The sequence below is a fragment of the Flavobacterium sp. genome, from assembly GCF_036405015.1.
GTDB lineage: Bacteria > Bacteroidota > Bacteroidia > Flavobacteriales > Flavobacteriaceae > Flavobacterium.
The window spans coordinates 1-57,671 of sequence record NZ_DASWYK010000179.1 but is presented as its reverse complement, the minus strand read 5'-3'; the positions used below and the strand labels follow the sequence as shown (position 1 = coordinate 57,671).

The following is a 57,671-nucleotide window of genomic DNA, read 5'->3' as shown; positions in this document are numbered from 1 at the left end:
TTTAGCTGTTTTATTAATTACTTCCACTTTATTAAGTGGTATATTTTGCGAAAGAACTTTTCCGTTTAACACTTTTTCGGTTTGAGAAACGCTTAATTGGTAAGTGAAAATAGAAATTGTGGTAAGTAATTTTACTCTCATATAGGATTAATTAGTTGAGAGTAAAATTATTAGAATAGTCTTAACGAAAACTTACAGAATCTGTAAATTCTTGTTAATTAAAATGAATCGAGTTTTTGAATTTCTCTAATTCTCCATTATTAAATAAAACAGGTCCATGACCAAAACAGAGTGTTTTAGGTTGTAATGAAGTCAATTTTAGAATCGATTTCCTATTCGTTTCTTGATCTGAAGTGAATAAATGAGGCGGTTCATGCAAACCTACTTTTGTAGTTAAAAGATTCATGTTTGTAATAACATCGCCAACAATTAAAACGCCGTCTTTTTCTCTAAAAAAAGACAAATGACCTCTAGAATGTCCTGGAGTTTCAATAACGGTAAATCCGCCAATTTGATCGCCTTCTTTTAAAGTCTCTGAAACGGAATGTCCTTTTCCAGCCCAGAAATTCTTCTGAAATTTTGAAATAATATGATTCGGATTTGGGTATTCTGTAATTACATTTCCGTTTTCGGCAAATTCTTTTTCAGGTTCACTGCATAAAAGCGGAATGTTCAAAGTTTCACAGATCACTTTACTGCTTCCTTGATGATCAGCGTGGGCGTGTGTCAGCACATGTTGAGTAACGGATTTGTCCTCTATTGCTTTTAATATTTTACTGGCAGAAGTTCTAATTCCCGCATCAATTAAAACATCTTCAATCAAATAACAGTTGATAGCGTTTCGAGGAAATAATGGGATTTGATAAACGTTTTGAGCGATTTCCTTCATCTTTTAAAATTTTGTTTTGACAAAGATTCGAATTCGGTTTTTCAATCCACTTGATAAATGTTAAGAAATATCTTGACGGATTCTGCTTAGCGATTCTGGCGTAATTCCGAGAAAAGAAGCGATATAAATTAGAGGCGTTCTCTGAATGATTTTGGCTGGAGCCGAAGCTAAAAAAGTCTGGTATTTTTCTTTGGCAGGGATCATTTGTAGTTTTAAAACTCTGTCTGCCATACATAGGTAATTTTGCTCGGCTAAAATTCTCCCAACACGTTCCCAATTCGGGATTTGATTATAGAGAAACTGCATTTTTTCGAAAGTAATCGAAAGTACTTCACAATCTTCGATACACTGAATATTTTCAAATGATGGCGTCTGATTGATAAAGCTGGAATATGAAGCAATAAAACCTTCGTCACAACTTAAATACGTTGTGATTTCTTTTCCATCTTTTAAGTAATAAACTCTCGCCAATCCTTTTAGAATAAAGAAAATCTTGTTGCTGATTTTTCCCATTTCCGAAAGATATTCTTTGGCATTAAAGGTTTCATATTCAAAACAAGAAGCAATTGTCTCGATTTCATTTTCAGAAAAAGAGGCAATCGCTGTGATTTGTTTTTGTAATGAAAGATGCATTTTTATAGAATCTCAATCAATTCTGAAGCTGTATTGACAACCAGTTTTGCACCGCTGTTTTTCAATTCTTCTTCGGTTCTGTAACCCCAAGTCACGCCAACCGGAAACATATTTGCATTGACAGCCGTTTGCATATCGATATCAGAATCTCCTACAAAGAGAATTTCTTCGGGTTTTAGATTCCATTTTTTACCAATTTCTAAAGCTTCAAACGGATTTGGTTTTTTAAGTGCTTCAGTACTCAAACCAACCGCTGTATCAAAATGATTTGGAAATATTTCTGATGCTATTTTTTTTGTCAATTCGTCTGCTTTATTAGAGAAAACAGCCATTTTGATGTTTTGCGAAGTCAGATTTTCTAACAACTCGACAATGCCATCATAAGGTTTTGTTTTCAGCGTACAGATTTCACGATATTCGTTAATCATACATTCAAAACAAATTTCGATTTGCTCGTCTGAATTGTTGTTTGCTGGTAACGCTTTGCTCACTAGATTTCGCAATCCGCTTCCAATAAAATATTGATAGGTATCGTAATTATGCGTTGGGAAATTTAGACCTTGAAGCACTTTATTCATCGCATCTGAAATGTCTTCTAGTGAATTGACTAATGTGCCGTCTAAATCGAAAATAATTCCTTTAAATTTCATTTTGTATTAAATATTTTGAGCCAGAATAAACCCGCTTGTCCAGGCATTCTGAAAATTAAATCCTCCTGTTATAGCATCGATATTGACAATTTCGCCAGCAAAATAAAGGTTTTCGTGAATTTTGCTTTCCATTGTTTTAAAGTTGATTTCCTTTAAATCGATTCCGCCAGCGGTTACAAATTCTTCTTTGAAAGTACTTTTTCCGTTGACTTTAAATTCGGCTTTTGTTAGTTGTGAAGCTAGATTTTGCAATTGATTTTTAGATAAATCTGCCCATTTGGTTTCAGAATCAATTCCCGAAGCCAAAACTAAACTTTCCCACAAACGATTCGGAAAATCAAAAGGTGATTTTTTAGAAACTGCTTTTTTAGCGTGTTCTTGTTTTAATTCTTTTAAGATTTTTTCGGCATCTTCAAAATCGACATCATTTAACCAATTCACAAAAATGGTAAACTGATAATTTTTATCGTGCAGAATACGTGCGCCCCAAGCCGAAAGTTTCAAAATCGCTGGTCCGCTCATTCCCCAATGTGTGATTAACAAAGGTCCTGTTGATTCTAATTTAGTGTCTTTTACATTTACAGTAACTTGTGCCACAACGCCAGGTAATTCTTTAATTCGCGAATCTTTAATGTTGAAAGTAAATAGGGAAGGCACAGGGCTTACAATGGCGTGACCGTGTTCTTGAAGCATTTCCCAGATTTTTGGATTGCTTCCAGTCGCCATAATCAATTTTTCTGTAGCAAAGTTTTCGTTCTGAGTATCAATTTTCCAATGATTTTCTTTTTTGAAAATGGATTGAACGCTTTGACCTGTCAATACTTTAATGCCTAATTTTTCTGTTGCTTTTAGAAAACAATCGATTATAGTTTGTGATGAATTCGAAACCGGAAACATTCTGCCATCTTCTTCGATTTTTAATTCGACACCGTGTTTTTCAAACCATTCGATCGTATCTCCAGAACAGAATTGATGAAAGGGCCCGCGAAGTTCTTTTTCACCACGAGGATAAAATTTCACTAATTCGTTGGGTTCAAAACAAGCGTGTGTTACGTTGCATCGTCCGCCACCAGAAACGCGGACTTTAGAAAGTACTTCTTTTCCTCTTTCCAAAATGGCGATTTTCAGTTTCGGATTTTTCTCAGCAATATTAATTGCGGTAAAAAAACCTGCAGCGCCTCCGCCAACGATGATGATATCGAAATTTTTAATCATATTTTGGTTTTCGCCACAAATTCACGAATTATTTTTTTACAATCTATGAGAAAAAAATTCGTGAATTCGTGGCTATTTAAACTTTATATTTTATCTGGATTATCAGAGATAATTCCGTTTACTTTATAACTTTTTACTTTTTGAATGTCTTCATCCGAGTTTACAGTCCAAGGGAAAACTAAGAATCCTTTTTCTTGAATTTGCTGAACATTTTCTTTATTCAATAAATGAAAATCAGGATGAATTGCTTTTGCTTTTATTTTTTCGGCGAAAGCCAAAGCATCATCAACATTTTCTTCTGTTAAAACACCAATCGGAATGTTTGGATTTAGTTTTTGAACTGCTGTTAAAGCATTCCAATCGAAACTCGAAATGATAAAATGTTCGTAATTCCAACCTTTTTCATTGATGTATTCTTCGATTAACGAAACCACATTTTTTGAAGTATCAGCGTTTTTTAACTCAACGTTAATGAAGCATTTTTTATCTACTAAATCAAAAACTTCATTCAGCGTTGGAATTTGGAGTTTCTCAGCGATTCGAAATGACTTTAATTCGGCTAAAGTGTATTTGTTTATATCGCCTTTCCCGTTGGTCATTTTATCGATGGTTTCGTCGTGCATTACGATAATATGTTCGTCAGCGCTTAGGTGAACGTCCAATTCGATTCCGTCTGAATGTAAGTCTAAGGCTTTTTGAAACGCTTGAAGTGTGTTTTCAGGTTCGTATGCTTTTGCACCTCTGTGAGCTATTTTTAGCATTTTCTGAGTTTTTTTCTAACCGCAAAGGTCGCAAAGATTTATGAAAATAAATAGCCACGAATTCACGAATTTTTATTCTCATAGATTGTAAAAAAATAAATTCGTGAATTCGTGGCTAAAAAACCTTCGCGTGCTTTGCGTAAAACTTTGCGTCTTTGCGGTTAAATCTTTTCGAGTAAAACAATTCCAAATTCGCTGTCAATAATCACTTTTCCATCAACAACTTCTGCTACTTGATTGGAAAAACCATCATGCAATTTAGTTCCGTTTTCGAAAAGGGAATATACTGAGAGTTCTTTACGACCTTCTGGTAAATCTAAACCAATTAATACTTTATCTGAAAAAGATCCTTTAGAATAAGTTCTTGAAAATAAATACGGTTGACTGCTTAATTGCGTATGAACTCCAGCGCCAACAGCAGGATGATTTCTTCTAAACTGACCTAATTTTTGCCAGTGTGAAAGCATGAATTTTGTGTCAGGATTGTTTTGTATATCGTCCCAATTCATGTTCGAACGTAAAGTGGCATCACCATTTGTTCCTTCAATAACCAAAGAACGATTCGATTCGTCTCCGTAATAAACTTGCGACATTCCTGGTGAAAGTAAGAGTTTTGTTCCTGCTTCAAAACCTTTTACGCGATTGGCATCAAAAGGCTGTCCGTCGTCGTGAGAAGAAACGTAATTTAGAACAGAATATCCTTTTAATTCGTTATTTAGATGATTGGAATATTTCGAAAATAAAGTTTCATAATCGCTTTGACCAGCATTCCATTTAAATTCAAAATTGATCATGCTGTTAAAACCATTTTGAAAATAATTTACTTTTCGATCTCCAAAATCATAATCTTGTCCGCCGCTGATTCCGTAACCGTAAACTTCAGCAATCGTATAAAATGGATTCTGATCTAAAACCTGCATCGGGTGGTGTTTTTTCCAGGTTTCAAAAGCATAATCACATTCTTTTTTGAAATCGGCCCAAACCCCTTCTTCGGTGTGTTTTACGGTGTCGGCACGGTAACCATCAATTCCAAATTCCAGAATATAATCGGTCAGCCATTTTATAATGTAATATTTGGGACTTCTTGGATATCCTGTTCTTTTGAAGAATTCGTCTAAAGAAGCAATTTCTTTTTCATAACGGCCTTCTTTTTTCCATTTTTCAATTAAAAAAGGAGGGAGTTCTACGTTTTGAGTACTTTCCGTTTTTACATCAGGAAGATTATCAACCAAAGTACACATTGTAGTATTTTCGAAAGATTTATAATCACAGACAACGCCCGTTCTAACCCAATCAGAAGGCCAAACGGGATCTTCAGGAGTTACTGGACCCGTATGATTGATTACGCCGTCTAAAACTATTCTGATACCTTTTTCGTGTGCTTTTTTTACCAAATTGGCTAAATCTTCTTTTGTTCCGAAGTTCGGATCTAAAGCTGTCCAATCTTTTGCCCAATAACCATGAAAACCATAACTCAATCCGGTTCCTTCATCAACACCATCGTGAATCTGCTCTACAATCGGCGTCAGCCAAATGGCATTGATTCCTAATTTTTCAAAATAACCTGATTCGATTTTTTTAGTGATTCCGATAATATCTCCGCCTTCAAATCCACGTAGTTTTCCGGGAGTTTTGGTTCGGTTGAAATTTGAATCGTTTGATTTATCGCCGTTGTAAAAACGGTCTGTAAGTAAAAAATAAACATTTGCTCCTTCCCAAACAAAAGGTATTTTCGAAGTATTGTTATTATTCATTGTAACTGATTTCGAGCCAGAACAACCCGTAATTATGAATACTAAAGATAAAAAAAGGAAAGTGTATTTTTTCATTATTTAGGAATTTTTTAGGTGAAAAAAATAGCCACAGATTAAAAGGATTTAAAAGGATTTTTTTCTTTTGCCACGAATTTCACGAATTTTCACAAATTTAAATAGGAGTAAATAATTCGTGGAGATTCGTGAAATTCGTGGCGAACAAAAATCAGTGTTAATCAAATTAATCTGTGGCAAAAAAATATTGCGCCCTTTGCGGTTAAGCTTTATTCCAATTCTAAAACCAAAGCTGATTTTGGTTCTAATGTAATTTCAGAAGCTAAATCGAAAGTTTTTCCTGTGATAACATCTTTTCCTGATTTAAAGTTTTTGATGCTTTCTTTGAAACGATTTGTTTTTACAACTTGCTCTTTTGCATTGTTATTGAAAACTACCATTACTGTTTTTGCATCTGTATATCTGAAATAAACATATGTATTGTTTTCAGGAATGTAATGTGTCATTTTTCCGAAATGGACGGCTTCGTTTGTTTTTCTCCAAGTGAATAATTTTGAACTGAAATCAAAGAAAGCAGCTTGTTCTGGAGTTCTTCCTTCTTTTGTAAAAGCATTATTTTTATCTCCAGCCCATCCGCCTGGGAAATCCTGACGAATATCGGCATCTCCGCCTTTACCTTTATCACCGCCCATTCCAATTTCTGAACCGTAATAAATCTGCGGGATTCCGCGAACTGTAGCCAACAGAGTCATAGCCAGTTTGTATTTTGGTAAATCGTATTTGAACTTATCATTCATACGATCGGTATCGTGATTTTCGGCAAAAACCAAAATGTTATTGGTGTCTGGATATAGAAAATCCATTGCAAAATTGTTATAGAATTTAATCAATCCGTTGTCCCAGCTTGGCTCATTTTCGTTGAAAGCAGAAGTAATTTGACTTTGAAGCGTAAAATCCATTACAGAAGGAAGATTTGAATTGTAGTTTTCAATCGCTCCAATTTTACTGTCTTTCTGCCAAAAAGCTAAATTCGCTTGATTGTGCATCCAGATTTCACCCACAATATTAAAATTAGGATATTCAGTTGTAATCGCTTTTGCCCAATTTGCCATCGCCGTTTTATCTGAATAATTATAAGTGTCCACACGGAAACCATCCAAATTAGCATATTCAATCCACCAAATGGCATTTTGAGTTAAGTATTTAGCAACAAGCGGATTTCTTAAATTCAAATCCGGCATTGAAGGCACAAACCAACCATCAACACAAACTTCCTGATCGATTTTTGAAGCGTGAATATCTGTAATTACTTCACGTCTGTGGTGTGTTTGCGTAAAGTTTTCGAATTGATTGAACCAAGTTTTTGTTGGAATATCTTTCATCATCCAGTGCGTAATTCCCCAGTGATTCGTTACATAATCCATAACCAGTTTCATGTCTTTTTTGTGCATTTCATTAGATAAACGAACATAATCTTCATTCGTTCCGTAACGAGAATCGATTCTATAAACATCAGATTGTCCGTAAGTGTGGTACGAATGCTGTTTGTCGTTGTCTTCGCATAAAGGCGTGCTCCAGATTGTAGTGGCACCAAGAGCCGAAATATAATCTAAGTTTTTGATGATTCCTTCGATATCTCCGCCATGACGTCCACTTGGATCTTGACGGTTTGCTTTTTCAGTTAAAGAAGCGTCGCTGTCGTTTTTCGGATTTCCGTTTGCAAAACGATCTGGCATGATTAAGTAAATTAAATCAGAGGCATCGTAACTTTTTCTGTCGGCAGAATTCGCTCTTCTTTCTTTTAGCGTATATTTTTGTTTAAAAGCAACTTTATTATTGTTTTTGAAAGAGAAAACTAATTCAGAAGCCTTTACATCTTTCGTATCAATCGTTACGAAAAGATAGTTTGGATTTTCTGTTTTTTCGACATTTTTAATCGCAACATTGTTGGAAACCGAAGTTTCGTAGTGCGAAATATTTTTTCCGTAGAACATAATCTGCAGTTCCGAATTTTTCATTCCTGCATACCAGAAAGGCGGTTCTACTTTTTGGATTTGTGCTTTCGCGGAAGCGGAAAACAACAAAACCAAAAGGACTAATTTATAGATAAGTGATGTTTTTTGGTTTTTCATAGTTTGTATTTTTATGAATGTGTAATAAAATCAAGTTTTGATTTTATTCGATTTCTTCTGTTTGAGCATCCATTTATAGATTTCAGGTTTTGTTTCATATAAATACTGAATTTCATGTCCTTGATTTTCTAAACGAGTAAACTTGAAATTTTTATTGGTTTCACATGATTCCAAACCTTTTTCAATTCTTTCGGTTTCACTAAATGGAATTTTATCATCGGCTGTTCCGTGAAAAGTCCAAACAGGAATTTTGCTCAAATTACAGATTCGGGCTAAATCACTGTCGTTTACTCCGCCACAAAACGGCATAATAGCAGCAAATTTATCTGGAAAATCTAAAGCTGTAATGAATGTCCCATAACCTCCCATGCTTATTCCAGTGAGGTAAATTCGGTCTGTATCGATTCTATATTTCGAATTTAATTCGGCATAAAGCGATTCAAACCAATTCTCAGTTGACCAGTATTTATTATCCGGACATTGCGGAGAAGCTATTATAAAATCGAAATCCTGACCTTTTTCTACTAAATAGGGAAGGCCGTAGATTTTCAGTTTATTCAAATCGTTTCCTTTTTGCGAACCGCCATGCAAATAAATCACAAGCGGATATTTTTTGGTTCCTTTTGCATAATCTTTCGGCAAATACAAAAGATAATCATAAGATGCTTTTGCTTTGTTTTGAGAATAAGTATTAAATCCGAAAAGGACAAAAAGAAAAATCAGGAAGTTAAGTTTGAGGCTCATGTTAATTTATCTAAAGATGAAGAAAAAAAGTACTTCAAATTTAACTTCTTAATTTGATTTGATAGTAAAAAGACAAGTAATTATGGGGGAAATTACTTGTCTTTTAGAAAATTATTTCGTTTCAATAATGCTGATCGCATATCCTCCTCCCGGAGCAGAAAACTGAGATAATTTAGATTTATTAGTTACAGCAATTTTCTTGATAGTGTAAGCCTGCGGATTTGTTTTGTAATGCGCATCTTTTGCATCAGCATAAATTGTTGCGGTATATTTTTTACCTTTTTCAAGGAAACTGAAATCGATGTTTGATGTACGTGGAGTTTCTCCGTTTACGTTTCCAACGAACCAGTTGTTTGTTCCTTTTGCTTTACGAGCTACAGTAATAAAATCTCCAGGTTCAGCCTCGATATATTTACTTTCAGACCAATCTACAGCAACATCTTTAATGAATTGAAATGCATCTGGAAAACGGTTGTAGTTTTCTGGAGTATCAGCAGCCATTTGCAATGGGCTGTACATTGTAACATATAAAGCCAATTGATTACAGATTGTACTGTTTACATGCGATTTATTATCAGGATTCATTTTGCTGATATCCATTTCGAAGATTCCAGGCGTGTAATCCATTGGACCACCAATTAATCTTGTAAAAGGTAAAACCGTTACGTGATTTGGTTTAGAACCACCAAAAGCTTGGTATTCTGTTCCTCTTGCTGCTTCGTTTCCAATTAAGTTAGGATACGTTCTTGCAATTCCAGTTGGACGAACTGCTTCGTGAGCATTTACCATAATTTTATAATCAGCTGCTTTTTCGATTGCGTATTGATAATGGTTTACAATCCATTGGCTGTAGTGATTTTCACCTCTTGGCAAAATATCACCTACGTAACCGCTTTTTACAGCATCGTATCCGTTATCGTTCATGAATTTGTAAGCAGCATCCATGTGGCGCTCGTAGTTACGAACAGAACCTGAAGTTTCGTGGTGCATGATGATTTTCACCCCTTTAGATTTTGCATATTCGTGAAGACCTTTTACATCAAAATCTGGGTAAGGCGTCAAGAAATCGAACACATAATCTTTTGAATGTCCAAACCAGTCTTCCCAGCCTTCGTTCCATCCTTCAACCAAAACAGCATCAAAACCATTTGCAGCAGCGAAATCAATGTATTTTTTTACGTTAGCATTGTTTGCTCCGTGCGTTCCGTTTGGTTTTGCTTTCGCGAAATCGGTAACACCTAATTGAACTGTTGGATAATCGTTTGTGTATGACCAAGAGCTTTTTCCTGTAATCATTTCCCACCAAACACCAATGTATTTTACTGGTTTAATCCAAGAAGTATTGTCAATTTTTGATGGATCATTTAAGTTGTAAGTCATTTTTGATGAAAGAATTTCTCTTGCATCATCGCTCACGATAATCGTTCTCCAAGGCGAATGATTTGGCGCTTGAATGTGTCCTTTGTCTCCTTTTGCATCTGGTGTTAACCAAGATTCGAAAACTAAGTTTTTATCATCTAAATTCAAGTGCATACAAGAATAATCAATCAAAGCCGCTTCGTGCAAGTTGATGTAGATTCCATCAGCTGTTTTTAACATCAAAGAAGTTTGAACTCCTGTTGGTGAAAAAGATTTTTGAGAAACGTTTGCTGTGTAAGCTTTTTGAGATAAACCTCTAATTTCTGATAATTTAGATTTTGTATAATCGTATTCCTGAGTATCGTAATCTCCAGGAATCCAGAAAGCTGTGTGATCTCCAGTCATGGCAAATTGAGATCTTTCTTCTTTAATTACAAAGTAAGTAAGATTCTTTTGCGCTGGGAATTCGTAACGGAAACCTAAACCGTCATCAAACAAACGAAAACGAATTACAATTTGTCTGTCTGTGCTTTTTTGGTTTAAAGTTACTGCCAACTCATTATAATGATTTCTGATGTGATCCACTTCTCCCCAAACTGGTTTCCAAGTTTCGTCAAAAGTTGAGGTTTTAGTATCAGCAATTGTAAAATCATTCAATAAAGATTTTTTGTCATCTTTAAGTTCAAGACCTAATTTACTGGTTTTTACAACTTCTTTGTTTTTATATTTTAAGTTGTAAGTTGGAGTTCCGTCGCTTTGAAGCGAAAATTCCATTACGAACTTTCCTTCGGGAGATTTTAATTGCTGCGCTTTAGCAATCGTGCTAACCGCAAACAAAACTAAACTGGCGAAAAATAAGTTTTTCATGTTTTTAGATTTTTAGAGAATTGTAATTTAATTAATTTGTACGAGTTTATCAGCCGTTATAGCTTTGCCATTTACTATAATTTCTAAATCCTGATCACCGTCAACTGTAAAGGTGGTTTCATTATGATTTACAGAAACTTTTAAAATCTGGTTTCTGAAATTGATTTTAAACGAATAACCTTTCCATTCTTTTGGAATTTTTGGTGAGAAATGAAGTTGGTTATTTTTAACACGCATTCCTCCAAAGCCTTCCACGATACTCATCCATGTACCGGCCATTGACGTGATATGACAACCTTCTTCCACCTCTTTATTATAATCATCCAAATCCAAACGAGAGGTTCTTAAATAAAATGTATATGCCATGTCCATTTTATCTAAAGCTGCAGCCTGAATCGAGTGTACGCAAGGCGAAAGCGAACTTTCGTGTACTGTAAATGATTCGTAAAATTCGAAATTGCGTTTTAATTCTTCTTTCGAAAAATGATCTTCGAAGAAATAAAAACCTTGTAAAACGTCGGCTTGTTTGATGTATGGTGAACGCAACACACGATCCCAAGACCATTTTTGGTTAATAGGACGCTGTGATTTATCTAAATCTTTTACTGGAACTAAATCTTTGTCTAAGAAACCATCTTGTTGTAAGTAGATTCCAAGTTCTTCAGAAATAGGGAAGTACATGTCATCTGCCACTTTTTTCCATTCTTGAATTTCTGCTGATGAAAGATTTACTTTATCTAAAACTCTTTTGTGATCTGCAGGATATTCTGAAGCGACTTTTTCGATTTGTTCCGAAGCAAAATCAATACACCATTTTGCAATATAATTCGTGTAGAAGTTATTGTTGATGTTGTTTTCGTATTCGTTTGGACCTGTAACGCCAAGAATTACATATTGGTTTTTGTCTTTAGAGAAAGAAGCTCTCTGATGCCAAAAACGCGCAATTCCGATCAACACTTCTAAACCTTTTTCTGGAATATAAGAGTAATCTCCGGTGTAACGGTAATAGTTGTAAATCGCAAAAGCAATCGCTCCATTTCTGTGAATTTCTTCATGTGTGATTTCCCATTCGTTGTGACATTCTTCACCATTCATGGTTACCATTGGGTACAAAGCTGCGCCATTTTTGAAACCTAAATTATCTTTAGCGTTTTCAATCGCTTTGTCCAATTGATTGTAACGATACGTCAATAAGTTTCTCGCAACCTGCTGATCTTTTGTAGCCATATAAAACGGAATACAATACGCCTCAGTGTCCCAATATGTAGATCCGCCGTATTTTTCTCCAGTAAATCCTTTTGGACCAATGTTTAATCGGCTGTCTTTTCCTGAATACGTTTGGTTCAATTGGAAAATGTTGAAACGAATTCCTTGCTGTGCTTTGACATCACCTTCAATAGTAATATCTGACATTTCCCAAACTTTTGCCCAAGCATCAATTTGGTTTTGAAGCAAAGTTTCGTAACCTAGCGTCACAGCAGATTTAATTACTTTTTCTGCTCCAGCTAAAGTGTTTTCGTGGTTTAAAGAAACCGTATAACCTCCAATTTTTTGAATTGTTGAGGTTTGTCCTTTTGCGATAATAGTTCCGTAAGTGTACTGAACTTTATCTGTTGTTGAGTCGATTGTGGAAGGCGAAATATGAGCATCTTCACCATTAGCCAAAATCGTATTGTGCATGAAAGTCGTAACTTTAAAATGCGTTTTGAAAGTTTGAGCCGTTACAAAAGCTTCGTTTGTTCCTTTTTTAACTTCAAGAGGTTCCCAGAATTTTTCTTCCCAGTTGGCATCTTCATTCGTTACACCAGCATCGATATACGGTTTGTAAACGATTTTTGCATCTTTGTTTAAAGGTGTAATATCGTATTTGATCACTCCGGCTTCGTCTAAATCTAGAGAAAGAAAACGACGGATATTTACTGAAATTTCAGTTCCGTTTTTAAGGACTGCTTCAAAAGAACGATTGTACCATCCTTCTTTCATGTTCAATTCTCTTCGGAAATTTCTAACTTCGGTACAATTGTGTAAATCAAGGTTTTCTTCGTTGATTTCGATATCAATTCCAATCCAGTTTGGAGCATTTAAAACTTTGGCGAAATATTTCGGATAACCGTTTTTCCACCAGCCCACTTTTGTTTTGTCTGGATAATAAATACCTGCAATGTAACTTCCTTGGAAAGTTTCGCCAGAATATGTTTCTTCAAAATTCGCGCGCTGTCCCATAGCACCGTTCCCGATACTAAAAAGACTTTCAGACGATTTTACTCTTTCGACATCAAATCCTTCTTCTATTATGGACCAATTGTCTGGTTTTATATAATCTTGATTCATTTGTTTTTACAGTGTTTTTTGTGATTGATTGCTTTATGATTGATTTTTATTTTGTGATTAATGATTCGATAAAGTTTTCATCCATTACAGTGAAATCTTTAAAAATGAAATCAGCCTCATGCAAAATTGTTTCCTCACCAATTCCAACACTTACCATGTCTGCGATATTTGCTGCCTGAATTCCGGCAACAGAATCTTCAAATACAATTGCATTTTTTGGATCAATATTTAATAATTGAGCCGCTTTTAAGAAAACTTCGGGATCTGGTTTTGCATTGGTAACGTCGTTTCCGTCAACAATAACATCGAAGTAAGAGATGATTCCCGTTTTTTCTAAAATTGGTCTTGCATTTTTACTAGCAGAACCTAGTGCAATTCCTTGATTTTGATCTTTTAATAGTTGAAGAATTTTAAAAACTCCTGGAAGAATCTCACTTTCATCCATGTCAACTAAATAAGATAAATAATCTTCGTTTTTTTGAATCAGCCATTTGTCTTTGTCTTCCTGAGAAGCTTCAACATTGCCTAATCCAAGTATAATGTCTAACGAACGAACTCGGCTTACACCTTTTAAAAGTTCGTTGTCTTCGTGTGTAAAATTTATATTTAATGACTGAGCGATTTTTTGCCAGGCCAAAAAGTGGTATTTGGCGGTGTCTACAATTACGCCGTCAAGGTCGAATATAAATGCCTTTTTGTTCATTTTGAGGGAAAAATTATTCTTAATTATGATTTTTGAGAAAAGTCGTCTACGTCTTTTACTTTAGAAACTAAAGCTGCAGCAATTAAAAAGCTGACACCGCTTGTCACCAAAGCATAAATGGCATCTCCGTTGTAAAGATATTTTACAATTGGGCCTCCGATTAACGCATTTACAATTTGTGGTATAACTACAAAGAAGTTGAAGATTCCCATGTAAACACCCATTTTTTTAGGTGTTATAGATCCAGCAAGAATTGCATATGGCATGGCCAAAATACTAGCCCAAGCAATTCCGATTAAAATCATCGGTAGCACAACCCAATTTTCATTTGGCATGAAATAAATGGAGATTAAACCAATTCCACCAATAACCAATGAAAGTGAATGTGTTGCTTTTCGACCGATTTTTTTTGCGATGTAGGGTAAGAAAAACAAAGCGACAATAGCAGAAACTAAGTTGTAAACACCAAATAGAATTCCGACCCAGTCTCCAGCGTCTTGATATTGCTGGCTAGAAGTGTCCTCTAATGGTAATCCGTAAATATGATGCGCGATGGCTGGCGTTGTAAAAACCCACATTCCGAATAATCCAAACCAAGAAAAAAATTGCACCCAGCTAAGCTGACGCATTGTGGTTGGCATTTTTGCAAAATCTGTAAAGATGTCTGTGATTTTTGATTTTTCTTCAGAATCAGAAACCACCTCATTTTGTGGATCTTCAAATTTTGCCAATTCGTCAGGTGAATATTCTTTGGTTGTGAATAAGGTTACTAAGATGGAACCAATTAAAACTGCCGCACCAATAATAAACGATAAAGTCAAATTTAACGGAACACTTCCTGGAACCGTGCTGTTTGGCACGCCAAAATATTTCGTTAAAATGTACGGAAGCGCTGAACCAATTACGGCTCCAAAACCAATTAATGAAGTTTGGATACTAAATCCTGCAGTACGCTGATCGGTTCTTAAATTATCTCCAACAAGCGCACGGAAAGGTTCCATAGCAATGTTGAAAGAAGCGTCCATGATCATTAACATTCCGGCTCCAACCCATAAAGCTGGTAAAACAGAAATGAAAATGTTAGCTTGCGGCATTAAAATTAATCCCACAGAAGCTAAAACGGCTCCCACTAAAAAGAAAGGTTTTCGTCTGCCGAATCTTCCCCAGGTTTTATCGCTGTAATGACCAATAATAGGCTGCACTATTAATCCCATTAAGGGAGCAATAATCCAGAACCACGAAAGTTCATGTACATCTGCACCAAAAATTTGAAGAATTCTGCTGGCATTTGCATTTTGAAGTGCGAATCCCATTTGTATTCCTAAGAAACCGAAACTCATGTTCCAAATTTCCCAGAAACTTAATTTACGCTTTTCCATTATCGTAATTTGAAAATTATACGATAAGCGCCTTGCTTATCAAAACTTTGTTCTTTTCGAAGTAAAACTAAAAGCCTTGACGGCCGTAAAAGTATAAATTATTTTTTTATATATGCTAATAAAAAAGCCATAAAAATAAATTATGGCTTTAGAATGTATTGATTTTAAGAAAATTAGTCAGTAGATTCTCTTTTTATTAAATGAGTCTCAATAACTTCTGTGATGTAGTTTTCGGTATGTTCTTCATCCTCTTCTTCTTCGGCTTCTATGCGTTCAATAAGCATTTTAGCCGCTTTATTTCCCATTTTTTCGCCACTCTGACTTACAGTTGTAATGGTTGGAGTTGAGTATTTTGAGATAATTCCGTCTGTAAAAGCAATTACAGCTAAATCTTCAGGAACTTTTAGTCCCATTTTTGCTGCGGTTTTGATAATAGTTACGGCAAAAAGCTCATTTACGGCAAAAACAGCATCAAAAGCTCTATCGTGCAAAAGTTGACTGATGGTAATTTCGCAAGTATCGACATCTTCAATTTTGATAATTAAATCTTCATTAAAAGGTAATCCGTTGTCTAATAATGCTTTTTCGTAACCGTCAGTTCTCAGTTTTCCAACACTTACATAATCGACTGTAGTGACCAAAGCGATTTTTTTTCGTCCATTATCAATCAAACTCTGAACGGCTTCATAAGCAGCGGCTTTGTCATCAATAATGACTTTATCGCATAAAATGTCGTTTGTAACGCGGTCAAACATGACAACAGGCATTCCTTGATTGATTACTTCGGTGATATGATGAAAGTCTCCTTTAAACTGTGTTTCTTTAGAAAGAGACATGATAAATCCGTCGATGCTTCCGTTGGCCAACATCTCCATATTTAAGACTTCTTTATCAAAAGAATCATCAGAAACACAGATAACGACACTATAGCCGTATTCGTTTGCAACTTGCTCAATTCCGTTGATTACAGTAGAGAAAAAGTAGTGTACAATTTCGGGAATAATGATGCCAATACTCTTGGTTTTTCGGTTTTTTAAACTAAGAGCAATGTTGTTGGGTTTGTAGTTATAAAACTTCGCAAAAGCCTGAACTTTTTCTCTGGTTTCTTCTCCAATTTCAAGACTGTTTCGAAGTGATTTTGAGACAGTTGAAATAGAGACGTCAAGTTCCTTTGCAATCTGTTTTAGGGTTATTTTACGTTTCATGATAGTAAATGAAAAAAATCTAATTAATAATAAAGGTGTATAATAATTTTTGTATTTGCAATTTTAACGCTAAAAGATTACAAAAAATAGAAAGTTTTCAACACTACCACGTTTTCGTAAAGCAATAAAAATTGTCTCTGGTTGAGCATGTTAATAAATTCATAATTTTGAAATTCGAAGTAAAATTAAAGACTTAACTAACATTCACAAACTCAAACTAATTTAAACAAAAAGTATGAAAACAATTTACAAAAAGTTGTTATTTTTATTCCTACTTCTTCCGTTTACTGTGTTCGCTCAAAGCACTTTAAATGGAACAGTAACTGATCTTGCCACGGGTCAGCCAATACCAGGAGTAAATGTAAACGTACAAGGTGCTGTTGGAGGTACCTCTACTGATTTTGATGGTAAATTTCAATTGCCTAATCTAAAAAATGGAGACAAAATTCTGGTTTCATTTATTGGATACAAAACATCGACTATAGTGTTTAATGGTCAAAAAAACTTAGCTGTATCGTTAGAAGAAGATACGAATCAACTGCAAGAAGTTGTAGTGCAAGTAGGATACGGTACTGTTAAGAAAAAAGACGCAACAGGATCTGTTTCTCAAATCTCAGCAAAAGAATTTAACAAAGGTATCAACGTAACTCCGGAAAGTTTAATCGGCGGACGTATTGCTGGTGTTAACGTTGTTGGAGGAGGAGCTCCAGGTGCAAAAGCAGATATTAGAATTCGTGGAGGATCTTCATTAAGTGCATCAAACGATCCATTGATTATCTTAGACGGACTTCCGTTAAGCAACGCTGTTCCAAGTGGTGCTACAAGTATCTTGTCTACAATTGATCCTAACGATATTGAGTCTTTTACAGTTCTTAAAGATGCTTCTGCAGCAGCTATTTATGGTTCTCGTGCAGCAAATGGTGTAATTGTAATTACCACTAAAAAAGGAACTAAAGGTGGTGTAAAAGTTAATTTCAGCTCTCAAGTAGGTGTTAATACAGTTGCTAATACAGTTGACGTTTTGAGCGCAGATCAATTCCGTAATTTTGTAAACACAAAAGGAAGCGATGCTCAAAAAGCATTAATGGGAACTGCAAGCACGAATTGGCAGGATGAAATCTTTCATACCGCTCTTACAACCAATAACAATATCTCTGTAAGCGGTGCTTTATTTAATAAATTACCTGTACGTTTATCTGTTGGAAATGTTGATAATCCTGGAATCTTAAGAAATACTTCTTTTGAAAGAACTACGACATCGATATCGTTAAACCCAGTATTATTTGACAATCACTTAAAAATTGATATTAGCGGAAATTTATCTTTCAGTAAAAATCAATTTCAGGATGAAGATGCAGTTATTGGTTCTGCTATTAGTTTTGATCCTACGCAGTCTCCTTATCAGGCAGGTTCTCGTTACGGAGGATATTTTGAATGGTTGGAGCCAAATGGAAACTTAGCATTATTACCTGCTAAGAACCCAGTTGCAAGAATAAATCAAGAAGATAAAAGATCTAAATCTACAAGAAAATGGGGTAATATTAGTATTGATTATAAATTCCACTTTTTCGAAGATTTAAGAGTTGTTGCTGAAGCTGGTATTGATAGATTCGACAGCAGCGGGTACAATAGACAAAGTACACAAAGTGCTTTAGGATATCAGCCAAATCCTTTTAGTACTGGAAATTGGGTGAATTTAGGAAATAATAATACCTACACAGACGATCTTCAAAATAAAAACTTGAATACATACTTTGTTTACACTAAAAGTTTAGGAAAACTTAAATTGGATGCTACTGCTGGTTATAATTATCAGTTGTTCCAAAAAGAAAAATATCAGTCCGGAGAGCTTACACAACCTGCTGCTACAAGAAACGAAGATGTTATCACTGATCCAGATATCAATTTACAATCGTTCTTTGGTCGTTTGAATTTAGGGTATGATAGTAAATATCTTTTGACATTAAATTATAGAAGAGACGGAACTTCACGTTTTTCTGAGGAAAACAGATGGGGTAACTTTATGGGAGGTGCTTTTGCATGGAATATAGCAGAAGAGTCTTTCTTAAAAGATAATGAAACGCTTTCTAGTTTAAAATTAAGAGCTGGTTATGGTACTACAGGGCAGCAAGATATTCCACCACAGTACGATTATTTAAGAAGAGTAACTCTTGGTACTGTTAATACTCAATATATATTTAATGGTGTGGTTTACAGAACTGCTAGACCAGAAGGATACAACCCGAATATTAAATGGGAAGAATTGTCGGAGATGAATATTGGGGTTGATTTTGGATTCTTAAACGAAAGAATTACTGGATCTATTAACTATTTTGATAAAAAATCATCTGATTTATTAGCTGATGTACTGGTTCCAGATGGTGCTAATTTAAGAAATCAAGGATATAATAATATTGGTAATTTAAGAACAAAAGGTCTAGAATTAAGTTTACAATCGGATGTTGTTAAAAATGATAATTTAACTTGGAATGTAGCTGTTAATGCTACTTACATAGATCAGAAAATTGAAAATTTAGGTCAAACTGTTAAAGGTTTTCAAGGTTATGAAGTAGGAGATAACATTAAAGGTGGAAATGGAAATAAAGTTTTGATTAATACAGTTGGATCTGCTCCAAATTCATTTTTTGTATACGAGCAGTTGTATGACTCTAACCATAAACCAATTGCTGGAGCTTATGTAGACAGAAACGGAGATGGTAAAATTGATGCTAATGACCGTTACAAATATAAAAAACCAGCGGCAGATTATACATTTGGATTGTTCTCATCTTTAAACTACAAAAAGTTTGATTTCACAATGAACTGGAGAGCGAGTTTAGGAAATTACATTTTTGACAACGTAAATTCTAACATGGGATACTCAGATGCAGGTTTGAGAAGACAAACTGACTTATCGAATGTAAGTTCAGATTACTTAAACACTGGATTTGTTTTTGAAGATAATGGAACACAACGTTATTTATCTAATTATTATGTAAAAGATGCTTCTTTTATCAAATTGGATAACGTAACTCTTGGATATACTTTAGATAAATCATTATTGAAAGATGTTTCTTTAAGATTCTCTGCTGGTGTTCAAAACGTTTTTGTACTTACAAAATATGATGGGTTAGATCCGGAGAAATTCAACGGAATTGATGGTAACGTATATCCGAGAGCAAGAACATTCTTGTTTGGAGTAAACGCAAGTTTCTAATAGTACATTGAAAAACAAATTTTAAAACACACAAAATGAAAATATCATTTAAATATATATCTTATTTTTTCCTATTTATTTTAGGAATAAGTATGACGCTTACTTCGTGTACTGACGATTTAAACGTGACCCCAAAAGATGATGATGAATTTTTATCAGATACTTTTTTTGAAGATCCAGCATCATATAAACAAGTTTTAGCCAAATTATATGCTGGACTATATGTAGGAGGAAATGATGGAGATGGACAAGCAGATATTTCAGGTCTTAGCGGAGATTTTAGTAGCTACTTGCGTTTACTTTTCGTAACACAAGAATTACCTACAGATGAAGCAGTTATTGCTTGGTCTGATGGAACTTTACCAACCTTAAATATGCAAACTTGGTCGCCTGTAAATGAGTTTTTATACGGAACTTATTCAAGAGCTTCTTATCATATTAGTTTGGCAAATGAGTTTTTGAGACAAACAACAGACGAAAAATTGGCAGAAAGAGGTGTTGATGCTGCTTTAAAAGCTGAGATTGCTACATTTAGAGCAGAGGCACGTTTCTTAAGAGCTTATTCTTACGTAAACTTGATGGATTTGTTTGGTAATGTGCCAATTACTACAGAGAAAGATCCAGTTGGATTCTATTATCCAGAACAAAAAACAAGAGCAGAAGTTTTTGCTTTTGTAGAGTCTGAATTGAAAGATTTAGATAGTAGTTTGGCAAATGCAAGATCAAATGAATATGGTAGAGTTGATAAAGTAGCGGCTAAGTTTTTATTGGCTCAAATTTATCTAAATTCTAAAGTATATACAGGAACTGAAAGAAATAATGAAGTAGCAACTTTATGTAGTGAAATTATTAATTCAGGATATACGTTTGCAAACGTTCCTTATGCTTATTTATTCTCTGCAGATAACGATAAAAATGGAGCTCAAAATGAGTTTATCTTCCCAATTATCAGTGATGGAAATGCTATTCGTGCAACTGGTGGAGGAATGAGTTTTATTATTCATGCTGCTATCGGAGGAAGTATAGACGCTGCTTCTCGAGGTATGGACGGAGGATGGTATGGTACCAGAGCTCGTAAAGAGTTTGTGGCTCTTTTCCCTGATGCAACTGCTACTGGTGATAAAAGAGGAATGTTCCATACAGATGGTCAGGCTCTAGATATTACCAATATATCAACATTTACTGATGGCTATGCGGTAACTAAATATATCAATAAAAAATCTGATGGTTCACCAGCTCAAAGAGCTGAAATACCTGATACAGATTTTCCTGTATTCCGTTTATCTGATGCTTACTTAATGTATGCTGAGGCTGTTGTAAGAGGAGCTACTACGGGAAGTATTGCTACTGCAGTAGGTTATGTCAATCAAATAAGAGGAAGAGCAGAAGCAACTGCAATTTCAAGTGCAGATTTAACTCTTGATTTTATCTTGGCAGAAAGAGGAAGAGAATTGTACTGGGAATGTCATAGAAGAACAGATTTAATTCGTTTTGGAAAATTCACAGGAGGAAGTAAAATTTGGCAATGGAAAGGCGGTACAATGGATGGTATAGCAACAGACTCATATAGAGATTTAATGCCTATTCCTTCTAAAACAATCCAGGCTAATCCTACATTGAAGCAAAATCCAGGATACTAATCTCTAATAGAACTTAAAATGAAAAATATATATAAAATTTTAGTCGCATTTGTTGGTGTATTAGCAGTATCATGTAATGCTGATGCAGTAGACGAGAGACCAATTCTTAACACTACTGGAGCTCCAGAAATTACTGCGCCAGCAACAGGACAAAATTATGTTTTGGATGTTAATGAGGCAGATAAAGAAGCTGCTAAATTTACTTGGTCAACCGCTGGATATTCTGCAGATGTTGCAGTAAAATATACTTTGTTGATAGATAAAAAAGGAGGCGATTTTAAAGCTGCAAGAACTCTTGCATCTGTAAATAATGCCACAGAAGCTTCAATCCTTGTTAAAGGTTTAAACCAAGCAGCTATTGATCTTGGAGGAAAGCCAGAAGTTTCTGCAATGTATGATGTAAGAATCGCTTCAAGTGTAGCGAGTTCTTTTGCTCAAGTTGGAAAAAATTTAATTACAATTAGTATTACTCCTTATATAGGAAGAGTTACTTATGACTTTACTGACTGGTACTTAATTGGTGCAGCTGTAGTTGGAGGATGGGATAACAATGTTGATACCAATCACCAACCAATGTTTAGAAACGGAAAAAAAGCTGATGCATATAAGTTTGTAGGATTTTTTAAAGCAGGTAACTTTAAGCTAATTTCTGAAAAAGGAAGCTGGGCTTCTCAATTAGGTAAAGCTAGTGATACTTCAATTGAGATTAAAGATAATGCTGGTGAATTTACTATTCCAACAGATGGGTATTATACTTTTGAGTTTAATACTACAACTCTAGTTTATACTTTAAAAGCTTATGCAGCAGGAGCTACAGCGCCAACTTATGATAAAGATAAGATAGGTATTATTGGAGATGCAACTGCTAAAGGATGGGATGCATCAACACCAATGATGAAATCAACTTTTAATGCACACGCTTGGACTTTGGGTGTTACTTCTCTAAATGATGGTGGGATGAAATTCAGAGCAAATGATGCTTGGGATGTTTCTTGGGGAGGAAATACTCCTTTCTCAGGAGGAGGTACAGGAGATAATATTCCTGTGGCAAAATCTAAATATGTAATTTATTTCAATGATTTAGACGGAAGTTATTTGATGATTCCAAATCAATAAAAACTTCAGTTAATAACTGAAAAAGGGCTATCTGCTGATAGCCCTTTTTTAATCAAACTTACTAATCAAATAACCACACTGATTATGAAAAAAACTTTACTATCAATTTTTTTGTTGATGGCAGTAACTGTTTTTGCCCAGGTACAGACAGTAACTTATTCTATAAATCCATCAACATTTGAAGATACCACACCTATCACGATTACAATTAACGGAAATAGTATTAATGAAAGTAGTTGGGGTGTAACAGGAAATGCACTTTATCTTTGGTCTTGGTCTTATGATGTAAATGATACGAACCAAATGGATTCTCCTTCGAACGGTTCATGGACCGCATCAAATGAAGCGGCTAAATTTACTTATAATGCAGGAACAGATACCTATACAAAATCATTTACTCCGTCGGTATATTTTAATAGAAACGGAATCGGAAGAATTGGATTTCTAATCAAAGCGAAAGACGGAACTGGGGGTAAACAATCACAAGATATTGTGGTTGAAGTCGGATCTTTTCAGGTTTCGCTAACTTCACCAACAGAAAATAGTACTTCAATTATTTCTTCGGGCTCTGGTTTTAATATTGCTGCAACAAATACAAATGGAGTAGCGAGTTATGCTTTAAAATCAAACGGAATAACAATAAATACAAACGCAAGTACTTCCAGCTATTCTTACAATCATGCTAATATCACGGGAAATCAAAATTATGAATTGATAGTGACTCAGGGAACTACTACAATTTCTAAAAAGTTTGCGGTAGTTGTAAATCCAAATACAGTTTCTCAGGCCATGCCGACAGGATTGGTTGACGGAATCAATTATAATTCAAGTGATGTTACAAAAGCAACTTTGGTTTTAGACGCACCACTAAAAGATTTCGTTTATGTTGCAGGAAGTTTCAATAACTGGCAGCCAACATCTGCTTATGCAATGAAAAAAGATCCGGTTTCTGGAAAATTCTGGCTGGAGTTAACAGGATTGGTTTCTGGTGTAAATAATACTTATCAATATTGGGTTGTAACTAATGCGCCAATTGCTAATTCTCCTAAAATGGTGAAAACAGCAGATCCGTATTCAACTTTGGTTTTGTCTCCTTATGATGATCCTTCGATTCCTTCGGTAAAATACCCAAATATGCCAGTTTATCCAGCAGGACAAAGTTTTGAAGTGACAGTTTTAAAAACAGGACAAACTCCTTATAATTGGCAGGTAACTAATTTTGTAAAACCTGAAAAAGAGAAGTTAGTAGTTTATGAGGTTTTGGTTCGTGATTTTGATGCAGGTAGAAGTTATCAGAGTTTAATAGATAAAATAGATTATTTTAAAAATCTTAAAATAAATGCAATCGAATTGATGCCAGTTATGGAATTTGAAGGCAATGAAAGCTGGGGTTACAATACTTCCTTTCATATGGCATTAGACAAATTTTACGGAACATCAGATAAATTAAAAGAATTTATCGATTTGTGTCATCAAAATGGAATAGCAGTAATTCTTGATGTTGCTTTAAATCATGCTTTTGGAAGAAATCCAATGGTGAGAATGTGGATGAATGATCCTGACGGAGATGGTTTTGGGTCGCCGACTGCAGAAAATCCATATTTTAATACAGTTGCTAAACACAGTTATAATGTTGGAGAAGATTTTAATCATCAGTCTGCCAAAACACAATATTATGTAGAAAGAGTAATAAAACAATGGATTCAAGAATACAAAATTGATGGTTTTAGATGGGATTTGACCAAAGGATTTACACAAGCTTGTACCGCTTCAGATAATGCCTGTACAGATGCTTATCAACAAGACAGGGTTGATGTTTTGAAAAAGTATGCCGATTATTCTTGGAGTTTAGATCCAACACATTATACTATTTTCGAACATTTAGGTACAGATGCTGAAGAAAAACAATGGGCAGATTATAAAGTTACAGAAACGCCAAGCAAAGGAATTATGATGTGGGGGAAAATGACAAATCCTTACAATCAATTATCGATGGGATATGCTTCAGACAGCAATATTTCAAAAATGTCAAGTACAAGTCGTGGATTTGTGGCAAATCGTTTAATAGGTTATGCTGAAAGTCACGATGAAGAACGTTTAATGTATAAAAATGTACAATATGGCGCTGTAAATGGTACTTATAATGTAAAAACATTAAATACAGCTTTATCAAGAATGTCGGCAATTGGTGCGGTTTCATTATTAATTCCGGGACCAAAAATGATTTGGCATTTTGGAGAACTAGGTTGGGAGAGTTCTATTTTTACTTGTAATGATAATACAGTTAACACAGATGGCGATGCAATTGGAGGAGATTGTAAACTAGATACAAAACCGCAGCCTCAGTGGGTAAACAATTGGTTAGGAAACTCTAATCGTAATAAAATCTACAACGATTGGGCAAAAATGATTACACTCAAAAAGACGGAACCCGTTTTTTCAGGAACTTCAACAATTCCAAATACCAATTCATTAACGTTGAATATCAAAATAACGAATAGCAGCTTAACTTCAGAACAGTTAAAAGATGTTTTGATCCTAGCTAATTTTGATACTACAGCACAAAATGTAGCAACAGGTTTTCCGTATACAGGAACTTGGTACAATTTAATGGATAATACCACTATTGCCGTAACAGATGTAAATGCGACAGTAAATCTGCCAGCAGGAGAATATAGAATTTATGGAAATAAGGTTGCGAATTTGGCAATAGAAGACTTTGAAAAAGGAAATTCAGTTAGTCTATATCCAAATCCTGTAGCAGATTATTTTACTTTAAATGCAGGTTTTACAAAAGTTCAGATTTATTCGGTTTCTGGTCAATTGGTAAAAAGCTTTAATTCTAATGCCTCTTCAGATTTTCAATTTGGTGTAAGTGAATTACAAACCGGATTGTATATCGTGAAAGCTTCTGATGAAAATCATAAAATTCAGGTCATGAAGTTTATCAAGAGATAAACATAAAAATAAATCGTTACAGATTAAAAATTTGGTTAGGTTAGTAACGACAAGGGCTGTTCTGCATATTTGTAGTCAGCCCTTTTCTAATTTTTGTGGATTGTTTTTCTTTATTTCTTTTTGTTGTATTCTCCAATAAGCGAATAATACCCAAATGTTCCTAAACCCATAACAATAAGCGGAGTTAGTATGAATAGAATAATTGCACCAAATACCAAATCGTCCTGTTGTTCCGAAAGTAGTTTAGGTAAGCCAAATTCAAATACACAGAAATAAGCCGCCGCCGCCGCTAAAGCAATCCATAAAGCCCCTAAAACTTGTTTGATTTTGTTCATTTTTTAAATTTTAAAGGTGAGTAGTTTCGTTTTTGTTGTCAATATAAATCATTCCAATCACAAAGCAGATTCCTGCAATAATAATAGGATACCATAATCCGTCAAGATAAAAATCGGTTTTGCCAGCTGTTTTGGCATGTGATACAAAATAAGTAGAAATAGCAGGAAGTAAACCTCCAAAAATTCCGTTTCCAACATGATAAGGTAAAGACATAGAAGTATATCTAATTTTAGTTGGAAACATTTCGACTAAGAAAGCGGCAATCGGACCATAAACCATCGTTACAAATAGTACCTGAATAAAAACGAAGAAGATTAAAGTCCATTTATCACTTGAATTAATTGTTACTGAAATACTAGTTTGAGCATCTTTTTTGCCTATGTACGTTTTTTTCTCCACCACGGATGTACCATCTGTATATTTTTTTTGAATCGTAGTTACAGAGCCTCCGTTAGCTGTATTCTCAGTTAAAACGGTGGGGTTTTCAATAATTTCGGTTTTCTTGTTAATGTCTGTTGTATCATACATAGCCTTATAAATAGGTCTGTATAATAGTATAGCCAGCAACATTCCGAACATCATAATATATTTACGTCCAATTTTATCACTCAGCCATCCAAATATAATAAAAAATGGAGTACCGATCAGAAGTGCAATTCCTAATAATTCATCTACTTGAGAAGAATCAACATTCATAACCGTTTTCATAAAACTCATAGCATAAAATTGTCCCGTATACCAGACAACTCCTTGACCCATAGTCGCTCCAAATAAAGCCAATAAAACAAATTTTAAATTATATCGATTTCCAAAACTCTCTTTTAATGGGTTTGTACTTGTTGTTCCTTCTTTTTTAGCTTTGGCAAAAACAGGAGATTCATCCATGTTTTTTCTAATTAAATAAGAAACCCCCACCATGGCAACCGAAACCCAAAAAGGAACACGCCATCCCCATAAATCAAAAGCCTCTGGAGAAAGCATACTTTTGGTAGCAAGAATAACCATTAATGAAATAAACAAACCAACAGTAGCCGTAGTTTGAATCCAGGAAGTCCAGTAACCTTTTTGTCCAGCTGGAGCATGTTCTGCTACATAAGTTGCGGCGCCGCCATATTCACCTCCAAGAGCAAGTCCCTGAAGTAATCTTAAAATTAAAACTAATAAAGGAGCAAGAAAACCAATTGTTTCGTAGCTCGGAATACAGCCAATTAAAAAAGTAGAACCTCCCATTAATAATAAGGTAGCCATAAAAGTATATTTACGGCCAATAATATCTCCAAGTCTTCCAAAAAATAAAGCTCCAAACGGACGCACCACAAATCCAGCCGCAAAAGTGGCTAAAGTAGATAAAAACGCTGCGGTTGGATTGTCACTGGGGAAAAATTTTGTAGAAATTACAACGGCCAGACTGCCGAAGATGTAAAAGTCATACCATTCGATCATGGTACCCATAGAAGAGGCCGAAATTACTTTCCAAATGCCCTTAGTAGAAGTTTCGCTCATAAAACTGCTTTGAGATCTTGTTAATAATTGAAAGGTAAAAATATAGTTTTACGAATATATAAGATATTTTTTTATTCAGTCAATACTTTTTTAACAAAAACTATTAATTTGTTGACTTTTTGTTTTGAATTAAAAAAGCTTTAACTGCAAAGAGCGCAAAGAAAAAACCGCAAGGTTCGCAAAGTTTAAAATAGCTTTGCGAACCTTGCGGTTTAAAAAAAAGAGAAATTATTTTGCCACGAATTCAACTAATTTCCGCTAATTTTTTCCTGTATTTACAATGTTTTATCTTCATTTTGTCATTTCGACCGCAGGGAGAAATCTTCACAAGTAACTCTACAAAGATTGACGAATTAATATGAGGAGCTACTCGCGAAGATTTCCCGTTCCTCGAAATGACAAAACAATGTGCTTTATAGTTTACGCACTAAAAATCCGAGAAATTATTTTGCTAGTATTTCACGCAAGAATTTAATTAGAGGAAATTCGTGAATTCGTGGCAGAAAAAAATTAGTACAATTAAAAAACAGAAAAGTATAAAAAACAAAAAACCCACTCAGTTGAGTGGGTTTCGTGGTACCTCCAGGGATCGAACCAGGGACACATGGATTTTCAGTCCATTGCTCTACCATCTGAGCTAAGGTACCGTTTTGTGCGTATTGCGGGTGCAAAGATAGAATCATTTTCCGTTTCTCCAAAACATTTTAGAAAAAAAATCAATTCGTATCTTCGCAGAAACAAAAATGTAAAATGGTTTTAACTGTTGATGTTGGAAATACCCGAATTAAAGCATCTGTCTTTGAGGGAAGTACTGCTCTGAAGAATTTTATTTTTGAGAAAACAGAGCTTGAAGAAAAAATAAAAAAAATTTTAAATGAGTTTCCAGATTGCTCCGATTTGGTCGTTGCATCGGTTGGAAATATCGAAAAGCAATCTTTTTTAACATTCGAAAAACAACTGAAAATTCATTTTTTTACACACGAAGATGTTTTTCCATTTCATAATAAATATGCAACTCCAAAAACTTTGGGAATAGATCGTATGATTTTGGCGGCTGGAGCAACTCTTCAATTTCCAAAACAAAACAGATTGGTAATTGATGCCGGAACCTGTATTACCTACGATTTTATCGACGAAAATGACAATTATTTGGGAGGAGCGATCTCTCCAGGGCTTCGTTTGCGTTATGAATCATTGCATAATTTTACAGCCAGACTGCCGTTACTCACATTAGAGACACCTAATGATTATATTGGAAACTCAACTGCACAAGCCATACATTCTGGGGTTGTCAACGGTTTCGTCTATGAGATTGACGGTTTTATCGATGATTATCGCAGGGACTTTTCAAATTTTATCATAATTTTAACGGGAGGCGATGCAGATTTTTTGGCTAAACGATTAAAAAATACCATATTTGCCAATTCAAATTTCCTTCTAGAGAGTTTGAACCAAACATATCAATATAAAATCGACAATGATTAAAAAAGTATTAATAAGCGCTTGTTTGCTTATATCATTCGTTTCATTCGCTCAACAAGGTACTGCTTCACCTTATTCTTTTTTCGGAATAGGAGATGCGAGATTCAAGGGAACTCTTGAAAACAGAATGATGGCAGGGGTTGCTGTGGAGCAGGATTCGATTCACTTAAATTTGGAAAATCCGGCAAGTTACGCCAGCTTAATGCAAACGACTTTTACAGTTGGAGGAACATTTGCTACTTCTAATTTAAAAACAAGTTCTCAATCAGAAAAAGCACAGCGTACTACTTTTGATTATTTAGCATTAGGAATTCCGATGGGGAAATTTGGTGCTTCATTTGGTTTGATACCTGTTTCTTCAGTGGGATACAAAATTCGTAATGATAATTCAGCAACAGAAGGAGCAACCAGTTCACAGCTTGATGGAAAAGGAGGAGTAAATAAAGTATACTTTGGATTAGGTTATAAAATCACAAAGAACTGGAATATTGGGGTAGATGCACAATATAATTTTGGTAAAATCACAACAACTAGCGTAGAAGGGATTACGGGAGTAGATAATGGTACAGCAGAGGTGAATACTTCTGAAATATCTGGAATGGGTTTTAGTATCGGTACAATGTACCAGAAAAAAGTATATAAGAAAATGAGTTTGTTTTCTAGCTTGAGTTATTCATTTGCTAGTAATTTGAGCTCAGATAATACTAGAGTAATTTCGGTTCAGGGCGATCCAGATCCTTATGCATATCCAGCAAATTCAACTGATTTAAAACTTCCTAATAAATTAAGTATTGGCTTAGGACTTGGAGAAGCAAGAAAATGGCTTGTTGGAGCAAATATGACTTTTCAGGGAGCAGGACAATTAGCAAATTATTATAATTCTGCTGAAAATGTAAGTTACGAAAGCTATTCAAAATATGCTGTAGGTGGATATTACTTGCCTAATTATAACTCTTTTACAAGTTATATGAGTAGAATTACCTATAGAGCAGGTTTGAAATATGAAAAAATTGGTTTAATAGTCAATAATGAATCAATTAAAGATATCGGAATGAGTCTTGGAGCAGGAATTCCAATTCCAGGATCTTTTTCAAATGTCAATTTTGGAATCGAATTTGGAAAGCGAGGAACTGTTTCTTCCAATTTAGTACAAGAGAATTACGTTAATTTTAGTTTAAGTTTCTCTTTCAATGACAAATGGTTCGTGAAGAGTAAATTCCAATAAACATAATATTTTATCTTTTCTAAGCTCATTACAATTTACTACATTTGGCAAATGAATTTACCAAAGAGATATAGTCTGCTAGTTGTCACAGTTTTTGCTGTGACACTATTTTTTGGATGCGAAAGTAATTTTAAAGAAGTTCAGAAAATTAACTTCTCTGAGTTTGTGCCAGGAAGTGATGCAGATACAATTAATATTAAGTATACAGACTCCGGGCGTATAACAGGCGTTTTGATAAGTCCTAAAATGCTGGACTATTCTAATCTTGATTTTCCTTTTACAGAATTCCCAAAAGGGATAGATGTTACTTTATACGATAAAAAACAAAAACGTACTTTTGTAAAAGCAAATTATGCTGTTTCGTATAAGCCTACGCAAATAATTGACCTGATTGGTAAAGTGAAAATTACCTCAGAAGCAGGCCAAGTTTTAGAAACAGAACAATTGTATTTCGATCAGAAAAATGAATGGTTTTATACTGAGAGAAAATTTAAACTGACAGATGCCAAAGGTATTTCTCATGGTCAGGGAATAGATTTTAGTAAAGATTTTAAAGTGATTAATTCGCAGCGAATAAGCGGTGAAATTGAATCAGACGAAGAATAATAAGATTATGGGATATTTAAAATATACACAATACGTTTACATTATTATAGCGCTTTTTTTTACTTACGATGCTATAGTGAAACTCAATGAAGGTGATGAAAGTTACCCTTTCTACTTTGTAATTGCGGGAATGTCGGCTTTTATGTTTTTCTTTAGGAGACGATTTATCAATAAGCAAAATAATCGTAACAAAAACCAATAAAAATGGAAATTAGTATTATAATAATATGTTTAATACTAGCAGCCTTTTTTTCTGGAATGGAAATAGCTTTTATTTCCGCAAACAAAATTTACCTTGAAATAGAAAAGAAACAAGACGATTTCTTGTCTAGAATCTTAACTAAACTTACCGAAAATCCATCCAAATTTATTGCTGCCATGCTGATTGGTAACAACGTAGCTTTGGTGATTTACGGTTTTTTTATGGGCGATCTGATTTTAAGTTGGATGACCCATTTTGGTTTGGCTTTTACCGATTGGTGGGACATTCTCATTCAGACTCTTCTAGCAACTTTTATTGTTTTGTTGACTTCGGAGTTCTTTCCTAAAGTGTTTTTTCAGATTTATGCCAATTCATTAATTAAAATTTTGGCGCTTCCTGCGTATTTATTTTACCGATTATTTTACTACATCTCTTCATTCTTTATTTGGATTGCTGACTTTGTGCTCAGTAAATTTTTTAAGACTGAAGGAAGTCAGATTCATTTATTTAGCAGAATTGAACTCGGAAATTATATTACCGAGCAAATGAGTACAGTTGAAGAAGATGAAGAAGTAGATTCTGAAATTCAAATTTTTCAAAATGCACTAGAATTTTCTGCTGTAAAAGCCCGTGATATCATGACGCCAAGAACGGAAATTGTAGATATTGATTTGTTTGATACCGTTGATGATCTTAAAGCAATGTTTATTGAAACAGGATATTCTAAAATCATCATAAGCCAGAATTCTTTAGACGATATCGTGGGATACGTGCATTCGTTTGATTTGTTCAAAAAACCATCGACCATAAAATCAGTATTGATGACTGTCGAATTTGTTCCTGAAACTATTTTGATAAAAGATGTTTTGAACTTATTGATAAAAAAACGTAAAAATGTTGCGGTCGTTTTAGATGAATATGGAGGAACTTCAGGAATTATCACAATTGAAGATATAGTTGAAGAGCTTTTTGGAGAAATAGAAGACGAGCACGATTTAGACGAAGAATTGATTGAAGAAGTAATAAGCGACGGCAAATATCTGTTTTCGACACGATTAGATGTAGAGTATTTAAATGAAACCTATAAATTGATGATTCCAGAAGAAGATTCGTATGGTACATTAGGAGGTTTTATTGTCAATCATACTAAAGAAATCCCTCAAAAAGGAGATAAAATTGTAATAGATAAGTATCATTTTTTTATAAAAGAAGCTTCAAATAAGAAAATAGAACTAGTCAAATTGACAATTAAAGATTGATTTTTTAAATTAATGAAAAAAAATGTGTAAAATAAAACGCTAGTTGTATTGTTATTAACTAGATAATTGTATTTTCGCAAACTGAATATAAAATTAACGATAATAAAATGGCAGTTTTAGCAAAAATTAGACAGCGTTCCGCTTTATTGATAGGAGTTATTGCACTTGCATTATTTGCATTTATAATACAAGATCTAATCGGTAAAGGAACATTTAGTCAAAGTTCAAAAGATGTAGGAAGCATCGACGGAAAAGATATTTCATTTGAAGACTTTAGAATTAAAGTTAGTAATCTTGAAAAAAGTGGGCAAGGTATAACTTCCACTGAAGCTGCAAACAGAGTTTGGGATCAAGAAGTTTCAATCGCTTTATTGTCTTCTCAATTTGAGAAATTAGGATTGAGAGTTGGTCAAAAACACTTACTTGAAGTTTTAAAATCAGATCCAAATATTGGTAAAAACCCAATGTTTTTAAATGCTGCAGGTATTTTTGATGAAGTAAAATTTAAAGATTACTTCAACTCTAATCCAGAAGCGAAACAATATATTACTGAAAAAGAAAAAGATGCAGAATTAAATGCTAAATTTCAAATCTACAGTACTTTAATTAAGTCAGGACTTTACACAACTGCTAGTGAAGGAAAATTAAAGTACGAGATGGAAGCAAACAAAGTAAACTTTGCTTATGCTGCAGCTCCTTATTCTTCTATCAAAGACAGTGAAGTAAAAATCTCTGATTCTGATATTGTTGATTATATGAAGAAAAACGAGAAAAAATTCAAAGCGGATGCAACTCGTGAAATTCAATATGTTTTAGTTGAAGATAAAGCTTCTAAAGAAGATGAGGCTGAAATTAAAGCTAAATTAACAGCTTTGTTATCTGGAAGTGTTGTTTACAATGCAAAAACAGGTAAAAACGATACATTGCCAGGATTTAAAAATGCAACTAACATTGCTGAATTCGTAAATTCAAATTCTGATGTTCCTTACGATTCAACTTATGTTGCTAAAAATAACCTTCCAGCTGTAGATGCTGATAAATTATTCAGCTTACCTGCTGGAGCAATTTACGGACCATATGTTTATGGAAGATACTATGCAATTTCTAAATCTTTAGGATTTAAAGCTGGTGTTAACGCAAAAGCAAGTCATATCTTAATTGGTTACGAAGGATCTCAAACTCCAAACCAAAAAGAAAAAAGAACTAAAGAAGAAGCTAAAGCTAAAGCTGAAGAAATTTTAGCTCAAGTTCAGGCTAATCCAGATAGTTTTATGATGTTGGCTTTTACAAGTTCTGATGATTCATCTGCACAACAAGGTGGTGATTTAGGATATTTTGGTCAAGGTCAAATGGTAAAACCATTTAATGATTTTGTATTCAACAACGGAATTGGAAAAATTGGTTTAGTTGAAACTCCGTTTGGATTTCACGTAATCAAAATTACTGATAAACAAGACGGAATTCGTTTAGCTACAATCGCTCAAAAAATCGAGCCTTCTGAAGCTACTTCTGATAAAGTATTTACTTTAGCTACTAAATTCGAAATGCAAGCAGCTGATAAAGATTTCAATGCTTCAGCTAAAGAATTAGGTTTAAAAGTTGCTCCAGTAGTAAATGCTAAAGCTATGGACGAAGCTTTTGGTCCATTAGGAAATCAACGTAACATCGTAAGATGGGCATTTGACAAAGAAACTGGAAAAGGAGATGTTAAGCGTTTTGAAATTGCAAACATCGGACACGTTATCGCTCAGTATAAAGGAGAAAATGAATCAGGTTTAGTTTCTGTAGATATGGCAAGACCTTACGTTGAACCAATCTTAAAAAACAAGAAAAAAGCTGAAATTTTAAAAGCTAAAATGACAGGTTCAAGCATTGAGGCTGTTGCAAAAGCTGCTGGAGTTGCTGTTCAACAAGCTGCAGATGTAACTTTAGACAATCCGGTTTTACCTGGAGGTGTTGGGCAAGAGCCAAAAGTTGTAGGTACTGCATTTGCTTTAACTGCTAATAAAATCTCTGCTCCAATTGAAGGAAACACTGGAGTTTATGTGGTAAAAAACATCAAAACAGTAAAAGCTCCTGCAATTGCTAATCATGCTGCTTATGTAGAGAAAGTAAAAGCTCAAAGTGCAAATGATGCAAGTAGAGTATTACCAGCATTGAAAAACAATGCAAAAATTGAAGATAACAGATTACAGTTCAATTACTAAGAACAAGTAGTTTAAAATATAAAAACCCGAAACGTCTTTTGATGTTTCGGGTTTCTTTTTTTATTGAATTATACAATTCTATTTTGTAATATTTTTTAGTTAATTTTTTGATAGTCTGTAGGTAAAGTAGAGATTTAATCTAAAAAATTTGTGATATTCAAATTATTGCAGTTAATTTGCTCGCTTTTCTCGTTTAACGGTATTTTTCACCATAAAAAAACCGACGAAATGCGCCAGAAACAAAATTCGCTTTAATAATCAGATATTTAATGTTTACTACTTTTAAATTTTTTAGAAAGAAGCCGAGAGTGTATACCAAAATTGAAAGTCATATTTTTGGGATCATCACAGAGCTTTTAAAAGTGAGCAGTACCGACATCAATGTAGATGAATTGGGTGGAAAATATTATTTGAGTAACGACGAACAGCATTTTAAAGTTACGATCTTAAGTAACGATTACGTTATTAGGTTAACGAATACTCGCGATTCTGTAGCAGAGAAATACGACAAGTTTTTTGTTGAAGATGTTTTACGAGCTGTAAAAGAAGAAAAACACCGCCGAATGGAACTTGTTTATGATTCTATTACAAACAGCATTGAAAAAATGGCTGAACGTCTGCATAACAGACTAATAGAATCAAACGAACAAGATCAGACAGTAAGGCGTTTAGATATAAAACCGGCTAAAAAGAAGAAGATTAATTTCTAATTTCATTACGGATTTTATTATAAAATCATTTCTTGATAGCTTAAGATCGTTTCATATCCTTTTTTGACAAAATACTCTGTTGGATTTTCTTTAGAAACGACCATTACAAAATCGCCTCCCCACGCACCAAGACTTTTAATTACACCATTAAAATCTGGAAAAACAGCCTCTTTTATGGTTTGCATTTCTAGAATATTGCTCAGGTGAATTTCGTGTTTTTGTACCGCCGATGCGAATTCTTTTAAGGTTTTTGCGTTGAGAATGGCATGTGTGATTTTATTGTTTTCGGCAACACTTTGAGCCAAATGATGGTTTTTATTGTTGTTGTAAGCATAAATCGCAGATTTGCTATTTTGCTTTTTATTTAAATAAACAAAGTAAATATGATCTTTAAAATCAGGGTTAAATTCAACCTGTTTGACAACATTGTCTTTTATTTGATACAAAACCGGAGTATTGTTCTGTGCGCAGGCAATGTCATAACCGCTTCCTCCGAAACTATTATTCAATAATGTAAAAGCATTAACCTCTGCCCATTGTGCAATATTATTGATTAGTGTAGAAGAAGTTCCCAGACCCCAATTTCTTGGAAAACTTAAATGAGTACTTACTTTGTAACCATTTGAATTGTCAATGAATTTTGGATTAAGTTTGTAAGCTTCATGCAAAATATTGATTAGGGTAGATTTTACAGTATCGACTTTCGAGTCTGAATCTTTTTTAACTTCGTCAAATGAAAAAATTTCTTCGAACCATAAATGCTTATTAGAATCATAGCTTTTCCATTCGATTTTATTGTTTTCAAGATCTTCAATAACTAAATCCTGACCAAATTTTGTTGGCAGCGCAAAAGCTTCTGCTCCATCTAAAACGAGATATTCTCCTGCAATAAAAAGTTTTCCGTTACTGTAAAAAGTTGTTGACATATTATTCTAAAATTTCAATTCCAATATTTTCAATTCCAACATTGAAATTTGGAATTTAAAATATTGGAATTTACGGGATTGTTTATTTTCTTAAGTTCTCAATAAAGTCTACCACAGCGCTGTGAGAAACAGCTGTTTTTTTGAAATGCGTTTTAATTAAATGACGCTCTTCATCGGTAGCTTCAAATTGATTAATGATGTTGTTAAGGTGCATTTTCATATGACCTTCCTGAATTCCGGTTGTCGTAAGAGATCGTAATGCGGCAAAATTTTGTGCTAAACCTGCAACGGCAACAATTTCCATTAATTCCTGAGCAGAAGGTTTCTCCAAAATATCTAAACATAATTTTACCAAAGGATGTAAAGAAGTTAAACCGCCAACTGTTCCTAATGCCAATGGAATTTCAAGCCAGAAAGTGAAAATTCCGTTTTCGATTTTGGCGTGAGATAAACTAGCGTATTGTCCGTTTTTAGAAGCATAGGCATGAACACCAGCTTCTACAGCTCTGAAATCGTTTCCGGTTGCCAGAATTACGGCATCAACACCATTCATTATACCTTTATTATGGGTAACGGCTCTAAAAGGTTCAACTTCGGCAATTTGAACAGCTTGCACAAAACGTTCAGCAAAATCCTGTGGGTTTGTAATATGTTTTTCTGTCAATTCTTCAACTGGACAAGAAACTTCAGCTCTAACCAAACAGTTGGGAACATAATTAGATAAAATACTCATAATGACTTCGAGTTTTTCATCATTTTGACATAAATCAGAATTTTGAGCTTCTTCTTTTAAAGTAGTAGCAAATTGTTCTAAGCAAGAATTTATGAAATTGGCTCCCATGCTGTCTTTCGTTTCAAAAGTAGCATGTAGCTGATAATAGTTTTCAAGTAAACTTCTTTTGTCTTTTAATTTAACATCTAAAATACCACCGCCGCGTTGTTGCATATTCTTGGTGATGTTTTGTGTTTCTGAAAAGAATTTAGGTTTTATTTCATCAAAAAAGCTTTTTAGTTTTTCGGCATCTCCACTGTAAATAAAATGAACCTGACCTATTTTTTCGGTATTGATAATCGTTGTCTTAAAACCACCTCTTGTAGACCAATATTTTGCTGCTTTAGAGGCTGCGGCAACCACAGAACTCTCCTCAATTGCCATCGGAATAGTTTTGTATTTTCCGTTGATTAAAAAGTTGGGAGCAACTCCAAGTGGGATATAAAGGTTTGTAATGGTGTTTTCGATAAATTCGTCATGCAATTGCTGAAGCTTTTCGTCTGAATTCCAGTAATTTCTTATAATATTTTTCACCTCTTCGGGGTTCGAAAAATATTCATTTGCAATCCAGTTAATTTTTTCTTTTTTGGATAATTTAGAAAATCCGGCAACAGCGTTGTTCATTCTCAGTATATTAAATAATAATGTTGCTGCAAATATACCATTTTAAGAGTTTTGTTTAAAATGTATTTCAAAAATGAGAAGTACGCAATCGTTATTTTTTTTAACATTTAACACTTAAAATGTGTATTATGTTTATTTTTTTTACTAAAATTGGGCTCTTTTTTATATTTAAATTAATTGTAATGAGTACAAGTAAAATTACTGTAATACTTTTATTTCTAGTTGCGACCGTTTTTGGTCAACAAAAAATCACTATCGAAAATATTTACGGAGGTGCTTTTCGAGCAAAAGGAATGGATGAATTACAATCTTTGAAAAATACAGACCAATATACTGTATTGAATGTTGATAGAGCAAGCAGAAGCATGCAGATTGATTTATATGATTTTGCAACTTTAAAAAAGGTTTCTAATTTAATTGATACAAAAAATCACCCAGCACTTTCAGAAGGAATTGACAGCTATATTTTTGATGCATCTGAAAAGAAAATTTTAATTGCATGCCATACAAATCAGATTTTCCGTCGTTCTTTTACTGCAGATTATTATTTATATGATATCACATCAAAATCATTGACAAAACTTTTTGATTTTCAAATTCAAGAGCCTACTTTTTCTCCTGATGGTTCAAAAATAGCTTACGCAAGAGAAAACAATTTATATGTATATGATATTGCTTCTAAAAAATCTACTCCAATTACAACAGACGGAAAAAAGAATGCTGTAATTAATGGTATTACAGACTGGGTTTATGAAGAAGAATTTGCTTTTGTTCGTGCTTTTGATTGGAGCAAAGACAGTAAAAAAGTAGCCTATATTCGTTTTGATGAAAGCCAGGTTCCAGAATTTTCAATGTCAATGTTTCATAAAGATTTGTATCCAACAATCGAAACTTTCAAATATCCAAAAGCGGGAGAAAAAAACTCAGAAGTTTCATTACATATATATGATGTAGCTGCTGGAGCAACTAAAAAAGTAGATTTAGGAAAATATAATGATTTTTATATTGCAAGATTACAATGGACAAATGATGCAAATACACTTTCTGCACAAGTCTTAAATCGTCACCAAGACAACTTAGATTTATTGTTTGTTGATGGAAATACTGCGGTTGCAAAAGTTGTTTTGAATGAAAAAGACAAGGCTTATGTAGATGTAACAGACAATTTAACTTTCTTAAAAGACAACAGTTTTATCTGGACTAGCGAAAAAGACGGTTTCAATCATATCTATTTATATGACAAAACTGGAAAACTTAAAAATCAAGTTACAAAAGGAAGCTGGGAAGTTGTTTCTTACTACGGTTTCGACGAAAAAACAAAAACTATTTTCTACCAATCTACAGAAAATGGTTCTATCAATAGAGATATTTACAGAGTTGGTTTAGATGGAAAAAACAAAACTCGTTTAACTACAAAAGTGGGAACAAGTGCGGCAACTTTCAGTCCGAACTTCCAATATTTCATTACAACTTTCTCAAGTAATTTAGTTCCTACGACTTATACTTTGAATGAATCAAAAACAGGAAAAGAAATTCAGATTATAGAAAACAATCAAGCGCTTGCTGATAAACTGAAAGCGTATAATTTGCCTGCAAAAGAATTTATTGTTTTAAAAACAGCAAAAGGAAACGAATTAAATGCTTGGATCTTAAAACCAAAAGATTTTGATTCTTCTAAAAAATACCCAGTTTTCATGTACCAATATTCTGGACCAGGATCGCAACAAGTAAACAACGATTGGAATAATTCTGATGATTATTGGTTCTTGTCTCTTACACAACAAGGTTATATTGTAGCTTGTGTTGATGGAAGAGGAACTGGTTTTAAGGGAGCTGATTTCAAAAAAGTGACCCAAAAAGAATTAGGAAAATATGAAGTAGAAGATCAAATTGATGCAGCTAAAGTTATAGGTTCTTATCCGTATGTTGATGCATCAAGAATTGGAATTTTCGGATGGAGTTATGGAGGATTTATGGCTTCTAACTGTATTTTTCAAGGAAACGATGTTTTCAAAATGGCAATCGCTGTTGCTCCAGTAACCAACTGGAGATTTTATGACAGTGTTTACACAGAAAGATACATGCAGACTCCACAGGAAAATGCAAGTGGATACGATCAAAATTCGCCAATCAATCACGTTGATAAATTAAAAGGTAAATTTTTATTGATTCATGGTTCTGGCGATGATAACGTTCACGTTCAGAATTCAATGCAGATGATGGAGGCCTTAATTCAGGCTAATAAACAGTTTGATTCTCAAATTTATCCGGATAAAAATCATGGTATTTACGGCGGAAAAACAAGAATTCAGCTTTATAATAAAATGACTAATTTTATCAAGGAAAATCTATAATCTAAAACTTTAAACTTAATTAAATAATCGAATAATATGGGGGAAAATCAAGTAAAAACTGCGCATCCAAAAGGACTTTGGGTATTATTTGGAACTGAGATGTGGGAGCGGTTCAATTTTTATGGAATGCGAGCTTTATTGACTTTATTTCTTGTAAATTCATTATTAATGAAAGAAGAAGAAGCTTCGTTGATTTACGGAGGTTTTCTTGGTCTTTGTTATTTAACTCCAATGTTAGGAGGTTTTGTAGCCGATCGTTATTTAGGAAACAGAAATTGTATCTTATTAGGAGGATTATTAATGGCTATCGGACAATTGCTTTTGTTTACAAGTGGAAGCGTTTTTGAGTCTAACTTAGGACTGGCAAAAATCATTATGTATTCGGCGTTGGGTGTAATTGTTTTTGGTAACGGATTCTTTAAACCAAATATTTCTAGTATGGTTGGAAGCTTGTATCCAAAACAAGAAAAAACAAAATTAGACAGTGCATTTACGATTTTCTATATGGGAATTAACATCGGAGCTTTTCTTGGACAATCAATTTGCCCATTATTAGGAGATGTTAAAGATGCAGGAGGAGTTAGAGATATCCACGCTTTTAGATGGGGATTCTTGGCAGCTTCTGTTGCAATGTTGTTAGGAACAGTTCTTTTTTACTTTTTGAAAAACAAATATGTTGTTTCTCCAGAAGGAAAACCATTAGGTGGACTTCCATCTAAAAATGATGCTTCAGATTTTGAAGAAGGAGAAGCACAACAAGCAAACTTTTCTGGTAAAGCTTTAGCAATTGCAGGAATTGCATTTATTGCTTTAGGATTCTTTTTTCATTATGTTGTAGGTCAAAATTTAATTTATACTTTGATTTATTCAAGTGGTTTGGCATTGGCTGGATTAATTATATCTGACACTTCTTTAACTAAAGTTGAAAGAGATAGAATTATTGTAATTTACATTGTATCATTCTTTATTATTTTCTTCTGGGCAGCGTTTGAGCAGGCAGGTTCATCTTTGACTTTTATTGCTGACAACCAAACAGACAGACATTTCTTTGGATGGGCAATGCCACCATCAATGGTTCAGATTTTCAACGGATTATTCGTTGTACTTTTAGCGGTTCCGTTTAGTGTTCTTTGGGATACTTTAAGGGCTAAAGGAAAAGAACCAATTTCTCCAGTAAAATTAGCTGTTGGATTAGTTGTAATTTCAATCAGTTTCTTCATGATTGCAACTCAGGTTTCTTATATCGGAACTTCTGGTTTGTTATTGGTTAAATGGTTGATCTTATTATATTTCTTAAATACATGTGCTGAGTTATGTTTATCTCCAATCGGATTGTCATTGGTTGGTAAACTATCTCCAAAACGTTTTGCTTCATTGTTATATGGAGTATTCTTTTTGTCTAATGCTTCTGGTTATGCATTAGGAGGAACTTTAGGCTCAATCTTACCAGCAACTGGAGACAAATTTGCAAAAGCAAAAGAATTAGGAATCGATCTTCAAGCTATTTTAGATAAAAAAATAACTCCAACGACAGAGCAAGTTGCTTTGTTGGATCATCATCAAATTAGTGCTCAAAATCCAATTTTTGCAGGATTTGAAATCCATAACTTATACGAATTCTTTATGGTATTTGTTGTTCTAACAGGTATTGCGGCGATTTTATTGTTTGCTTTAACGCCATTGTTAAAGAAATTAATGCACGGAGTTAGATAAAAATGGAAAAGAATATTACTCTCGAAGAAATTCAAAATTTTGAAGGCAAGTACCCAAAGCAATTGTGGTACTTGTTTTTTGTTGAAATGTGGGAACGTTTCTGTTTCTACGGAATGCGTGGTGTGCTTACAATTTTTATGGTAGATCAACTTTTTTTGAAAGAAGATCATGCTAATTTACAATATGGAGCAATTCAGGCTTTTGTTTATGCTTTTACTTTTATTGGAGGTATTTTTGCAGATAAAGTTTTAGGATTTAAAAAATCCTTGTTCTTTGGTGCGATTGTAATGATTCTTGGAAATCTTTTAATCGCAGTTGCTCCTCATGATTTGTTTTACTACGGAATTGCTTTTTCAATTATTGGAACAGGTTTCTTTAAGCCAAATGTTTCTTCAATGGTCGGAGAATTGTATAAAGAAGACGATGGAAGAAGAGATGCTGGTTATGGAATGTTTTATGCCGGAATAAACGTTGGAGGGCTTCTTGGAGGTGCTTTATGTGTTTATTTAGGAAAATACTATTCTTGGCAATTGTGCTTCTTGTCGGCAGCGATTGTAATGTTTTTAGGATTGGTTACTTTTTTAATGACTAAAAAATACTTAGGTCCAATTGGAGATTCTCCTTTGTTGAATCTAGATTCAAGTAAAAGAAAAGTACGCGAAATAGCAGTTTACGGACTTTCGTTATTAAGTATTCCTCTTATTTATGTTATGGTTAAAAATACTGATTATACTGATTATTTCATGTATACAATTGGTATTGTAGCGGTGTTATATTTTTCTTATGAATTGTATAAATTGGGAGATGTTAAACTACAGAAAAAGCTTTTTGCAGCATTTTTATTTGTGTTTTTCTATCTTTTATTTAATGCAATTTACGAACAGAGTGGAGGTTCATTATCGCTTTTTGCGAAAGATAATTTAGATAATAAATTGTTGTTCTTTAATATTGATCCAAATATCATCAACAATAGTTCGAATACTTTCTTTGTGGTTGTTTTAAGTCCGCTGATTGGTTTGTTGTGGATCTGGATGGGAAAAAGAAAAATTGAACCTAATACATTAATCAAATTCGGAATCGGATTTTTGTTCTTAGCAGCATCTTTCTATATTTTCTATCTAACGAGATTTTTTGCAAATGCCCAAGGAATTGCCTCTTTAAATGTGTTTACTTTTGCTTATTTAGTGACAACAATCGGTGAGCTTTGTTTAGGCCCAATCGGAATGTCTATCATTACAAAATTATCGCCAAAACGATTATTTGGAATGATGATGGGATTGTGGTTTTTGGCAGCAGCCTTTGGACAATTATTCGCAGGGAAATTAGGCGCAGAGATTTCGAGATCAAATACGGGAGATACATTATTGTCTAAGTTACAATCGTATACAGAGGGATATTATCAATTGGCTATTTATTCGCTTATTGCAGGTGTTGTCTTGATTGCAATTTCTCCAATTATTAAAAAATTAATGCAAGAAGTTAAATAAATATATCGTAATCAGATTTTGCATAAATTTGTCAAAATTTCCCCATTATGAAAAAAATACTACTTATTGCTTTGTTTTTAATTGGTGCTGCGAATCTTCAGGCACAAGAATTAAAATGGTATACAGATGTTAGAGAAGCGATCACGGTGAGTAACAAAGAACAAAAACCTATGTTAATGTTTTTTACAGGAAGTGATTGGTGTGGTTGGTGTATTCGTTTGCAAAACGAGGTTCTTAAGACAGAAGAATTCAAAAAATGGGCATCTACTAATGTTGTTTTAGTAGAATTAGATTATCCTAGTAAAGCTGTTTCTCAAACACCAGAACTTAAAAATCAAAATCTGGAATTGCAGCAAGCTTTTGCAATTCAGGGTTTTCCAACAATTTTCTTTACAAGTGCAGAATCTAAAGATGGAAGAGTGAATTTTAAAGGTCTTGGTAAAACAGGATATGTTGCGGGCGGACCGTCTGCTTGGCTTACGGTTGCTGAAGGAATTTTACATCCGAAGAAATCATAAATTAAAAACATAAAATAATATAAAGCCTCTCACAGATCGTGAGGGGCTTTTTTTGTTTCGTAAGAAAAAGTTTTCAATAGGTATAAGTGTTTTTACGTATTTTGTATTTTATTGTATTTAAAAAAACACATAATGTATTTTTTAAGCTAATAAAAATTGGAAAATTAAAATATAATGTTAATTTCGTCATGCTAATCTAACCAAAACCAAATTATATGACTAAAAAACTACTTATCCTACTGTTTTTTTTAGGTTCATTTATGATGCAAGCACAAAGCCTAGCATGGCGCACAAGCATGACTGATGCTATTGCGATAAGCAACGACCAAAAAAAACCAATGTTGATTTTATTCACTGCCTCAGGTGTACCAGACAATCTTCAAAACGAAATTTTTAAAACCCCAGATTTTGCTGTTTGGTCACGTGACAATGTGATTTTAGTAAAATTAGATCTATCTGATATGAATGCTTCTGATAGTGATCGAGAACAAAACGTAAAGCTGAAAAATGCTTTTGGAGTTCAGGATCTTCCAGAAGTATGTTTTGCAATGGCATCAGTCAGAAAGAACAAAACGACTTTTAGTGCTTTAGGAAAAATTGCCTACAAGCCTGGAGGAGCTAAAGCCTGGATTGCAGAATCAAATACGATTTTACATCCAGTAGAATAACAAGTACATTCAACTTTTATTTTAATTTTTTTTTGATCCCTTTTTGCTTTGCAGAAAGGGATTTTTTTATCGTTAAAATTCAGGTAGAGAATTGATTTTTTTTAGTAGTGTTTTTTTAACATTTATTAAAAAAATATCCTATTATTATTAATTTGATTTTAATGTTTAGTAGAGAGTTATTAATTCATTAAATAATTCGTTTGGTTCAGTTTTTATACTATTTTAGTTTTATTAACTTACCCTAAACCCAATATTATGCTTCAAAAACTACTTATCCTACTACTTTTTTTTAGTTCATTTTTTGTCAGCGCACAGAATAGTATCTGGAGAACAGATATTAATGATGCTGTTACTGCAAGTACAGAAAAAAGAAAACCATTACTAATTTTCTTTACAGGTCAGGGTGTAAATCCTCAGCTTCAAAATGAAATTTTTGCTTCAAGAGATTTTGAAGAATGGTCTCGTAAAAATGTTATTTTGGTAAAACTTGATCTTTCAGATCAATCGCTTACAGATATAGCGAAAGAACAAAACTTAAGATTGAAAAATGCTTTTGGGATCGAAGAAATCCCGCAAGTGTGTTTTTCGGAAGTAAGTGTCAGAAAAGGAAAAACCAATTTTAATAAACTGGGCCTAATATCTTATATGGCTGGAGTTAAATCTTGGATTTCTGCATCTAATTTGATTTTAAATCCGGAATAATAGAAGTAATTATAGTTTGTAATATCCCTTTTCAGTTGTAGAATGAAAAGGGATATTTCTTTTTATACAACTGTTTTTCCAGAGGTTTTGAATTGAATTTGAATTTGATCCATCAGAAATTATAATTTTAGGATGAATATTTTTCAGCAATCTGTCCAGATTTATTTTTGGTGTTTGAGTCAAAATTAAAATATCTGGTTTTAGGTTAAAAGGATAAATTCCACTGCTGTCAATAATTAGGATTTTTTTATTTTTAAAATAAAGTAAGTTCTTAGTCGCTTCCACTTTTGTTAATGCAATCGAATTTCCAACAAGATAAGGGTTGATATTTCTGTTTTTAGAGTTTTTTTCTAAATTGATATCTCTTGTAAACAGAACGATTTTGCTGCCTATGCGTTCAGAGACAAGTGTGTTATTTTTTTCATTGTAAACAATTAATTCTCTTTCGCTTTCTTTTTGAATTTTAGTCAGTATAAAAGATAATTGAACTAAAATTACAGTGCTAAGTATAAAAATGAGCTTACTATAATTCGGTTTTTTTATCCATATAATAAAGGAAATTATAAGGAGGTAAAAACTCAATAAGTAGTAAGAATTGAAGCTTATGTCTCTAATTACAAATGATTCAATAGAAGCTACACCATGAATCATAAGATTTAATAAATAGATGCTTTTTTCAAAAATCATTATTATAATTAAAGGCGGACTGGTGAAAATAGCAATGAGCATCACGATAATTCCGGCAATCATGATAAAGGACAAAACAGGAAGTATGATAATATTGGTCACAAAAAATAAACCCGGAAACTGGTGAAAATAGAACAAACATAATGGCAAAGTGCCAATTTGTGCAGCAAAAGAAACCGTTAGTGCTTCCCAGATATAAAGTGTTATTTTATTTTTTGGTTTGTAGATATTTTTAAGAATAGGCTGGAGCCATAGAATGAAAAATAATGCTAAATAACTTAATTGAAAACCAACATCAAATAAGAAGTAAGGTTCGAAAAGCAAGATTAAAAGTATTGAAACCAATAAGGTATGATAAATGTTTCCGTTTCTGCGTAAATGATTTCCAATTGCTAAAAAAGAAAACATAACAACAGATCGTAAAACCGATGGAGAAAGTCCAGAAATAACGGCAAATCCGGCTAAAGAAATCAGAATAGAAGTGAGTTTGATAAAAGATCCTCTTTTTGTGTTTGGAATTGGCTTTAAAATAAAAGTGATGAAAAGCATTATAAACCCCACATGCAAACCGGATACCGATAAAATATGAGTAGCTCCCGAATATTGATAATCCTGAATAATATCTTGTGAAATTTCCTGTTGTTGTCCCAGAATTAAGGCAAGTGCCACATTCATTTCTGATTTGCTAAAATTTGATTTTTCAAGGTTCGAAATTATTCTGGAGTGTAATTTTCCGCAATAATACCAGATGTCTTTTTGCAGAGTTTTACTAACTAAAATGTCCTTTTTCTGGCAATAGATCTGAGCATAGATTTGTTTATTGGCCAAATAAGTGCTATAATCAAACTGGTTCGGATTTTTGGCTGATTTACTGTGTTGTAAAGTAGTTTTAACCTTAAGTATATTTCCAATTAATAAAGCATTTTTGCTACTGTCTTTTTGAACGTTGATAATTATTTTTCCGCTATAATTTTTTCCTGAAATACTTTTTACATGAGCAATATATCGGTCACTATAGTCGTTGCTTTTTAGTTTTTCACGAAGTAATAAAACTATAGATTGTGGATTTTCAAATGCAGATTTACACTGTGTGTAATTGTCTTTCTGAAGACTTTCGGTATGGCTTAAAAGAGTTAAGATGCCAAGGATGAAAGAAAGCGAATAGACAGAGAAACCAAATAAAATATATTTTTTAGAATTCTTTAGAGACGAATAATAACTCAAACAAAATAATACAGAAAATAAGGCTAGCAGTAAGGCAACTAGCGAAATAGAGAAATGCATATAGTAAGATGCAACAACTCCAAATATAAAGGCAAATGTAATTTTAACTAAAGGAAAATCTAATACTTTCATGGCTTAAAAGTATTAAATATTTGTAAGAAAAATAGTTAAAATTGTTTTTAATGAACAACCCGATTGACTTGCTCGAAAGAATTTTTGTAGTAAGGTTCTTTTGTAGAGGAAATAATGACACCTTTTGAGGTTGAAGAGTGCACAAATTTAACTTCATCAGAATTGACTTCTGTTATTAATCCAACGTGATTGATTTGTCTGCTTTTATTGGTTTTAAAAAAAATCAGATCGCCTTTTTGGGCATCGTTTAAAGGAATTACTTTTCCGATTTTTGCCTGTTCAAAAGAACTTCTTGGAAGTGTTATGTTTTCGCTTCCAAAAGTAGTGTAAACTAAACCAGAACAATCAAAACCGTTTTTTGTAGTTCCTCCAGCTTTGTAACGAACGCCAATATTGTCGGTTGCTTTTTCGATTAAAGTATTAACCAGATTTCTGTTTTCTTTTTTTGATTCGCTTTTGCTTACAGCCGTTGAAGTTGATTTACATGACGTAAAAACAACAGTGAAAAGCAGAAAAATTACAATTTTTTTCAAAACTCAGATTTTAAATTATTCTTTCAAATCGGCAACAATCAACTCGGCAACAATCAACTCGGCTGTTTTTTTACTCGCGCCAACTCCGCCCAATTTCTGTTCTAATATATCGTAATTTTGTAGCACTTTATTGCGATAATCCGGTTCTAATAATTTTTGAAGTTCTTCTTTAATTCGTTTTTTGTTACATTCTCCCTGAATCAATTCGGTTACAACTTCCTGATCCATAATAAGATTTACAAGAGAAATATATTTTAAAGTAATAATGCGTTTAGCAATTTGATATGAAACTTCGCTTCCTTTGTAACAAACTACTTCGGGAACTTTAAAAAGAGCAGTTTCAAGCGTAGCAGTTCCAGACGTAACAAGTGCAGCTGTTGCAGAACGTAATAGGTTGTATGTTTTGTTGGAAACAAATGCAATGTTTTTATTTTTTAAAAACTGCTGATAAAATTCGAAATCCTGGCTTGGTGCGCCAGCAATGACAAATTCATAATCCTGAAAATCATCAACAACGCTTAGCATTACGCTTAGCATTTTGGTGATTTCCTGTTTACGGCTTCCTGGTAAAACGGCAATAATTGGCTTTTCTCCCAAATTATTTTCTTTTCTAAATGAAGCTTCATCAAATGCGGGTTGATTCTGAATAGCATCAATCAAAGGATGTCCAACAAAATCTACTGGAAAATGGTGTTTATCCTCATAAAAGCTTTTTTCGAAAGGAAGAATAACAAACATTTTATCCACATCTTGCTTGATTGCTTTAATACGATTTTCTTTCCAAGCCCAAATTTGAGGAGAAATGTAGTAATGCGTTTTATAACCTAATTCTTTTGCCCATTTAGCAATTCGCATATTAAAACCAGGGTAATCAATAAAAATGATGACATCAGGTTGAAACTGCGTAATGTCTTTTTTGCAGATTTTAATATTGTTTAAAATAGTTTTTAAGTTGAAAACCACTTCAATAAATCCCATAAAAGCTAGATCTCGATAATGTTTTACAAGAGTTCCGCCAGCTTTTTGCATTAAGTCACCTCCCCAAAAACGAATTTCTGCCTGAGGATCTTCAACATATAATGCTTTCATTAAGTTAGAACCGTGTAAATCTCCAGAGGCTTCACCTGCAATGATATAGTATTTCATGATGGTTTTTTTGAAAATGTGCTAAAGTTATATTCCGTAAATATGGATATTAGCAAAGATAAGATTTAAATAACTAATGTAGAAATTGCTAGAACAATCACTGCTAAAATTACTCCGCGAGCCATGAATTCTTTATTTCTTTTTAAAAGAATGGCAAAAACAGCAAGGTCTAAAAGTGTTCCTAACGTGATGATTTTTCCCATGTAACCATTTTTTCGAATGATTTGAACACCAGATGAAATATCAAAAGTGGTAAAAAAAGTAATAAACAGATAACTGCCTAAAAGCGCAGTAAAAATTCCAATTAAAAAACCGATTCCTATTTCTTTAGTCATTTAATTTCCAAGTATTAAGTTGTTGAATAGAGTGATGGGCAGTAAGATCAAACTGAACAGGAACGACAGAAACATATCCGTTTTCTAAAGCCCATTCATCAGTATCTTCACCTTTATCTTCGTTTACAAATTTTCCGGCAAGCCAGTAATAATCTTTCCCGAAAGGAGTTTGTCTTTTATCAAATTTTTGAGCGTAGTAAGCTTTCGCCTGACGACAAACCTTAATTCCTTTGATTTCTGATTCTTTTAATTTTGGAAAATTGACATTTAAAACAACTCCCGGTGGTAATTTGTTTTCGAGTGTTTCTAAAGCGATTTTTTTGACAAACGATTTAATCTGTTCAAAGTCAGCATTCCAGTCAAAATCCAATAGAGAAAAACCAATAGATTGAATGCCTTCAATTCCAGCTTCAACCGCAGCACTCATCGTTCCAGAATAAATAACATTGATAGAAGAATTAGAACCGTGATTGATGCCCGAAACACATAAATCTGGTTTGCGTTTTAAGATTTCGTTTACTGCCAATTTTACACAATCAACCGGAGTTCCAGAGCAGCTGTATTCTGCAATAGCGTCACCATCTTTAGAAATTTTATCCAGAAATAAAGTATTATTAATGGTTATAGCGTGTCCCATTGCACTTTGAGGTTTATCTGGCGCAACCACAATTACATCGCCGATTGTTTCCATAACGCTGATAAGAGCTCTGATTCCGGGAGCCAAAATACCATCGTCGTTGGTTACTAATATTAAAGGTTTTTGGATTTTCATTTTATAGGTATTATGTGTAATTTTAACAATTGTAAGATTTTAAAAACAAATAAAGTTACTGTTTATGAATGATACGTCACAAATATTGCAAAATTTGTCAACTAAGGTAAAGAACTTTTTTGCGAATTAAACATTTTTATATCTTTAACAAAAAATTATCGTGACGTTAGCTCTCGTGGCATAGTTTTTAACGTAACTTAGATAAAAAAATTGATGAATGCTATTATAAAGTTTATGAAAAGAAATTATAAGATACTCATAGCCGTATTGTGCTTATCGCTTACATTATTTGCATTTAAGATGAATGCCGATAGGACAATCGACCCAGATCCGAACAGAGACAAGACACTTTTAGAATTATTAGCATTTGTTATTGAAAAAGGACATTACAGTCCGGCAGAAATAAATGATGAATTCTCAAAAGGTATTTTTAAAGATTATATAGAGGCATTAGACCCTTCTAAAAGATTTTTCTTGCAGTCTGATATTGACGAATTTAAGCAGTATGAATTAATGCTTGATGATCAATTTTTGAATAAAGACATTACTTTCTTTAATCTTACTTATACAAGATTAATGAAACGTATGGAAGAAAGTAAAAAACGTTACAAAACGATTTTAGCTCAGCCATTCAACTATAATGTGGATGAGACTTTTGATGCTGATTACGAGAAAATCCCGTATGCAAAAAACTTAACGGAGATTAATGAAAGATGGAGAAAACAAATTAAATTATCTACTCTTTCTTCTCTTGTAACAAAACAAAAAATTGAAGAAGAAAAGAAGAAAAAAGATCCAGCTTACAAAGAAAAATCTTTTGAAACCTTAGAAAAAGAAACACGTGAAAGTTCTTTAAAATCATTAGATGATAATTTTAGTGTAATTAAAGATTTGAATAGAGAATACTGGTTTTCAGTGTATTTGAATTCAATTATGACACGTTTTGATCCTCATACTAGTTATTTTGCACCTGAAGAAAAAGATCGTTTTGATGTAAATATCAGTGGTAAATTAGAAGGTATTGGAGCTCGTTTGACTAAGAAAAATGATTTCACTCAAATTGATGAGTTGATTTCTGGAGGTCCAGCATGGAAAGGAAAACAATTAGAAGCTGGAGATTTAATCTTGAAAGTTGCCCAAGGTAATGAAGAGCCGGTAGATGTTGTTGGAATGCGTCTAGATGATGTAGTGAAGAAAATTAAAGGGCACAAAGGAACTGAAGTTAAACTTACAGTGAAAAAAGTAGACGGAAGTATCAAAGTGATTTCAATTATCAGAGATGTTGTTGAAATTGAAGAAACTTACGCTAAGTCTAGTATTGTAGAAAAAAATGGTTTAAAATATGGAGTAATTTATCTTCCTAAATTTTACATCGATTTTGAAAACAAAGACGGACGTGACGCTGGAAAAGATATTGCTCTTGAAGTAGAAAGACTGAAAAAAGAAAACATTAACGGAATTGTTCTTGACGTTCGTGATGATGGTGGAGGATCTCTTTCTACAGTAGTTGATATTGCAGGTTTGTTTATTGAAGAAGGACCAATTGTTCAGGTTAAATCTGCTGGTAAAAAGAAAGAAGTTTTATACGATAAAGATAAAAAAATCGAATGGGACGGACCATTGGTTATCATGGTAAACAGTTTTTCTGCTTCGGCATCTGAGATTTTAGCGGCTGCTATTCAGGATTACAAACGTGGTGTGATTATCGGAAGTAAACAAACTTACGGTAAAGGTACTGTTCAAAATGTATTAGATTTGAATCAATTTGTTCGTAATGCCAATTATGGAGATCTTGGAGCATTGAAAATTACAGGACAAAAATTCTACAGAATCAATGGTGGTTCTACGCAATTAGAAGGTGTTCATAGTGATGTTGTAATGCCAGATCGTTACGCTTACCTAAAAATGGGTGAGAGAGATATCGACAACGCTATGCCTTGGGATAAAATTGATCCAGCTGATTACAGCACTTGGACTTCTAATGAAAATTTTACTAGAGCGATTAATAATAGTAAAAACAGAATTGCTCAAAACGCTCAATTCAAATTGATTGACGATAATGCAAAATGGATTGATGTTAAGAATAAAGAAAACGTTTATAGCTTGAATATTAACAGTTTCAAACAAACTCAGGAGCAAGTTGAAAACGAAGGAAAAAAATATAAACCAATCTCAGATTACAAAAACAGTCTGATTTTCAAGTCACTTCCTTATGAAGAAGCTGAAACAAAAGCAGATGCTTCTTTAAAAGAAAAAAGAGATGCTTGGCATCAGGCATTATCTAAAGACGTTTATGTAGAAGAAGCTTTAAATGTTTTAGATGATTTACAGCCAAAAGGATTGGTGAAAAATAACAATGTTTCTCCTAAAATGAAAAAGGATAAACTAGTGAAGTCTTAAGTTCGAAAAGAATTTAATTTGTTTAAAAACGCTCTATAAATTTTGAATTTATGGAGCGTTTTTTTGTAAGTTTATCTCAATAAAAATAGAATTATGAAAGGTTTTTTAAGTTTGATTTTGATGAGTTTTGCATTGCTGTCTTGTAAAAAAGAAAATGTAGAAATCAATGAGAAAATAAGTAATAATGAAGCTGTTTCTTTTAAAGGAAATGCAAATACTACAGATTCTTTATACACTGTGGCTTATCTTCCAAGTTCGACAACAAAACAGATTGTCAAGCACCAATATTACACGCTTTCTTACAATGAAAAGTTTGAACAGGCTGAATGGGTGGCGTATGAACTGAAAAAAGAATTCTTGAAAAACAACGATTATAAAAGACCTTATTTTATTGAAGATCCCAAAGTAACAACTGGTTCTGCAGATTGGAGAAACTATAAAAACTCCGGATATGATAAAGGACATCTTTGCCCAGCAGGAGATATGGAATTTAATAAAGGTGCTTATAGTGATACTTTTTATACTTCGAACATTTCGCCTCAGAAAAAAGAATTTAATGCCGGAATCTGGAATAGAATAGAGCAGAAGACTCGTTATTGGGCAGGAAAATACAATGATATTTATGTTGTAACTGGAGGAATTGCGAAAGATTCGGACAAAAAAATAGGAACAGAAAAAGTCGCTGTTCCTAAATATTTCTATAAAATTGTTTTAGCGAAATCGGGAAAAGAGCACAAAGCAATTGCATTTTTGGTTCCAAATGAAAAAAGCGATAAATCAATTTACGATTTTGTTGTTCCGATTGAAACTCTGGAAAAAATGACTGGAATTGATTTCTTTCCGAATTTGAAAAACTTAAAAAGTAGTAAGGACTTTTAAATCCGCAATTGTTTCTGTCGGATTTTCAGCTTTAAAAACAAAGCTTCCTGCAACTAAAACATCTGCACCTGCTTCTACTAACTGTTTGGCATTTTTGCTTGTTACACCACCATCAATTTCGATTAGTGTTGAAGCATTTTTGCGTGTAATCAATGCTTTTAGCTTTTTTACTTTATCATAAGTATTTTCAATAAATGATTGTCCGCCAAAACCAGGATTTACACTCATAATGCAAACTACGTCGATGTCATTAATAACATCTTCTAATAAGTCAACATTAGTATGTGGATTCATTGCTACTCCAGCTTTCATTCCTTCTGCTTTAATAGCTTGTAAGGTTCTGTGTAAATGTGTGCAAGCTTCATAATGTACGGTTAGTCCATTTGCGCCTAAATCAGCAAAAGTTTTAATGTAACGATCTGGATCGATAATCATTAAATGTACATCAATATATTTTTTAGCATGTTTTGAAATGGCTTCTAAAACTGGCATTCCGAAAGAGATGTTCGGAACAAAAACTCCATCCATAATATCGATATGAAACCAATCAGCCTGACTGTTATTAATCATTTCGACATCGCGCTGTAAATTAGCAAAATCTGCAGCAAGAACAGAAGGAGCAATAAATGTATTTTTCATTGTGTAGTGTGTTGTTTTTCTTTACAAAGATAATTTTTTTATAACTGGGATTGAAATTTAACCGCAAAGAGCGCAAAGAATTACGCAAAGTTCTCAATCTAAGAAAATATGCTCGCAAAGTCACAGAGTCGTAAAGTTTATTACTCTTTGCGACTCTGTGACTTTGCGAGATTCTTTAAAAAAAACTTAGCGAACTTTGCGTAATTCTTTGCGCTCTTTGCGTTACAAAAAAAGATTTATAAAATAAAAAACTCCGGTAATCAGCCGGAGTTTCAATCATCAATCAAAAAACGAACAGTCAATCAAACTGTTGTTTGGGATAAAATTCCAATTTTAAAATTACCAAATTCCAATTGTTACTTGGAATTTGGAATTTTTGAAAATTTGAAATTTAATATTGTTTATCCTAAGTAAGTTTTAAGGATTTTACTTCTAGAAGTGTGTTTCAATCTACGGATTGCTTTTTCTTTAATCTGACGAACACGCTCACGAGTTAGGTCGAAAGTTTCACCAATTTCTTCAAGAGTCATTGGGTGTTGGTCACCAAGACCAAAATACAAACGAACAACATCTGCCTCTCTTGGAGTTAATGTTTCTAAAGAACGTTCGATTTCAGTACGAAGAGATTCGTGAATTAATTCTCTATCTGGATTTGGAGATTCGCCAGAACGTAATACGTCATAAAGGTTAGAATCTTCTCCTTCAACAAGAGGAGCATCCATAGATAGGTGACGTCCAGAGTTTTTCATAGACTCTTTTACGTCGTTTACAGTCATGTCAAGTTCTTTTGCAATTTCCTCAGCAGAAGGCGGACGCTCGTTAGATTGCTCTAATAACGCATACATTTTGTTGATTTTATTGATAGAACCAATTTTGTTTAATGGTAAACGTACAATACGAGATTGTTCAGCTAAAGCTTGAAGAATCGATTGACGAATCCACCATACAGCGTAAGAAATGAATTTAAAACCACGAGTTTCATCAAAACGTTGAGCCGCTTTAATTAAACCTAAGTTTCCTTCATTAATTAAATCCGGAAGAGTTAATCCTTGATTTTGATATTGTTTAGCCACAGATACTACGAAACGTAGGTTGGCTTTTGTTAGTTTTTCTAAAGCTCTTTGATCACCAGCCTTTATTCTTTGTGCTAATTCTACCTCTTCATCAGCGGTAATTAGGTCAACTTTTCCAATTTCTTGTAGATATTTATCTAACGATGCAGTTTCACGATTAGTTACCTGCTTGGTGATTTTAAGTTGTCTCATGTTGTTGTCTCCCTATTTTTTAAAGTGTACAAATGGTTATACGTAAGGAGTATCAAAAAAGTTACAATAATTTTTTATTTTTTTTAAAATTTATATGTAACCCCAGATTGAATCGAGAAACTATAGGGTTTTGGTACATTGTGATCTTAACTAGATTTCTGATTAATAGCCTTGTAAAGTTGAAAAAGTTGCGTTTGAAATAGTAAAAAAATTAAAAACCCAATTCAATATTTTGAATTGGGGTTTTTAACAAGCGTGCCTCAGGTTGCAATTGCTTGATTAAAATGGGGGCAAAAATCTTAATCTAAGTAATCTTCAGAAGTATCTAAGATATCGTCAAATATCTTTTTGAGCGATTTTATGTAAATCGGAAATGAAATTACTAATACAATATATTCAAATCTCATTACTGTTATATCATCCAGAATTTTATATAAAGAAATAATAATAGCTACTAATGAGATCGTAACTCCAATCCAGGGATTGTTAATTATTTTTTTTGTGAGAGTTAAAAGTTTCATGTCGGGTTGGCTAATTAATTCGATTCTCATCTACTATTATTTTATTTATTTCGGTTGTAAAAGTAATTTCGATTTTTGTTGAAGAATCAAAAAATGTCATGAGTGCCTTTTTTTATGTCATGAAATCTTTTTTAAAAATGAGAAGGACAGAAATTTCGTCTTTAATAAAAAAATCCCCTTTGTTTAAAGAGGATTTTAGAGGATTGTTAAGATAAAATATTGATTTTTTTTATAAAATCTTTATAAGTATCGCTAAGGTTTATTTTATGATTTCCTTTTAAAACAATAAGATTATCGGCTAGAATTATTTCTTCAATTTTATCTGAATTGACGATTGTATTGCGATGTGTCCTGATGAATTTATTTTTATCTAATAAATCACTGATTTTAGTTAGTGAAATTAAGATGACAAATTTTTCTTTTTCGGTAATAATATTGCAGTAACGTTCTTCAACTTCAATGTACAGAATGTCGCTTAAAGATACTTTTTTTAAGGCATTTTTCTTTTTTATAAATAAAAAATCATTACTGATTACAGTGTCTTGTTCTTCACTCAAGAATACATTTGTCTGTGCATAAAACTTCTCTACAGCCATTTCTATAGCGTACAGAATTTCAAGCTCATTAAATGGTTTCATTAGGAAACTAAAAGGCTTTGTAAGTTTTGCGCGTTCAAATATCTGACGGTCCTGTGAACTCGTCAGAAAAACAAAGGGTTTTGAAGCGTTTGGAATAATATTAATCGATTCTGCAAAGGTAATTCCGTCTGGTTTTCCGTCTAAAAAAACATCAATAATAATAATATCGATGGTATTTTCGTAAAAAAGTTTTAAGGCATCGGTAAAGTTTCTGGCAACTCCAACCACAGTAAAGTTGTTTTCTAGCAATACCTTACTTAAGGCATCACTTTGCTCTGGTGTATCTTCAATGATTAAAACATGAATATTATCCATTATTTGCTGTTTTTGGAAAAGTCAGAATCATTTTTGTTCCTTTTTTTAAATTGCTTTCTATGGCTAATTGACCATCATTTTTCCTGACCATTTGTTTACACAGTTGTAATCCTAAACCGGTTCCGATGGTTTCAGAATTGCTTTTTTTAGCAAGTAATTCGCTATCAGAAAGTAAGGCCTCAATAGTTTCCGGTTTCATTCCGATTCCGTCGTCCTGAATTATTAATTGACAAGAAGTAGGAGTATCGTTTTCTGAATAAATGCTTATTTTTCCATTTTCGCTAGAAAATTTAATAGCATTGTCTAATAGATTCCGAAGCACAATTTTTACCGAATCAAGATCTACGAAGATAAAAATATTTTTTGAAACCGAATTTTCGAAAGAAATTCCTTTGTCCTGTAGCAATGGTTTATAATTATACTCAATTTGTTGTACGATAGAATATAAGTGTACAGATTCTTTATGAAAATATAATTGTTTGGTTTGCAACATAGCCCAATGTAATAAGTTATCCAGCAAACTGTAAGCGCTATTGGCAATACCACTATTTTGTACAATTAATTGATTTAATTCCTCGTAATTTTTGGTTTCTAAGGTAGAAGACAATTTTGCATTGCTCGTTTTTAAAGCATTTACAGAAGATCTTAAATCATGGCTTACAATAGAAAATAATTGATCTTTTGTAGCATTAAGTTCATCCAGTTTGTTTTTTTGAAGCAATATGATTTTTGAGCTTTTAACTTTCTGAGCGTAAATATAAACACCACCAGTTAAAAGTAATAATAAGCCAATTGCAGTAAAAAAGAATCCGTTACGTTGAGTGTTTTTTAGTTTGTTTTCAACCTGAAGAACCTTAATTTCCTTTTGTTTTTGAGCAACAGCAAATTTTTTCTCAAAATCGGCAACAGCCCAAACTTTATTTTGGTTGTTCAAAGAATCTTTCCATTGTTCAGATTCTTTTCGATAAGTTAGAGCTATCTTAAAATTGCCTCTGTTTTCTTCTACAACTGCCATGTTTTTAGCAGCTACTCTTTTAGTATCAATATCTTTAACTTGTTTTGATAATTTATAGGCATTTTCAAAATAGGGAATTGCCTGATTGTCTTTATATTGTTCATAATATAAAGAAGCTATATTAAAATAAGAATTTATAAGCGGTAGTGTATCGTTACTGTTTTTTAATATTTCTGAATTTTTTAATAAATAAAACTCCGCTTTATCAAATTGATTTAAATGAAGATAACAGATGCCAAGATTACCATAAACACTATATATATGGCAATCGTTATTTTTTGTTGAAGGTTCAAGTACTTTTTGAAAAT

46 protein-coding genes and 1 tRNA gene (1 of these 47 running past the window's edge) are annotated in these 57,671 nt (G+C 33.3%); 19 read left to right on the top strand and 28 right to left on the bottom strand.

What is annotated here, in order from left to right:
- From VGE71_RS14890 to VGE71_RS14825, 14 genes are all read right to left on the bottom strand, one after another.
- Positions 1-141, bottom strand: partial view of a hypothetical protein gene (locus VGE71_RS14890; protein WP_331139043.1) — the 5' end (the start) only. 558 nt of this gene lie to the left of the window's left edge; 141 of the gene's 699 nt are visible here — the first part of the coding sequence; the start codon lies at positions 139-141; its stop codon lies beyond the left edge, outside the window.
- 73 nt (positions 142-214) lie between these two features.
- A complete protein-coding gene (locus tag VGE71_RS14885; RefSeq protein WP_331139042.1) occupies positions 215-889 on the bottom strand; it encodes an MBL fold metallo-hydrolase in 675 nt (224 codons plus the stop codon).
- 60 nt (positions 890-949) lie between these two features.
- Positions 950-1,522: a Crp/Fnr family transcriptional regulator gene (locus VGE71_RS14880; RefSeq protein ID WP_331139041.1), complete on the bottom strand. Its 573-nt coding sequence runs from the start codon at positions 1,520-1,522 to the stop codon at positions 950-952.
- A gap of 2 nt (positions 1,523-1,524) precedes the next feature.
- Complete coding sequence (locus tag VGE71_RS14875; protein ID WP_331139040.1) at positions 1,525-2,172, bottom strand: HAD family hydrolase; 648 nt, start codon at positions 2,170-2,172, stop codon at positions 1,525-1,527.
- A gap of 6 nt (positions 2,173-2,178) precedes the next feature.
- Positions 2,179-3,387, bottom strand: a complete 1,209-nt coding sequence (locus VGE71_RS14870) for an NAD(P)/FAD-dependent oxidoreductase (RefSeq protein WP_331139039.1) — start codon at positions 3,385-3,387, stop codon at positions 2,179-2,181.
- Between the two features lie 83 nt (positions 3,388-3,470).
- Positions 3,471-4,148, bottom strand: a complete 678-nt coding sequence (locus tag VGE71_RS14865; RefSeq protein WP_331139038.1) for a glycerophosphodiester phosphodiesterase — start codon at positions 4,146-4,148, stop codon at positions 3,471-3,473.
- Between the two features lie 161 nt (positions 4,149-4,309).
- Positions 4,310-5,977 (bottom strand): alpha-amylase family glycosyl hydrolase, encoded by a 1,668-nt coding sequence (locus tag VGE71_RS14860; RefSeq protein ID WP_331139037.1) that lies wholly within the window; start codon positions 5,975-5,977, stop codon positions 4,310-4,312.
- A gap of 209 nt (positions 5,978-6,186) precedes the next feature.
- Complete coding sequence (locus VGE71_RS14855) at positions 6,187-8,049, bottom strand: glycoside hydrolase family 13 protein (protein ID WP_331139036.1); 1,863 nt, start codon at positions 8,047-8,049, stop codon at positions 6,187-6,189.
- A gap of 30 nt (positions 8,050-8,079) precedes the next feature.
- Positions 8,080-8,793, bottom strand: coding sequence for an alpha/beta hydrolase-fold protein (locus VGE71_RS14850; protein ID WP_331139035.1), 714 nt, complete (start codon positions 8,791-8,793; stop codon positions 8,080-8,082).
- A gap of 111 nt (positions 8,794-8,904) precedes the next feature.
- Positions 8,905-11,019: a glycoside hydrolase family 97 protein gene (locus tag VGE71_RS14845; protein ID WP_331139034.1), complete on the bottom strand. Its 2,115-nt coding sequence runs from the start codon at positions 11,017-11,019 to the stop codon at positions 8,905-8,907.
- Between the two features lie 27 nt (positions 11,020-11,046).
- The gene (locus tag VGE71_RS14840; RefSeq protein ID WP_331139033.1) at positions 11,047-13,350 is read right to left on the bottom strand and encodes a glycoside hydrolase family 65 protein; all 2,304 of its coding nucleotides are present in this window, start codon (positions 13,348-13,350) and stop codon (positions 11,047-11,049) included.
- A 46-nt stretch (positions 13,351-13,396) separates the two neighbouring features.
- Positions 13,397-14,053, bottom strand: a complete 657-nt coding sequence (pgmB, locus tag VGE71_RS14835) for a beta-phosphoglucomutase (RefSeq protein WP_331139032.1) — start codon at positions 14,051-14,053, stop codon at positions 13,397-13,399.
- 23 nt (positions 14,054-14,076) lie between these two features.
- Positions 14,077-15,432 (bottom strand): MFS transporter, encoded by a 1,356-nt coding sequence (locus VGE71_RS14830; RefSeq protein ID WP_331139031.1) that lies wholly within the window; start codon positions 15,430-15,432, stop codon positions 14,077-14,079.
- Positions 15,433-15,605: 173 nt separating this feature from the next.
- Positions 15,606-16,637, bottom strand: coding sequence for a LacI family DNA-binding transcriptional regulator (locus VGE71_RS14825; protein WP_331139030.1), 1,032 nt, complete (start codon positions 16,635-16,637; stop codon positions 15,606-15,608).
- A gap of 235 nt (positions 16,638-16,872) precedes the next feature.
- Between VGE71_RS14825 and VGE71_RS14820 the strand changes: the two genes are divergently transcribed.
- The 4 genes from VGE71_RS14820 to VGE71_RS14805 all read left to right on the top strand — a co-directional run bounded on the left by VGE71_RS14820 (position 16,873) and on the right by VGE71_RS14805 (position 25,568).
- Complete coding sequence (locus tag VGE71_RS14820; RefSeq protein ID WP_331139029.1) at positions 16,873-19,854, top strand: TonB-dependent receptor; 2,982 nt, start codon at positions 16,873-16,875, stop codon at positions 19,852-19,854.
- 35 nt (positions 19,855-19,889) lie between these two features.
- Positions 19,890-21,494, top strand: coding sequence for a RagB/SusD family nutrient uptake outer membrane protein (locus VGE71_RS14815; protein WP_331139028.1), 1,605 nt, complete (start codon positions 19,890-19,892; stop codon positions 21,492-21,494).
- A gap of 18 nt (positions 21,495-21,512) precedes the next feature.
- Positions 21,513-22,610, top strand: coding sequence for a SusE domain-containing protein (locus VGE71_RS14810; RefSeq protein ID WP_331139027.1), 1,098 nt, complete (start codon positions 21,513-21,515; stop codon positions 22,608-22,610).
- Between the two features lie 84 nt (positions 22,611-22,694).
- Positions 22,695-25,568 (top strand): alpha-amylase family glycosyl hydrolase, encoded by a 2,874-nt coding sequence (locus VGE71_RS14805; protein ID WP_331139026.1) that lies wholly within the window; start codon positions 22,695-22,697, stop codon positions 25,566-25,568.
- A 110-nt stretch (positions 25,569-25,678) separates the two neighbouring features.
- Here VGE71_RS14805 and VGE71_RS14800 read toward each other — a convergent pair whose 3' ends face one another.
- The 3 genes from VGE71_RS14800 to VGE71_RS14790 form a co-directional block, all read right to left on the bottom strand.
- Positions 25,679-25,903 carry a DUF6814 family protein gene (locus VGE71_RS14800; RefSeq protein ID WP_144215694.1) on the bottom strand — a complete coding sequence of 75 codons (225 nt, stop codon included), beginning with the start codon at positions 25,901-25,903 and terminating at the stop codon, positions 25,679-25,681.
- 10 nt (positions 25,904-25,913) lie between these two features.
- Positions 25,914-27,407 (bottom strand): MFS transporter, encoded by a 1,494-nt coding sequence (locus VGE71_RS14795; RefSeq protein ID WP_331139025.1) that lies wholly within the window; start codon positions 27,405-27,407, stop codon positions 25,914-25,916.
- Positions 27,408-27,981: 574 nt separating this feature from the next.
- Positions 27,982-28,054: transfer RNA gene (locus VGE71_RS14790), tRNA-Phe, on the bottom strand.
- Between the two features lie 103 nt (positions 28,055-28,157).
- On the opposite strand from VGE71_RS14790, the gene VGE71_RS14785 reads away from it, so the two are divergent.
- From VGE71_RS14785 to VGE71_RS14755, 7 genes are all read left to right on the top strand, one after another.
- Positions 28,158-28,892 carry a type III pantothenate kinase gene (locus tag VGE71_RS14785; RefSeq protein WP_331139024.1) on the top strand — a complete coding sequence of 245 codons (735 nt, stop codon included), beginning with the start codon at positions 28,158-28,160 and terminating at the stop codon, positions 28,890-28,892.
- Positions 28,885-30,114: a hypothetical protein gene (locus tag VGE71_RS14780; RefSeq protein ID WP_331139023.1), complete on the top strand. Its 1,230-nt coding sequence runs from the start codon at positions 28,885-28,887 to the stop codon at positions 30,112-30,114. The genes VGE71_RS14785 and VGE71_RS14780 overlap by 8 nt, the downstream gene beginning before the upstream one ends.
- 51 nt (positions 30,115-30,165) lie before the next feature.
- Positions 30,166-30,720, top strand: a complete 555-nt coding sequence (lptC, locus tag VGE71_RS14775; RefSeq protein WP_331139022.1) for an LPS export ABC transporter periplasmic protein LptC — start codon at positions 30,166-30,168, stop codon at positions 30,718-30,720.
- A 7-nt stretch (positions 30,721-30,727) separates the two neighbouring features.
- Complete coding sequence (locus VGE71_RS14770; protein WP_331139021.1) at positions 30,728-30,922, top strand: hypothetical protein; 195 nt, start codon at positions 30,728-30,730, stop codon at positions 30,920-30,922.
- A 2-nt stretch (positions 30,923-30,924) separates the two neighbouring features.
- On the top strand, positions 30,925-32,181 hold the full coding sequence (locus tag VGE71_RS14765; protein WP_331139020.1) for a hemolysin family protein: 1,257 nt from the start codon (positions 30,925-30,927) through the stop codon (positions 32,179-32,181).
- Positions 32,182-32,288: 107 nt separating this feature from the next.
- Positions 32,289-34,388 (top strand): peptidylprolyl isomerase, encoded by a 2,100-nt coding sequence (locus tag VGE71_RS14760; RefSeq protein WP_331139019.1) that lies wholly within the window; start codon positions 32,289-32,291, stop codon positions 34,386-34,388.
- A gap of 308 nt (positions 34,389-34,696) precedes the next feature.
- A complete protein-coding gene (locus tag VGE71_RS14755; protein WP_331139018.1) occupies positions 34,697-35,098 on the top strand; it encodes a hypothetical protein in 402 nt (133 codons plus the stop codon).
- Between the two features lie 17 nt (positions 35,099-35,115).
- Here the strand turns inward: VGE71_RS14755 and VGE71_RS14750 are convergent, their stop codons facing one another.
- Positions 35,116-36,024, bottom strand: a complete 909-nt coding sequence (locus tag VGE71_RS14750; RefSeq protein WP_331139017.1) for a GYDIA family GHMP kinase — start codon at positions 36,022-36,024, stop codon at positions 35,116-35,118.
- Between the two features lie 82 nt (positions 36,025-36,106).
- Positions 36,107-37,420, bottom strand: a complete 1,314-nt coding sequence (locus VGE71_RS14745) for a hydroxymethylglutaryl-CoA reductase, degradative (RefSeq protein WP_331139016.1) — start codon at positions 37,418-37,420, stop codon at positions 36,107-36,109.
- A gap of 182 nt (positions 37,421-37,602) precedes the next feature.
- On the opposite strand from VGE71_RS14745, the gene VGE71_RS14740 reads away from it, so the two are divergent.
- From VGE71_RS14740 to VGE71_RS14715, 6 genes are all read left to right on the top strand, one after another.
- Positions 37,603-39,774, top strand: coding sequence for a S9 family peptidase (locus VGE71_RS14740; protein ID WP_331139015.1), 2,172 nt, complete (start codon positions 37,603-37,605; stop codon positions 39,772-39,774).
- A 36-nt stretch (positions 39,775-39,810) separates the two neighbouring features.
- Positions 39,811-41,487, top strand: coding sequence for a peptide MFS transporter (locus VGE71_RS14735; RefSeq protein WP_331139014.1), 1,677 nt, complete (start codon positions 39,811-39,813; stop codon positions 41,485-41,487).
- Positions 41,488-41,489: 2 nt separating this feature from the next.
- Complete coding sequence (locus tag VGE71_RS14730; protein WP_331139013.1) at positions 41,490-42,974, top strand: peptide MFS transporter; 1,485 nt, start codon at positions 41,490-41,492, stop codon at positions 42,972-42,974.
- A 47-nt stretch (positions 42,975-43,021) separates the two neighbouring features.
- Entirely contained in the window at positions 43,022-43,492 is a 471-nt protein-coding gene (locus VGE71_RS14725) for a thioredoxin family protein (protein WP_331139012.1), read from the top strand.
- 215 nt (positions 43,493-43,707) lie between these two features.
- On the top strand, positions 43,708-44,160 hold the full coding sequence (locus tag VGE71_RS14720; RefSeq protein ID WP_144215677.1) for a thioredoxin family protein: 453 nt from the start codon (positions 43,708-43,710) through the stop codon (positions 44,158-44,160).
- A gap of 255 nt (positions 44,161-44,415) precedes the next feature.
- Positions 44,416-44,862 carry a thioredoxin family protein gene (locus tag VGE71_RS14715; protein WP_331139011.1) on the top strand — a complete coding sequence of 149 codons (447 nt, stop codon included), beginning with the start codon at positions 44,416-44,418 and terminating at the stop codon, positions 44,860-44,862.
- 9 nt (positions 44,863-44,871) lie between these two features.
- Here the strand turns inward: VGE71_RS14715 and VGE71_RS14710 are convergent, their stop codons facing one another.
- The 5 genes from VGE71_RS14710 to surE form a co-directional block, all read right to left on the bottom strand.
- On the bottom strand, positions 44,872-46,905 hold the full coding sequence (locus VGE71_RS14710; protein WP_331139010.1) for a ComEC/Rec2 family competence protein: 2,034 nt from the start codon (positions 46,903-46,905) through the stop codon (positions 44,872-44,874).
- Between the two features lie 47 nt (positions 46,906-46,952).
- Positions 46,953-47,438, bottom strand: a complete 486-nt coding sequence (locus VGE71_RS14705) for a C40 family peptidase (RefSeq protein ID WP_331139009.1) — start codon at positions 47,436-47,438, stop codon at positions 46,953-46,955.
- Between the two features lie 15 nt (positions 47,439-47,453).
- On the bottom strand, positions 47,454-48,584 hold the full coding sequence (gene lpxB, locus VGE71_RS14700; protein WP_331139008.1) for a lipid-A-disaccharide synthase: 1,131 nt from the start codon (positions 48,582-48,584) through the stop codon (positions 47,454-47,456).
- 65 nt (positions 48,585-48,649) lie between these two features.
- A complete protein-coding gene (locus tag VGE71_RS14695) occupies positions 48,650-48,919 on the bottom strand; it encodes a hypothetical protein (protein WP_331139007.1) in 270 nt (89 codons plus the stop codon).
- Entirely contained in the window at positions 48,912-49,691 is a 780-nt protein-coding gene (gene surE / locus VGE71_RS14690) for a 5'/3'-nucleotidase SurE (RefSeq protein ID WP_331139006.1), read from the bottom strand. The genes VGE71_RS14695 and surE overlap by 8 nt, the downstream gene beginning before the upstream one ends.
- Before the next feature lie 213 nt (positions 49,692-49,904).
- On the opposite strand from surE, the gene VGE71_RS14685 reads away from it, so the two are divergent.
- Together VGE71_RS14685 and VGE71_RS14680 are read left to right on the top strand one after the other, a co-directional pair.
- Positions 49,905-52,091 (top strand): carboxy terminal-processing peptidase, encoded by a 2,187-nt coding sequence (locus tag VGE71_RS14685; RefSeq protein WP_331139005.1) that lies wholly within the window; start codon positions 49,905-49,907, stop codon positions 52,089-52,091.
- Between the two features lie 93 nt (positions 52,092-52,184).
- A complete protein-coding gene (locus VGE71_RS14680; RefSeq protein WP_331139004.1) occupies positions 52,185-52,970 on the top strand; it encodes a DNA/RNA non-specific endonuclease in 786 nt (261 codons plus the stop codon).
- On the opposite strand, the gene rpe is transcribed toward VGE71_RS14680, so the two are convergent.
- The 4 genes from rpe to VGE71_RS14660 form a co-directional block, all read right to left on the bottom strand.
- A complete protein-coding gene (gene rpe, locus VGE71_RS14675) occupies positions 52,947-53,609 on the bottom strand; it encodes a ribulose-phosphate 3-epimerase (protein ID WP_306155746.1) in 663 nt (220 codons plus the stop codon). The genes VGE71_RS14680 and rpe overlap by 24 nt on opposite strands.
- A gap of 401 nt (positions 53,610-54,010) precedes the next feature.
- Positions 54,011-54,874 (bottom strand): sigma-70 family RNA polymerase sigma factor, encoded by an 864-nt coding sequence (locus VGE71_RS14670; RefSeq protein ID WP_007804760.1) that lies wholly within the window; start codon positions 54,872-54,874, stop codon positions 54,011-54,013.
- Positions 54,875-55,601: 727 nt separating this feature from the next.
- Entirely contained in the window at positions 55,602-56,348 is a 747-nt protein-coding gene (locus VGE71_RS14665) for a LytR/AlgR family response regulator transcription factor (RefSeq protein WP_144215664.1), read from the bottom strand.
- The coding region (locus VGE71_RS14660; RefSeq protein ID WP_331139003.1) for a tetratricopeptide repeat-containing sensor histidine kinase at positions 56,341-57,671 on the bottom strand (1,331 nt) is incomplete at its 5' end. The genes VGE71_RS14660 and VGE71_RS14665, both read right to left, overlap by 8 nt.

Excerpts from the sequence above, each read along its gene's own strand:
- VGE71_RS14885 (WP_331139042.1), bottom strand. The coding sequence starts at position 889 with ATGAAGGAAATCGCTCAAAACGTTTATCAAATCCCATTATTTCCTCGA.
- VGE71_RS14880 (WP_331139041.1), bottom strand. The coding sequence starts at position 1,522 with ATGCATCTTTCATTACAAAAACAAATCACAGCGATTGCCTCTTTTTCT.
- VGE71_RS14875 (WP_331139040.1), bottom strand. The coding sequence starts at position 2,172 with ATGAAATTTAAAGGAATTATTTTCGATTTAGACGGCACATTAGTCAAT.
- VGE71_RS14870 (WP_331139039.1), bottom strand. The coding sequence starts at position 3,387 with ATGATTAAAAATTTCGATATCATCATCGTTGGCGGAGGCGCTGCAGGT.
- VGE71_RS14865 (WP_331139038.1), bottom strand. The coding sequence starts at position 4,148 with ATGCTAAAAATAGCTCACAGAGGTGCAAAAGCATACGAACCTGAAAAC.
- VGE71_RS14860 (WP_331139037.1), bottom strand. The coding sequence starts at position 5,977 with ATGAAAAAATACACTTTCCTTTTTTTATCTTTAGTATTCATAATTACG.
- VGE71_RS14855 (WP_331139036.1), bottom strand. The coding sequence starts at position 8,049 with ATGAAAAACCAAAAAACATCACTTATCTATAAATTAGTCCTTTTGGTT.
- VGE71_RS14850 (WP_331139035.1), bottom strand. The coding sequence starts at position 8,793 with ATGAGCCTCAAACTTAACTTCCTGATTTTTCTTTTTGTCCTTTTCGGA.
- VGE71_RS14845 (WP_331139034.1), bottom strand. The coding sequence starts at position 11,019 with ATGAAAAACTTATTTTTCGCCAGTTTAGTTTTGTTTGCGGTTAGCACG.
- VGE71_RS14840 (WP_331139033.1), bottom strand. The coding sequence starts at position 13,350 with ATGAATCAAGATTATATAAAACCAGACAATTGGTCCATAATAGAAGAA.
- pgmB (WP_331139032.1), bottom strand. The coding sequence starts at position 14,053 with ATGAACAAAAAGGCATTTATATTCGACCTTGACGGCGTAATTGTAGAC.
- VGE71_RS14830 (WP_331139031.1), bottom strand. The coding sequence starts at position 15,432 with ATGGAAAAGCGTAAATTAAGTTTCTGGGAAATTTGGAACATGAGTTTC.
- VGE71_RS14825 (WP_331139030.1), bottom strand. The coding sequence starts at position 16,637 with ATGAAACGTAAAATAACCCTAAAACAGATTGCAAAGGAACTTGACGTC.
- VGE71_RS14820 (WP_331139029.1), top strand. The coding sequence starts at position 16,873 with ATGAAAACAATTTACAAAAAGTTGTTATTTTTATTCCTACTTCTTCCG.
- VGE71_RS14815 (WP_331139028.1), top strand. The coding sequence starts at position 19,890 with ATGAAAATATCATTTAAATATATATCTTATTTTTTCCTATTTATTTTA.
- VGE71_RS14810 (WP_331139027.1), top strand. The coding sequence starts at position 21,513 with ATGAAAAATATATATAAAATTTTAGTCGCATTTGTTGGTGTATTAGCA.
- VGE71_RS14805 (WP_331139026.1), top strand. The coding sequence starts at position 22,695 with ATGAAAAAAACTTTACTATCAATTTTTTTGTTGATGGCAGTAACTGTT.
- VGE71_RS14800 (WP_144215694.1), bottom strand. The coding sequence starts at position 25,903 with ATGAACAAAATCAAACAAGTTTTAGGGGCTTTATGGATTGCTTTAGCG.
- VGE71_RS14795 (WP_331139025.1), bottom strand. The coding sequence starts at position 27,407 with ATGAGCGAAACTTCTACTAAGGGCATTTGGAAAGTAATTTCGGCCTCT.
- VGE71_RS14785 (WP_331139024.1), top strand. The coding sequence starts at position 28,158 with ATGGTTTTAACTGTTGATGTTGGAAATACCCGAATTAAAGCATCTGTC.
- VGE71_RS14780 (WP_331139023.1), top strand. The coding sequence starts at position 28,885 with ATGATTAAAAAAGTATTAATAAGCGCTTGTTTGCTTATATCATTCGTT.
- lptC (WP_331139022.1), top strand. The coding sequence starts at position 30,166 with ATGAATTTACCAAAGAGATATAGTCTGCTAGTTGTCACAGTTTTTGCT.
- VGE71_RS14770 (WP_331139021.1), top strand. The coding sequence starts at position 30,728 with ATGGGATATTTAAAATATACACAATACGTTTACATTATTATAGCGCTT.
- VGE71_RS14765 (WP_331139020.1), top strand. The coding sequence starts at position 30,925 with ATGGAAATTAGTATTATAATAATATGTTTAATACTAGCAGCCTTTTTT.
- VGE71_RS14760 (WP_331139019.1), top strand. The coding sequence starts at position 32,289 with ATGGCAGTTTTAGCAAAAATTAGACAGCGTTCCGCTTTATTGATAGGA.
- VGE71_RS14750 (WP_331139017.1), bottom strand. The coding sequence starts at position 36,024 with ATGTCAACAACTTTTTACAGTAACGGAAAACTTTTTATTGCAGGAGAA.
- VGE71_RS14745 (WP_331139016.1), bottom strand. The coding sequence starts at position 37,420 with ATGAACAACGCTGTTGCCGGATTTTCTAAATTATCCAAAAAAGAAAAA.
- VGE71_RS14740 (WP_331139015.1), top strand. The coding sequence starts at position 37,603 with ATGAGTACAAGTAAAATTACTGTAATACTTTTATTTCTAGTTGCGACC.
- VGE71_RS14735 (WP_331139014.1), top strand. The coding sequence starts at position 39,811 with ATGGGGGAAAATCAAGTAAAAACTGCGCATCCAAAAGGACTTTGGGTA.
- VGE71_RS14730 (WP_331139013.1), top strand. The coding sequence starts at position 41,490 with ATGGAAAAGAATATTACTCTCGAAGAAATTCAAAATTTTGAAGGCAAG.
- VGE71_RS14725 (WP_331139012.1), top strand. The coding sequence starts at position 43,022 with ATGAAAAAAATACTACTTATTGCTTTGTTTTTAATTGGTGCTGCGAAT.
- VGE71_RS14720 (WP_144215677.1), top strand. The coding sequence starts at position 43,708 with ATGACTAAAAAACTACTTATCCTACTGTTTTTTTTAGGTTCATTTATG.
- VGE71_RS14715 (WP_331139011.1), top strand. The coding sequence starts at position 44,416 with ATGCTTCAAAAACTACTTATCCTACTACTTTTTTTTAGTTCATTTTTT.
- VGE71_RS14710 (WP_331139010.1), bottom strand. The coding sequence starts at position 46,905 with ATGAAAGTATTAGATTTTCCTTTAGTTAAAATTACATTTGCCTTTATA.
- lpxB (WP_331139008.1), bottom strand. The coding sequence starts at position 48,584 with ATGAAATACTATATCATTGCAGGTGAAGCCTCTGGAGATTTACACGGT.
- VGE71_RS14695 (WP_331139007.1), bottom strand. The coding sequence starts at position 48,919 with ATGACTAAAGAAATAGGAATCGGTTTTTTAATTGGAATTTTTACTGCG.
- surE (WP_331139006.1), bottom strand. The coding sequence starts at position 49,691 with ATGAAAATCCAAAAACCTTTAATATTAGTAACCAACGACGATGGTATT.
- VGE71_RS14685 (WP_331139005.1), top strand. The coding sequence starts at position 49,905 with ATGAATGCTATTATAAAGTTTATGAAAAGAAATTATAAGATACTCATA.
- VGE71_RS14680 (WP_331139004.1), top strand. The coding sequence starts at position 52,185 with ATGAAAGGTTTTTTAAGTTTGATTTTGATGAGTTTTGCATTGCTGTCT.
- rpe (WP_306155746.1), bottom strand. The coding sequence starts at position 53,609 with ATGAAAAATACATTTATTGCTCCTTCTGTTCTTGCTGCAGATTTTGCT.
- VGE71_RS14670 (WP_007804760.1), bottom strand. The coding sequence starts at position 54,874 with ATGAGACAACTTAAAATCACCAAGCAGGTAACTAATCGTGAAACTGCA.
- VGE71_RS14665 (WP_144215664.1), bottom strand. The coding sequence starts at position 56,348 with ATGGATAATATTCATGTTTTAATCATTGAAGATACACCAGAGCAAAGT.